The organism is Bacillus cereus group sp. MYBK30-2, assembly GCF_051915945.1.
GTDB classification, from domain to species: domain Bacteria; phylum Bacillota; class Bacilli; order Bacillales; family Bacillaceae_G; genus Bacillus_A; species Bacillus_A paramycoides.
Map to the genome: position 1 here is coordinate 1094600 of NZ_JBQAFR010000002.1, position 57671 is coordinate 1152270.

Consider the following 57671-nt stretch of genomic DNA (forward strand, 5'->3'; position numbering starts at 1 on the left):
GTATCGATGTTTCCACGAATCCACTTCACTTGTAAATCTGGTCTCGCAGCTAGTAGTTGTGCACTACGTCTCAAGCTACTCGTCCCTAATATCGCCCCTTCCGCTAAGTCTTTAAACGATTCTCCGTTTTTAGAAATAAAAGCATCACGAGGGTCAACACGCTTTGGTGTACAACCAATCGTTAATCCTTCTGGCAGTACAGCCGGCATATCTTTCATACTATGTACAGCCATATCAATTTCTTTCGTCAGTAACGCGTGTTCAATTTCCTTTACAAATAAACCTTTTCCGCCTACTTTTGAAAGAGTAACGTCTAAAATAACATCACCTTTTGTAACGATTTCTTTCACTTCAAATTCATATGGTAAGCCGAGCGCTTTTAACTGATCGATAAACCAATTTGTTTGTGTTAATGCTAGTTTACTCTTTCGTGAACCTACAATAATTTTGCGCATAATTCTCTCTCCTCATTATAAATACCAAAAGTGGAAATTAGATAAACTGCTTAATAGAAAAATGTTAACTAGCATTACGAGAAATGCCCCGATATTCCACTGCACAATTTTCTTACCTTGCAACACATCTGCCGCTCGTAAATATAAGCCTGCACAATATGTAAATAGGACGACAAAAGACCCGATTACTTTCGTATCATACCAATGGAAATTATCCAACTTTGTATATCCCCATATGCACCCTAATATAATTGCTAATAAGAAAAACGGAACAGAAAATAAATTTAATCCGTAAGACATAGATTCAAGCTTCGGCAAATTTCCTAATCTTCTTAATCTCGCATTCCATTTTTTCTTTTTTAATAGCCGATATTGCAATAAATACATAATAGAAAAAATAAACGATACAGTAAACGTTGCATAGGAAATAATCGCCATACCGACATGCACGTATACAAGTTCTGACACTAATTGTTCTGCAAGTACTGGCGACATCTTTCCAAGCGGTGTAAAAATAGAAAAAGCGCTTACGCCAAATGCGACAACGTTTGTAAAAAAGACTAAAAAGTCAATTCGCATAAATCGATTAATGATTAATGACATCGTAATCAATAACCAAACATAAAAATAAATCCCTGATAATAAAGTCAAAATGGGATTCGTTTCTGAATCAGTAGCCCTAAGCAACATAAAAATAGACTGCAGAACCCATACAATCGAAAGTAACCAAAAAGCAAATCGATTCGCCTTTCGGTTACTTTGGAAATAATCTATAAAATATAAACTAATGCTACAAGCATATAAAATAATTGCAATATGATAAATAATACTGTTATTTAAAAAACTCATCCGATCATCCTTCCAAATTATAAAGATGGAACGGATGGTGTCCACGCTCTTTTATGTTCTACTTCTTCCGTATCTTCTGCGGTTTCTTCCGCTTCTAAATCAAAAATCTTCGCAAATAGAGCTAATTTTTCGTCAGCTCCCTCTTCAGCAGCTAGTTCTTTAGCTACTAAAATTGGGTCTTTTAACAATTGATTAATAATACTTTTCGTATGTTTACTAATTACTTTTTTCTCACGATCACTAAGAGTTGGTATTTTTCGCTCAAGACTTTCCATCGTGTCACTTTGAATTGCTAGCGCTTTATCACGAAGAGCAGATATTAACGGCACAACACCAAGCGTACTTAACCACGTTTTAAATAACACAATTTCCTCTTCAATCATAAATTGAATTTTCTCTGCTTCTTTCAAACGTTCAGCACGGTTTGCTTCCACTACACCTTGCAGATCATCGATATCATATAAGAAAGAGCCTTCTAGTTCATCAATTGCAGGATCAATATCACGTGGTACTGCAATGTCAACCATAAATAACGGACGACCAGAGCGCATTTTCTCTACTTTCGTCATCATCTCTTTCGTAATGACATATTCTGATGCACCAGTTGAACTAATTAAAATATCTGCTTCTAATAATGCACATTGCAATTCACTTAAAGGCTTTGCGTGTCCCATATATTTCTCAGCCATCACTTCCGCTTTCGTAAGCGTCCTATTCATAACTGTTACTTTACGAGCTCCACTTCCGTATAAGTTTTGCAATGCAAGTTCACCCATCTTACCAGCACCAAGAATAAGTACATGACAATCTGTTAACTCGCCAAATATTTTCTTTCCAAGCTCAACAGCAGCATAACTAACAGACATCGCACTTCCACCAATTGTCGTTTCTGAGTGCGCACGTTTTGCTAATGTAACCACTTGCTTAAACAGTTCATTAAAAATTGTACCTGTCGCTTTTACTTGTTGTGCTTCTAAAAAGCTATCTTTTATTTGACCTAAAATCTGTGTCTCTCCAACAACCATGGAATCTAAACCGCATGTTACGCGGAATAAATGATCTATTGCGCCATCTTGTTCAAAAATAGACAAGTATGGTGCGACTTCTTCTATTTCAAGCTGAAACCAATCAGCTAAAAACTTCTTAATATAATATCGTCCCGTGTGTAATTGATCCACAACAGCGTAAATCTCAGTGCGATTACAAGTTGATACAATGACATTTTCTAGCACGCTCTTTTGATTTTGTAATGTAGTCATTGCTTGCTCTAGCTCTGCTGCCTGAAATGTGAGTTTCTCACGAAATTCTACAGGGGCTGTTCGATAATTTACACTAACAACAAGAATATGCACGCAGCATGTCCCCCTTCACCCGTTTTATCACTTTATCTACTATCATAATACAACTTTCCTCTTATGAATCTGACAATCGTGTGAACAATCGATTGTTTTTATATATTCTCCGTATGTAGTACAGGAGATTCAGTAAATCTTATGAAATAACTTTCTACTTTATAATAATTATAAAATAATAACTCTATTTGTACGTTACCAAAAAAAGTCCTCATAATCAAGTGATGGAAACTATTCCATATTAATTATACTATCATCTTTTCTATCTTCTTTCATAACGAAGGAAAATATGTATGATTGTTCCAAAATATAGCACTCACTTTCTCAATACAATGTATTTGACATTGTATTTCTTTTTCGTTATATTAATTTTACAAAATTAAATTGTGCACAATTTAAAAAGAAAGGAGTTACTCATGAAAAAAGATTCTTTGCATCTAGATAAACAACTTTGTTTTTCTATTTACGCTTGTTCAAGAGAAGTTACCCGTTTTTACCGACCATATTTAGAAGAAATGGGCATTACGTACCCCCAGTACATTACTTTACTCGTACTATGGGAACAAGACGGACTAACAGTAAAAGAAATTGGAGAACGTCTATTTTTAGATTCTGGTACTTTAACACCTATGTTAAAACGGATGGAATCATTAAAACTTGTAAAACGTGTTCGTTCAAAGGAAGACGAGCGAAAAGTTTGTATCGAATTAACGGAACAAGGTAAAGATTTAAAAGTAAAGGCTTGTTCATTACCGACAACGATGGCTACAAATTTAGGAATTACAGAACAAGAATATCGTTCTTTATTAATCCAATTAAATAAATTAATTGAAACCATGAAAATAATTAATGATAGAAAAGGGGAATAAACATGGATAAATTATATACAGCTTCAGTAACAGCAACAGGTGGACGAAATGGGAAAGTAGTTTCAGATGATGGCATATTAAATCTTGATGTGAAAATGCCAAAGGCACTAGGTGGCGCAGGCGGAGAGGCAACAAATCCAGAACAACTATTTGCAGCTGGTTATGCAGCTTGCTTTGATAGTGCATTACAACTTGTCATTCGTACAAAACGTGTGAAAGTGGAAAATACAGAAGTTACAGCACACGTTTCTATCGGGAAAGATACAGATGGTGGTTTCGGACTATCTGCTGTACTTGATGTACATGTCGCTGGCGTTTCTCATGCCGAAGCACAAGAACTTGTAGAAGCCGCTCACGGTGTATGTCCTTACTCTAAAGCAACGAGAGGGAATATTGAAGTAACATTAAACGTACGTTAAAAGTGTATATAAAGAAAAAAACGCGCGACATTCGTCACGCGTTTTTTGTTTTTGTCATTTTATGAATTGCTTTCCATGCCTCTTCTTTTCCAAGTCCTGTTTCAGAAGAGAATAGAACGATTTCATCGCCAATTTCAACAGCAAGCGTTTCTTTTACAACTTTTAAATGCTTTTGCCATTTCCCTTTCGGAATTTTATCGGCCTTCGTTGCAATAATGATTGTTGGGATTTCATAATGCTTTAAGAAATCATACATCATCACGTCATCTTTTGTTGGTTGGTGACGTAAATCAACTACCAATACAGCAGCGTCTAATTGCTCACGTGTTGTAAAGTAAGTTTCAATCATCTTACCCCATGCCGCACGCTCCGTTTTAGATACTTTCGCATATCCATAACCTGGAACGTCAACAAAATGCATCATTTCATTGATTAAGAAAAAGTTCAGCGTTTGCGTTTTTCCTGGTTTAGAAGAAATACGTACTAACTTTTTACGATTTAAAATTTTATTAATAAAGGAAGACTTCCCGACATTAGAACGACCCGCCAAGGCAATTTCTGGTAAATCACTGTCTGGATATTGTTCCGGTTTCACGGCACTAATTACAATATCTGCTTTTGTTACTTTCATTGTTTCACTCCTACTAATGCGTGCTCCAATACTTCGTCTAAATGAGATGCAAGCACAAACGTAAGGTTTTCTTTTACGCTCTCTGGAATATCATCTAAATCTTTCTCGTTCTCTGCTGGCAAAATAATTTTTGTTAAGCCTGCGCGGTGAGCACTTAATGTTTTTTCTTTCAAACCACCAATTGGTAATACACGGCCACGAAGTGTAATTTCACCTGTCATACCAACTTCTTTACTTACAGGAATACCTGTTAGTGCCGAAATAAGTGCCGTTGCCATCGTAATACCTGCTGACGGTCCATCTTTTGGAACTGCTCCTTCTGGAACATGAATATGAATATCGTTTTTCTCATGGAAATCTGGATCAATATGAAGCTCTTCTGCACGAGAACGAATATAGCTAAACGCCGCTTGTGCGGATTCTTTCATAACATCCCCAAGTTTCCCTGTTAAAATTAATTTCCCTTTTCCTGGTGCTACAGACACTTCAATTGCAAGTGTATCTCCACCAGCTGCTGTGTATGCTAAACCTGTCGCCATGCCAACTTGGTCTGTCTTTTCAGCTTGCCCATAACGGAATATGTGCTTACCAAGTAAATCAACAACATTTTTTTCCGTTACAACAATGCGCTTGCGTTCTGCTGTAACAATAATTTTTGCTGCTTTACGACAAACTTTTGCAATTTGACGCTCTAACGTACGAACACCAGCCTCGCGCGTATAATAACGAATAATTTCAAGAAGCGCTTCATCACGCACTTGTAAATTACCTTTTCGTAAGCCGTGCTCTTTTAATTGTTTCGGTAGTAAATGCTCACGAGCAATGTGCACCTTTTCAAGTTCTGTATAACCAGCAATCGAAATGATTTCCATTCGATCCAGAAGAGGGCCTGGAACACTTGCAAGTGTATTCGCAGTTGCAACGAACATAACTTTCGATAAATCATATGGCTCTTCAATATAATGATCACTGAAGTTATGATTTTGTTCTGGATCTAACACTTCAAGTAATGCCGCTGATGGATCTCCCCTGAAATCGTTAGACATTTTATCAATCTCATCTAATAAGAAGACTGGATTAACTGTTTTCGCCTTTTTCATACCTTGAATAATACGTCCTGGCATCGCTCCTACATATGTACGACGGTGACCACGAATTTCAGATTCATCACGTACACCACCAAGAGATACACGAACAAAATTACGATTCAATGATGTTGCAATAGAACGCGCTAACGAAGTTTTCCCGACTCCAGGAGGTCCTACTAAGCAAAGGATAGGTCCTTTTAATGAATTTGTTAACTTCTGTACAGCTAAATATTCAAGTACTCGCTCTTTCACTTTTTCAAGACCATAATGATCTTTGTTTAAAATCTCTTCAGAATGAACAAGATCAATCATATCTTCTGTTGCTTCTGTCCACGGAAGCGCCAATAACCAATCAATATAATTACGAATTACACCACTCTCAGCAGAACTTACAGGTAATTTTTCATAGCGATCTAATTCTTTCAGTGCAGCCTTCATTGTTTCTTCAGGCATTCCTGACTGTTCAATTTTCTCACGAAGTTCTTCAACTTCCCCGCCCTTGCCTTCTTTATCACCAAGTTCAGTTTGAATCGCCTTCATTTGCTCACGTAGGAAATATTCTTTTTGCGTGCGCTCCATTGAACGTTTCACTTTTTGTCCAATTTTCTTTTCTAGGCTAAGTAATTCTTGTTCATCTTGAATAATTGAAATAAGTGTATGTAATCGTTCTTTCACAGATACAATCTCTAAAATCTCTTGTTTCTGCTTTGTTTTAATCGGCAAGTGAGAAGCAATTAAATCAGCTAGTCTTCCTGGTTCTTCTACATCAGCTACCGTTGCAAATGTTTCATTTGAAACTTTTTTCGAAACTTTAATATATTGTTCGAAATGCTCCAGTAACGTACGCATAAGAGCCTTCTCTTCTAAATCATCTTCTACTTCTTCAGTTACCGTTCTAATAGAAACTTGTACTACATTTTCTTCTTCAATATACTCTATTACTTCTGCTCTATGTAAACCTTCTACAAGGACACGAAGCGTACCGTTCGGCAATTTTAACATTTGCTTCACTTTCGCCACTGTACCTACACTATATATGTCATCTTCTTTCGGATCGTCGATATTCATTTCTTTTTGCATTGCTAAAAAGATGATATTTTCATCCATTGCCGCCTGCTCTAGTGCTTGTATCGATTTATCACGTCCTACATCAAGATGCAGAACCATCGTTGGATATACGAGAACGCCTCTTAATGGTAGGAGGGGCACGATTCTTTCGTTCGCATTCATACTAGACATAGCACCTCCATAATAAATTAAACTCCTGTTCAACTATTTTATATTACAATACATCTAGATGCAATTGCAGAGATTATTCGTAATTGTAAATCCCCTGTTTTTTTCTGCCTCATGAAAAGAAAAAGGACTCCGCTTAAGCATACAAACTTAAACGAAGTCTGGCAAATTTTATTATTATTTATTCTCACATTGATTGTGCATCTGTTTCGTCCAAAGCATTATGTACATCAAGCTCACGATGCTTGTTTTCCTGCATAAATGTTAGCTCAAATACTTCTTTTAGTTTGCGAACGGGAATGATTTCAATTCCCTTAATAGTATACAAAAATGGTTGCATGTTTTCCGCAGGAATGATGACTTTCTTAGCTCCTGCTTTTTTCGCAGCTTTTATTTTTGCGTACACACCACCAATAGGCTTCACCTCTCCGTGGATACTTATCTCACCTGTCATCGCTACTTCATTGTTCACATACGTACGATGCACCGCTGAATAGACACCTGTTGCCATAGCAATCCCTGCCGAAGGACCATCAATCGGGATACCACCTGGAAAATTAATATGTATATCATACCCTTCTGGCAACACATCTAGAGAACGAAGTACTGTTAACACATTATCAACAGAACCTTTCGCCATACTTTTTCGACGAATCGATTTCGTTTGGCTACCAATACTTTCCTCTTCTACAATTCCAGTTACATTTACTGACCCTTTATCTTTCGCAGGGATAGCTGTTACCTCAATTTCTAATAACGCGCCTGTATTCGGTCCATATACAGCAAGTCCGTTTACAAGACCAATCCTTGGAATTGGATAAATACGTTTTTCGTACTTTGGTGTAAGTTGACTCGAATGAACAACCCACTCAATATCTTCATCTTTAATGAAAGAACGTTCTTCATTTATCGCCATACCAGTAGAAATTTGCACGAGATTAATTGCTTCCCGTCCATTTCTTGCATACATTCCAATCATTTCAATACCGTTTTCACCCATTTGCATTTCCACTTTATCAGCTGCATTTTTCGCTACCTTTTGGATTTCTTCTGTATCTAATTCACGGAAGAAAACTTCTAAACAACGCGACCGAATTGCAGGTGGAATCTCCTCTGGTGAACGCGTCGTTGCACCAACTAGACGAAAATCTGCTGGTAAACCTTTTTGAAAAATATCATGTATATACGTTGGGATCATCGAATTTTCTTCACTATAGTACGCACTTTCCAAAAATACTTTCCGATCTTCTAACACCTTTAGCATTTTGTTCATTTGAATCGGATGTAATTCACCAATCTCATCAATGAACAAAATACCACCATGTGCATCTGTTACAGCCCCTTTTTTCGGTTGTGGGATACCCGCTTGCCCCATTGCACCCGCTCCTTGATAAATCGGATCATGCACTGAACCAATTAAAGGATCTGCGATACCACGTTCATCAAACCTAGCTGTCGTCGCATCAAGTTCGATAAATGTCGCATTCGTACGAAATGGAGATTTCGGATTTCGTTTTGCTTCTTCTAGTACAAGGCGTGCTGCCGCTGTCTTTCCGACACCTGGCGGACCATATATGATCACATGTTGCGGATTAGGACCACAAAGAGCCGCTTTTAACGACTTAATTCCGTCTTCTTGCCCTACAATGTCTAAAAAGGATGTAGGACGTACCTTTTCCGCAAGTGGTTCTGTTAAAGAAATCTCACGCATTTTACGAAGTTGCTCTAATTCTTTTTTCGATTCTCGATCAATTGAAACTTTTTGTGTTCGCTGATTTCGAAGTAAATGCCAAAAATACAATCCGACAATTACGCCAAAAACAAGTTGAACAAGTAAAAATATATTTGTCCAGCTCATAATTCATTTCCTCCCGCTATGTTTTATCTTTTAGTATTTCCTGGGAGGAATAGTGCTAAACATAAAGAAAAACAGCAATTATAAAAATTGCTGTTTCTCCTTCACATTATGCAGATGTTTTTGTATCAAGTACAGTACCATCTTGTAACACCAATTTCGGTGGCTCATTATCAGCTACTGTTTCTTTTGTAACAATACACTTCTCGATATCTTTGCGAGATGGAAGTTCGAACATTACATCAAGCATTAAGCCTTCAATAATTGAACGAAGTCCACGAGCACCTGTTTTACGTTCAATTGCTTTTTTCGCAATCTCAATCAGTGCACCTTCTTCAAACTCTAACTCAACATCGTCAAGCTCCAATAGTTTTTGGAATTGCTTAACAAGTGCATTTTTTGGTTTAGTTAAAATATCTACAAGAGCATCTTCATCAAGCGGCTCTAGGTTCGCAATAACTGGAAGACGACCGATAAACTCCGGAATTAAACCGAATCTTAAAAGGTCCTCTGGTAAAACGTGAGATAAAACATGCTTCTCGTTTACATCAGCATTTTTCTTCTCAGAACCAAATCCAATTACTTTTTCACCAAGGCGGCGTTTAATAATTGGCTCGATGCCATCAAACGCTCCACCACAAATGAATAAGATATTCGTTGTATCAATTTGAATAAACTCTTGATGTGGGTGCTTACGACCACCTTGAGGTGGAACGCTTGCTACAGTACCTTCTAAAATTTTCAGAAGTGCCTGCTGTACGCCTTCACCAGATACATCACGTGTAATTGATGGATTTTCGGACTTACGTGCCACTTTATCAATCTCATCAATATAAATGATTCCTTTTTCCGCTTTCTCTACATCATAATCAGCCGCTTGGATTAATTTTAGTAAGATGTTTTCTACATCTTCCCCAACATATCCAGCTTCTGTTAAAGATGTTGCGTCCGCGATCGCAAATGGAACATTTAAAATACGCGCTAATGTTTGTGCCAATAATGTTTTACCACTACCAGTTGGCCCAATAAGTGAAATATTACTCTTCGCTAATTCTACATCATCAATTTTGCTGTTAGAATTAATGCGTTTGTAATGGTTATATACCGCTACCGCTAGTGCTTTTTTCGCGTTATCTTGTCCGATGACATACTCATCTAAGATTTCACGAATTTCTACCGGTTTCGGTACATCTTTGAATTCTACTTCTTCATCCTTCGCAAGCTCCTCTTGTACAATTTCAGTACAAAGCTCGATACACTCGTCACAAATGTAAACACCTGGACCTGCAACTAACTTACGAACTTGCGTCTGTGTTTTACCACAGAAAGAACATTTTAATTGCCCTTTTTCATCATTAAATTTAAACATATTTTCACACCCCTTACAAAGTGCTAACCTCTTGCCTTCGTATGTACACGATAAATGTATCGTATGTAAATACATATTATGTCACTACGCGGCTAGAAATACAAATAATATGACTAGTTATGTACAGATAAATTTTTTTGAAACTTTTGAAATATGTATATTCGACTTATAAAGGAACTTTTCCTTCTTCATCGAAAAGTTTTATAAATATATTTCTATATTTATAAAACAAGGCACGATTAAAATCGCGCCTTGTTATTTTATTATGCAGCTTTGCTGTTGTCTACTAAGAAGTCTACAGCTTTACGCACTTTAAGATCTTCAGATAAAGCGTCTACGCTTCCAAGAGCTTGCTTGATAGCGTCTACTGGCATACCGTACATTTCAGCCATTTTTTCAACTTCTGCAGTTACTTCTTCTTCAGTAACTTCGATGTTTTCAGCTTCAATGATAGCTTCAAGAACAAGGTTGATTCTTACACGTTTTTGTGCATCCTCTTTCATTTGCTCTTTTAATTTGTCAGCGTCAGTACCTGTGAATTGGTAGTAAAGCTCAAGGTTCATACCTTGTTGGCTTAAACGTTGTTCGAATTCACGAACCATACGATCTAACTCAGTGTCGATCATAGCTTCTGGAATGTCGATTTCAGCGTTAGCAGCAGCTAATTCTACTACTTCGTCACGTACTTTGTGCTCAGCTTCGTGCTTTTTGCCTTCTTCTAAGTTTGTGCGAAGTTTTGCTTTTAATTCATCAAGAGTTGCAACCGCTTCGTCAGCTTCTTTAGCAAACTCGTCGTTTAACTCAGGAAGTTCTTTTGTTTTGATTTCGTGAATTGTTACTTTGAATGTTGCTGGTTTACCAGCTAATTCAGCAGCATGGTACTCTTCTGGGAATGATACTTCAACGTCTTTAGAATCACCAGATTTAAGACCAATTACTTGCTCTTCGAAACCTGGGATGAAAGTACCAGAACCGATTGCAAGAGAATAGTTTTCGCCTTTTCCGCCTTCAAATGCTTCGCCATCAACGAAACCTTCGAAGTCGATTACAGCTGTATCACCGTTTTCAACAGTTCCTTCTTCTTTAACAACTAGTTCAGCTTGACGCTCTTGTAAAGCTTTCACTTCGTTCTCTACATCTTCGTCAGTTACAGTTGTTTCAACTTTTTCTACTGCTAAACCTTTGTAATCACCTAATTTAACTTCAGGTTTTACTGTAACTTTTGCAGTGAAAATTAAGTTTTGGCCTTTTTCGAATTTCTCGATGTCAATCTCAGGATGAGCAACTGGGAAGATACCAGCTTCATCGATTGCTTCACCGTATGCTTTTGGTAAGATGATATCTAAAGCATCTTGGTATAAAGATTCAATACCAAAGCGTTGTTCGAATAATGGTCGAGGCATTTTTCCTTTACGGAAACCTGGTACATTAATTGTTTTTACTACTTTTTTGAATGCAGCGTCGATAGAGTTGTTTACTTCTTTAGCATCAACTTCGATTGTTAAAACGCCAACGTTACCTTCTAATTTTTCCCATTTTGTAGACATTTATTCTTTCCCTCCAACTATAATAATGTATGCACATACCTCTATAGATTAAGATTTTTATTATCTCTTTTTTGAAATAACAAATGTACAAATAATCCTCTAGCAAAAGCTTTCAGATATAATGTTCCAATCTACTAATTGTCTAAAAGACAACTACGGTATATTTTGTTCGAGACTAATATGAAACATATTAAGTAAGAGAATTATACTCCTCTTCTCTTACAAACAGGCAGTTTTCTGCCTTTTGCAACCCTTACATTATAACATAGAATATGCTCGTTTCAATAACTGAACGATTCTTTTTCATAATTATACGGGCAAATACCCTTCTCTTTCAACGCGTAGTAACCATTGATAAGCAATATGAAATTCCTCAAACTCGATATTGTATGCTGTCATAAGTTCTTCTTCATCAATAGCCAATCCGAAACGCTTTCTTCCAATTCTCTCTATGACGGCAGCCCAAATTTCTACTTTATCCATTAATAGAGGAAATGGGAAAACGCTAATTTGTAATTCTTTCCAGTATGTAACCATTGCATCAAATATATCTGGATAATTTTGCTCTAATCGGCTTGATAATTTATGTATAATTTTATCGGATTGCTCCTCATTATGACCTATAAATGCTGGTATCACCTTTATCGTATTTCCAAACTTCTCTACTTCTATCTCTTCTTCTATTTGATTTTCTACCATTTTATACAAAATAGAAGTTTTTAAATACGGGTGCTGATCTTCGTCTATTAAAAATTTCTTTAAAGCAGGAAGTGCGAGATCAAGATCTTTTAACGAAAGCTTCTGAATTACCCTTAATTTTTGACCAAAGTTTTCTCCAAAAAGTTCATTGGTGAATTCTCCCAATTCGAAATTCGAACCCACTAGCGGTATATCTTCCTCATTCAGCATCCCTTGCGCAAACAAAGCAAGCTGTGCTAGTTTTTCCTTTTGCTCTGGAATTATATCTTTCGTTTGCAAAACTTCCTCAACAGTTTCGATAACACCTTCATAATCATTTGTTTGAACTAAAATAGTTACATACGTTTCAAGAATATCACCAAATAATACAGCTCCTGTTTCAAGCAACTGCTCACATTTTTCTTTCGCTTCTTCCATACGTTTTAATTCTAGCAAACAAATAACTGAAGCTAATTCTGTTTGTTCCGTTTCTGCATTATACTGACGTAATATTTCAAAGCAGCGCAATGCATCTTCGAATTTCCGCTCTTTCAGCGCTAAAAAACCTTCGTCAATATAGCGTTCTGATAGTTGCGGAAACAATACGACCGTATTTTCTTTTTTATCCATACGTCCGCCTCTTTTTCTAGATTTTAATTATCTTCACAGTAAATATATCAAATGCGTAATGAGAACACAACATTCCAAAACTGTTTATTTGAAATATAGGAATATTTAATTTTTACAACAGAAAATCAACAAACTTTTACATGAAATTCATTTTTTCATAAACAAAAACCCTCAGCAACAGACGCAGAGGATTCATCATTAATGGAAAGCTTTTATAATTGTGGGATATATAACAAGGGTAATAATTTGGAGAACAATAATTGCCATAACAATCATGCTAAAAAAGAAGATTGGTTTACTTCGCTTCATTAAAAACATAATAATAAGCATTGTACAAGCAAACAAACTTAAGAAGAATAAACTTGTTGTCGAACTAAGTATACCACTCGGGACAAAGAACAATAAAACTACACTACAAGTACCTATAATTCCGAATAACCATTCCATTCATTCACTCATTCCCTTTCCCTCTCATGGCAGTTTTTTCTAAGCTACTAAATGTTTTACAACGTCAATTACATACGTTAATTTCTCATATGCTACAAATCCAAACGCTACTGTTAAACCCGTTACGATTAATCCTTTCATCATCTCTTCCTCCTCATTTATCGTTGTTATCTTCATTATAGAGGATTCGTAATTTGTTACCATCGAACTTCCTTACACTTACCTTACAGAATTGTAAGATTTCAAAAAAAGACAAACAAAAAACCTTGTTATCAAAAGATAACAAGGTTTTTTTAGCGTCCCAGGAGAGATTCGAACTCCCGACCGACGGCTTAGAAGGCCGTTGCTCTATCCTGCTGAGCTACTGGGACATGGAGCGGGTGAAGAGAATCGAACTCTCGACCAGAGCTTGGAAGGCTCTTGTTTTACCACTAAACTACACCCGCACATGTTATTTTATTTTCTTTGTTAGCGCCGATGTCCTATCGACAATATTTATTATATGTATATCCATACACAAAGTCAACACTTTTTTAAAAAGAGGATAATTTTTCTTATCCTCTTTTTAAAACCGCTTGTTCAACTAGTTGTCCGTCCAATGTTTCAAAACGAACTTCCATTTGATTTTCATCCATTTCTAATAAAGCAAATGTCTTTTCTACACGCTGACGTGGTAATAAAATACTTCCCGGATTAATAAATAAAACTCCGTCGATTAATTCCGCACCTAATACGTGAGAATGTCCGAAACATGCAACTTGCGCTCCTACTTCTTCCGCATGGTACGCTAACGTTTGTAACGTCATTTTCACATTATGACGATGACCGTGTACAACTAAGAAGCGAATTCCATCTACATCAGTTACAATTTCATCTCGAAAGTTAGCATAATCACAATTACCTTTTACAACATGGAAACCTTGCAGCTCTTCATGAGCAGGCGTTAACTCTGAATCACCGCAATGAATCATGACATCTACTTTCCCTTCGTATTTCTCTTTTAACTGCTGTAATTCCTTCACAGAGCTATGACTATCGCTTACGATTAAAGCTTTCATCAATCTCTCTCCCTTACTCTTCTAAAAACCATTCTGGGATTTTTTCTTCTAATTTACGAAGAGCACGCCCACGGTGACTAATTGCGTTTTTCTCATCTGAACTTAGCTCAGCCATCGCTTTTTTATATTCTTCTACATAAAAAATCGGATCGTATCCGAAACCATTTTCCCCGCGGCGCTGTTCTAAGATCTTCCCTTCGCACGTTCCGTTTACAATAACCGGCTCTTTATCCGTTTCAGGGAAGGCAACTGCTAACGCACAGTAAAAACGAGCAGTACGTTTTTCTAAATCGATGTCAGCTAACTCTTGCAAAACTTTATCGATATTCGCTTGATCATCTTTCGGTTCTCCAGCAAAACGAGCTGAATATACACCTGGTTTTCCGTTTAAAGCATCTACAATAAGACCAGAGTCATCCGCAATTACGATGGAATTCAATTGTTTACTAAGACTATCCGCTTTTAAAATTGCGTTTTCTTCAAATGTTTCACCAGTTTCTTCGACTTCTTCAATATGAGGAAAATCGTGTAAAGATTTCACCTCTAAGTCAAATCTCTCAAATAACTCAGCAAACTCACGTACTTTCCCCACGTTTTTTGTCGCCACAACAACTTGCTTCATATTTTCCACCTCTACTCTATATGAGATACGATGTCACCTAACGCTTCTTTTTGCTTTTCAACAAGTTGGAAAATCCCTTGTTCAGCAGCATCAAGTAATTCATTTAATTCCGCTCTACTAAACGTCGCTTCTTCTCCAGTTCCTTGTACTTCAACAAACTGACCTTTTCCAGTCATAATTACGTTCATATCAACGTCTGCTTTAGAATCTTCTATATAGTTTAAATCTAAAACGACACCTTGCTCTTCAACAATCCCTACTGACGTTGCTGCTAAATAATCTTTCACAGGGATTTTAGATACTTTTCCTGCTTGCAATAATTTTTCAAAAGCTAATACCATTGCTACATAAGCACCTGTAATAGAAGCTGTTCTCGTTCCGCCATCCGCTTGAATTACATCACAGTCAATCCACACTGTTCTTTCACCAAGCGCTTCTAAATCAACAACCGCACGTAATGCTCGTCCAATTAAACGCTGGATTTCCATTGTACGACCCGTTACTTTCCCTTTACTTGACTCTCGAATTGTACGTTGCTCTGTCGCACGTGGAATCATTGCGTATTCTGCTGTTACCCATCCTTTTCCTTCTCCACGCATAAATGGCGGTACACGCTCTTCAATTGTCGCTGAACAAATTACCTTTGTATCCCCAACTTCAATTAGTACCGATCCTTCTGGATGTTTTAAATAATTTGTATGAATATGTATATGGCGTAGTTCCGCTTGCCCTCTACCATCTACTCGCATAAAAATAACCCCCTCTTAACTACTACTCATTAGTATAGCCAAATTTAAATGTATGATATGTATAACAATAAAAGAAGGGGAACTCAAAAAGCAATTCCCCTTTCTTACATAATTATATCAAATTATTCACGATTAAAAACTACCTGTATTCACGTTTTGTGGACGATCAACAGGTTTTATTAATTTTTCACCTTTCTCATCCATAAGATTCGCTTTACCATTCACTTCAATAGAAACATTTTTTACACCTTGTTTTTCCGTTAAAGATAAAACTAACGATTTCAGTACGTAATTTGAAATCATATTTTTGTCTTGATTCGCAAATATATTTTCATTAAAGTTTAATGTAATATTTCCGTTCTCCACTTTTGGATTCGTAATAAGCTTAACCCCTGGATTGAAATCATTTAGTAGCGAACCTTGAATCGGACCTTTTACAAGCTCATTCACAATTGTCGAATAATCATTCTCTTTCCCATCTGCAACGCGGCGTGTTACTGGTACGTAGTATTGTTTCTTATTACTTTGCGCCATAAAATAAAGTGTAACCGGTTTTGTATTCGTTACATTTGCTACTTGTTCATCATCAAAGTTAATTCCATTTGCACGGCTCACACCTTCACCAAGCGGCGTACCCGCTACAGGCATCTTCGCTAACTTCTCACCATTTATTTGGAACTGCACTTGTTTTATCTCTTTAAATTGCGTCAAAGTCCACGCTACTGATTCAACAATTTGACGCTCTTCTTCTTTTGCATAGCTTTTCATTTCTTTAGAGAAATCAATTACCGCTGTCCCATCTTTCTTCAAATCTAGGGTCATCGTTGTATTTGCTGGGAGAACTGCTCGAAATCCATTCGGCAATAAATTTGTGACTGGTCCATCTTTCACAAGATATTCTAACGTTTGCTGTACAACTTCATTCGCTTTCGGAGTAGGCATTGCAATAGTTTGCGGTACAACATACCCATTTTTATCAACGAGGTATAACTCTCTATTTACTGTTTGCCCTTGTTTATCTTTTTTAGCCGTTTCTTTCTTTTCACCTTCTGTATACGTAACTTTTTTCGGCGGATCAATTTGCTCTGTCGCTTTCTCCTGATTTAATAAGCCACACCCTGTTAATAAAATTGCACTCATAGTAGCACCAACAACCCATTTAAAAGTGGATTTAGGCATGCCATTCCCCCCTAAAATCTAAGTTTGTACTATTATGTATACGAGCTGTTTCATGTTTTAGAACAAGCTATGGCTACTTATACAGAAAAAACCCCTGATTTCTCAGGAGTTCTCTTATATGAATCTACTATTATTCTGTTTCTAAATTAATATGCTTCACATTTTCAATCGGCTGACCGAACCATTTTGAAGCGATTTCTTTAAACAAACCTATTTTACCAGTTGTTAAGAAGAGGTGGTCACTTTGTTCTTCTCCCTCATTTAGCATCTTACTATGGTATAGGATCGTACTTACTTCACGTGCTGTTTCATCACCCGAACTAATTAATTGTACTTGATCTCCCATTACCTTTTTAATAACAGGACCTAAAATAGGATAATGTGTACACCCTAAAATTAGGGTATCAATATCAGTACTTTTCAACGGTTGCAATGTTTCTCTTACAACTTCATATGCCATTTCACTTTCGAAATTCCCGCTCTCTACAAGTTCTACGAAAGGCGGGCACGCTAAACTTTCTACCATAACACGGTTATTAATAGACTTTAGCGCCTCTTCATATGCACCACTTTTCACAGTGCCAATCGTTCCAATAATCCCAACATGATACGTATTTGTCATTTTTAAAGCTGTACGTGATCCAGGATGAATAACTCCAACTACTGGAATTGGTAATTGTTTTTGCATTTCTTCTAACACAACCGCAGTTGCTGTATTACATGCAATAACTAACATTTTGATGTTTAGTTCTAACAAATGTTCTGTCATTTCCCACGTGAATTTACGCACTTCTTCACGAGAACGCGGACCATAAGGGCAACGCGCTGTATCCCCTAAATATATAATACGTTCTTTAGGTAACTGACGAATTAATTCCTTCGCTACTGTTAATCCACCTACTCCTGAATCAATAACACCGATCGCTCTATTCAACTTAATCACCCGTTTTCTCATTCATCATCTTATTTTATGTTTATCAGTATATTTTACACACTTTAAGTTCGCTAACTTAAAATGCCCCTGTATAAAATTTTTCATTTGTACCTGTATAGACCAGGACCTTTTTTATTTTGCTCCTTTTTTTCATAATTTGCAAGACAGAAAAATAACTGACCTACTATATGAAGGTCGGTTATTTTCTATACATAAAATACTCATTTCACAATAAAACTCCCGCTACCTTTATTAGTAGCGGGAGTTTTATTTCTATAGTTTATTCAAAGCTCTCTTTATAGCCTTACCAATTTTTATGCTTGATTGAGGATTTTGCCCTGTAATTAAATGTCCATCTACTACAACATGCGGCGTGAAATTAGGGGCAACATAAAATAAAGCCTCTTCTTCTTTCAACTTACTTTCTAGCAAAAACGGAACTCGATTTTCTAAATGTACAGCTTTTTCTTCGTCATTTGTATAGCCTGTTATATGCTTACCCGCACTAAAAAATGAGCCATCCTTATTTTTTACACCGACTAATGCACTTACTCCGTGACAAACAGCCGCTACAATCCGATTATTGTTATACATATTTACAATCAAACTTGCTACATATGGATTACCCGGAAAATCTACAATAGCCCCGTGCCCACCACCAAATAAAACTGCATCATAATCTGAAAAATGAGCCTTCGAAATCGGCTTCGTATTTTGCAATATCGTAGCTACGTGCTTAAATTCACGAGGTATACCATTCGGAATAGATACTCTATCGATAGGTACCCTTCCACCTTTTATAGATACAAGGTCAACATCGAACTTAGCCTTTTTAAATAAATCATACGGAGCCGCTAACTCCTCCAGCCATAATCCAGTAGGATGCCCACGCATATCATGCGCGCTTGTTGAAACTAATAATACTCTTTTCAACATATCCCCTCCTTACTACCTATTTATGTATGAAACATCCTTATCATTCATATAGAGCATGAAACAAACAGAAAAATAGCCGACTCTTTTTATAAAAGTCGGCTTCTTCTATTTATAGTTCGAGTTCTCCCATACGAAGAAGCTCAACAACTGCTTGTGAACGTCCTTTAACCCCTAGCTTTTGCATTGCATTTGAGATGTGGTTGCGCACTGTTTTTTCACTTATAAAAAGTTCACCTGCAATTTCCTTCGTCGTTTTATCTTGAACCAGTAATTCAAATACTTCTCTCTCTCTCTTTGTGAGTAAAGGTTTAGATTGATACGCTTTTTCCTTCAACTGGTATAACCCTCCTTGCTTAAGCCAGAGCTGTGTATGTGTAAGTTGGGTGTTTATTTAGTCAAGATATTGTATGAACGAAATGTGCAGGTGGTGAATGAAAATGGGCTTTATTTCTTATGTTATTTTAGACTTTTATACTGTTTATGCACTCGTTTTATACATTTACTTCTCCGTACGCCATATTTGTTCTAGCAATATACTTACAACGGTACCTACAAACAAACCATTACCGAATATATTTTGTATAACAGATGACAATGACTGGAGTGCTCCAAACAGTAAAAACATAACGCCGCAACCCCTAAAATCGTTACATTCCTTTCGCTAAGTTGTATTTTTTTATGTTATGAAACCCAATTCCAATTAACTGTACGAACGAAGCCATTAAAACTGCAGATGCGACCGCGGATGGCAGAGATGCTAGGTAGCGGATAATACTTGGAAACAGCGACATAACAACTAGTAGCACACATGCAAATAAGACCCCTTCTCAAAACGTCTAAACGATTCTTCTATACAAGATTATCTAATTTCACTTGATCTAAATTCCCCATAACGACATTCCCCTTATACATAACTACACACTTCTCCGTTTGACGAGCTACTGCTTCAGCGACACATGTTGCATTCGTTAAAACAAAACTCGCCTCATCCCCTACATTAGGCCACACTCGCTCCCCTTCATTATTTAACGTTTCTTTCCCTCCTGTAATAAAACGAAGACCTTTTCCCAAAGATCTTTCATCACTCCAGCCAAACCGTTCCGCCAATCGATTCGCTTTTTGAAGCATATCTCCCGTTCCAAACGGAGACCAATGATCTGTAATACTATCATTTCCTAATGAAACTTTAACTCCTTTTCGATCTAATAATGGAATCGGGATTACTTGTTTACCAATTGGAACAGTTGAAGTAATATCGATCTTTAATGCCGCTAATCTTTCTGCCACTTCTTCAGCTTCTTTATCAGTAACGCCTCCAAGTCCAAGTGCATGGCTAATCGTTACACGCCCTTGCCATCCTGCTTCCTCTGTTAGGCTTGCCAATCTCTTCATCGTAAACGTTCCAAGGTTATTTGCATCATGCAGATGAATGTCCACATCCGCATTAAACTCTACTGCAATATCCATAATTGTATGTAATGATTTTTCGATGTCATTATCTACAGTAGCTGGGTCCACTCCGCCAACTAATTGCGCGCCCATACGCATTGCATCTTTCACAAGTTGTACAGAATTACTGCGCAATAATCCATGTTGCGGAAATGCAACTATTCTACCAGACAACCGATCTTTATATGTTTCTAAAGCCGCTAATGTTGCTTCCAAATTACGAAGTCCAATAATTGGATCAACATTACAATGCGTTCTAATATTCGTTGCGCCATTTCGGAGCAGTAACTCTAACATATTTTCCGCCCTATGTTGAGCAGTTGCTAATTGCTTTGGCAAAATCGTTTCTTCTTCATTAAAACGTGTAAAAATATTTTCTGCTGGCATGCAAGCTTTCCAAGGCCCACTATAATACGTTTTATCGATATGAATATGCATCTCTTCGAAAGCTGGTAAAACTAATAAACGATTAGCATCAAAAATTAAAGTTCCTTCCTCTTGAACGATTCCCGATATAATTTTTTTAATTATGCCATCTTCAATAAGAAGACTGTATATCTCTGTTTCCGTTTGTGAAATTTTCGCTTCTTCATATGTATAACCTGTTTCAAGCTTTACATTAGTCAACCAATACAATGTCATTACCATTTCCCCACCTTATATTAGAAAATACGTCACACCCTCATTTACATTTTAATATCAACTGAAAATTAAGACAATTAACAAGCTATGAACCTCTTTGAAAAAAATAATATAATCAAATGGTATTCCCGTAAATTCCCATATAGAATAAAAGTACATACGCACACATAAAATTTTCACAATGATGATATAAAAAGGGGAGGCTCATTATATGTCGAAGAAATTATGTAAATCTGAAACTGACAAAATGTTATTTGGTGTATGCGGAGGTTTAGGCGAATATTTTGATATTAGCGCTACTCTCATTCGTATCATCTGGCTTATTGCCGTTCTATGTTTTGGAACAGGGTTTTTAGTTTATCTCATTTGTTTATTACTCATGCCACGTTCGTACTAATAACATCATTCAATATACTTTAGCAGTGCATATAAAAAAATCACCTATAGAATTCTATAGGTGATTTTTTTATGAAGAATATTTCATCGTTAAATGCAATACCGCCACTTCATCCTCTTCATTTTTATAACTATGTTTCTTATTCGCTTCAAATTGAATGGAATCAAACTCATTTAGCTCATACACATCATTCTCAACTTGAATAGAAACTTTCCCTTTCATTACCGTTACAAGCTCAATTGCTCCTTCATGATGAGCTTCAGGCTCATATATACTATGCGCTCTTAAACAAGCCCGGTGCATTTCCATCCCCGTTTCTTTCGTGTAACGGAACATTGTTTCTAAGTGCCACGCTTGTCCTACATCTACTGCAAACCCTTCTCCGCAGCGTGCAACAGCTACAGGCTCTCCAACAACCATCAATCTCGATAAAGGGATTGATAACCCTTTCGTAATTTTCCAAATGACAGCTAATGTTGGATTCGTTTCACCTCTTTCAATCTTTCCTAGCGTTAATTTACTAACACCTGTCTTTCGGGCTAAATCTTCTAAACTTAATTTTTGTTCATTTCGAATTTGTCTTAATAGCTGACCTACTTGCTGAATGACTTCCTTCGTTTGCATGTCCTCATTTTCTTTCATCTATAAAACCACCTTAAAATATAAAATAGTTTACTTTTATTAAATTAAAGTATAGTATACTATACATAATTATTTAATTCCGAAAGGAGTGTTATACTTCATGCGCGCAATATTACTAGGTCTTTTATCATCGGCCTTTTTTTCTGCAACCTTTATTATTAACAGAGCAATGAATGTATCTGGAACAAGCTGGGCTTGGACTGCTTCCTTCCGCTTTCTATTTGCTCTCCCTATTTTATTCCTTATCGTTTTATTTCGCAAAAACTTAGGAGCTTTATGGGCAGAGTTAAAGAAACATCCATTTGCATGGATTGGGTGGGGCTCCGTCGCTGGCATCGGCTTCTATTCTTTATTAAGTTTCGCAGCTGTTTTTTCTCCAGCTTGGCTCGTTGCTGGAACTTGGCAAGTTACGATATTAGCAGGTTTACTTTTATCACCATTATTTTTCATTAAAATAGAAACAAAGTCTGGTACAAAACTTGTGCGCGGAAAAATTCCACTACGCAGTTTATATGTAGCATTATTTATTTTACTTGGTGTAATTTGTATGCAAACTACTGCAGCGGGTCATATTACAATGACTCAGTTCATTTCTGGTTTTTTACCCGTCGTTTTAGCAGCTTTCTTATATCCCTTCGGTAACCGAAAAATGATGGAACTTGTTGGCGGGCGTCTTGATACATTCCAACGTGTATTAGGAATGGCAATCGGAAGTCTCCCTATTACAATTTTACTTGGTATATACGGATTTTCCACTACGGGTATTCCATCATCAAGTCAAATGCTGCAAGGGTTTTTGTTAGCATTATGTTCTGGAGTTATTGCGACGATGACATTTTTCTTTGCTACTGACTTAGCAAAAGACAATCTTGGTTTACTTGGAGCTGTTGAAGCAACACAAGCTGGGACGATGGTCTTTACCGTGCTCGGTGAGATTATTTTCTTAAATGGTTCATTCCCTGGTGGTCTGTCACTGATTGGGATGATTATTATCATGCTAGGCATGGTCGTAAATAGTGTTTTAAACCGTTCTGTTCCAGTCGTTAAACAGACAAAATCAGCATAAAAAAAGCGTGATTCTTCTTTATAGAATCACGCTTTTTCATTGTCCCCCTATTCAGGTTTATCAGAATAGTATTTCATTAGCTATTTATACTAAAACCTATGTTATAATACGTTTCATGCGCATTAATAGGAGGTAAATTATGTTAAAAAAAGCAATTGCTGAATTTATTGGTACATTTGTACTTGTACTATTCGGAACTGGAGTAGCTGTCATTGGCGGCGGAATTGAAGGAATTGGAACATTAGGTATCGCTATGGCTTTCGGATTATCTATCGTGGCTATGGCATATAGCATTGGAACAATTTCTGGATGTCATATTAACCCAGCAGTATCAATCGCTATGTTCATCAACAAAAGAATGAACGCTATGGAACTTAGCTATTATTTATTAGCTCAAATTTTAGGTGGTTTATTAGGAACTGCAACGTTAGTAACAATTTTACGATCTGCTAAATTACCTTTAGATAATTTAGGACAAAATAGTTTTGGAACTCTTGGTTTATCTGGAGCATTTTTAGTTGAATTCATTTTAACTTTCGTATTTGTTTTAGTTATCGTTGCTGTAACAGGTAAAAAAGGAAGTTCTTCTTTAGCTGGACTAGTAATTGGTTTCACGTTAGTATTAATTCACTTATTAGGTATCCCGTTAACTGGAACATCTGTTAACCCAGCTCGTAGTATCGCACCAGCTTTATTCGCTGGCGGAGAAGCAATTTCTCAACTATGGGTATTCATCGTTGCACCAATTCTTGGTGGTATCGTAGCAGCTGTTGTAGGAAAGTTTATTTTAAATACTGAAAAATAGAATTTTCAATATTTCCGAATAAAAAAAGGCGAGCCCTCTTCATGAGAAGGCTCGCTTTTTTTATTCTTTAATTTTGGACTTTAAATTTGTAACTAATTGCTGCACCGTTACATTTTCAAGTACGTTTTCCATCGCTTCTTGCGCTTGCATTAAAATAATTTCTAATACCGATTGAATATTAGCTCCTACTGGACATTCAATGTTGGGATTTTCATGGAAAGAAAATAGGTGTCCTTCTTCTACAACTTCCACAGCTTTATATACATCAAGTAATGTAATTTCATCTAAATCACGAGCAAGTGTCGTACCACCTTTACCAGCTTGTACATCAACAAGTCCTGCTCTCTTCAACATTCCTGTAATGCGACGAATCACAACTGGATTTGTATTCACACTACCAGCAATCCATTCAGAGGTACAGCGAGAGTTTCGATCTATTGCAAGTAACGTTAACATATGAACACCTACTGTAAAACGACTACTAATTCCCATCTGCACACCCTCCTTTTTATTCATTCTATTAAAAGACAACTCTTATTATTATATACTATTTTTAATTTATACATAAAGAAAAAGCATGATTCCACTAGAAAATCATGCTTTTCTCTCCTTATTGACGCTTTATAAATTTCGCTAAATCTTTAAATTTCACTTTGTCGGAGTAATTCATTACACCGTTTACATAAATACGACTTGTAATAGCATTTAATATACCAATTGTCGCCAATAAAACTACTAATGTTATCGTAATTTCTAACATACCTGCTTCACCAGCTACAATACGCGAGAAGGTAACCATCGGCGTGAAAAACGGAACATACGAACTTACAACGACAATAGTACTATTCGGATCACTTAATGATTTAATACTAATGAAGAATGCAGCCATAATCAAAATCATTACCGGGAAAGATACAGCTTGTAAATCCTCTGTCTTAGAAACAACAGCTCCAGCCGCAGCGTACATCATCGCATAAAGTAAATATCCCGTAATGAAATAGACAAGAAACATACTTATAACTTTTGCATCTAATTTTGTAAAGTCAATCGGAATCCCAAATAATGAGGCACTTTCTAAGTCGACCCAACCTAACAAATAAGGAATAAGATAACCACACGCCAGTATTACAAGTTGTAGTAACGCCGTTGAAACAACCGCTAAGATTTTCGCATACATCATCGTAAGAGGTTTTACTTTCGGAAGCATCACTTCCATTACGCGTGACGCCTTTTCAGATGCAATATTCATTGCGATTGTATTCCCGAAAGCAACAATAAACATATACAAAGCAAATGTAAAGAAATACGCAATTCCGAAAGAAGAAGTACGGTCTTTTATCGCTTCTTGCTTTACTTGAATTTCTGCTTGTAATTGCTGTGCAATTTCCGGCGAAACATTATTTTTTGCAATTGTCACCATTGTATATTGTTGTTTTAAATAACCCGCCATAATTGCAGAAGTTGCTTGGCTTGGGAATCCATTATACATATATGTAACCGATGGGGCTCCATTCTTCTCCGTCACATGGAATAGACCATCTAAATCGCCTTCTTCTACTTGCTTATGCAGTTTATCAAAATCAGCCTTTGAACCAACCGTTATTTTTGCTGATGGTAATAACTTATCTAACTCTTCTTTTTGTATTTTGTAGGTGGCACTCTCTGTTACAACTGCAATTTTATCTTTATCCTTATTTTTATCTCCACCTGAAGTAAAATGATTAAATGCAAAAATACCAAACACAACTAAAAATAAAATCGCACTCGTAATTAATGATTTTTTAGATAAAAACGCTTCCCTAAAATAAAATGAAAATACATGAGAAAATTTACGCATCGTTACTTCGCCCTCTCTACAAAGATTTCGTTTAACGTCGGCTCTAACATTTTAAATTGTCGTAAGCTAATACCTTGTTCTTGCAACTGTTGCAAAATCTTTAGAGCTTCTGCATCGTCTTGTATTTTCACATAAAGAAGGCCTTGTTGTTTTTCATACGGAACAGCTATAACTTCGAGCCCTTTTTCATTCTCTACTGTATCTTCAACCGTTAAATTACGAAAACCATATTCTTTCTTTATATCACTTAATTGACCTTCTACGACCGCTTCACCTTTTTTCAAAATACATACATGCTGGCAAAAAGCTTCTACTTGCTCCATACGATGACTTGATAAAATAATTGTCTTTCCCCTTTGTACTTGTTCTTCAATAATACTAGCTAGCATCCCAGCATTAACTGGATCAAGTCCACTAAATGGTTCATCTAAAATAAGAAGCTCTGGATCATGAAGAAGAGCAGCAATTAATTGAATTTTTTGCTGGTTTCCTTTCGAAAGTTCTCCCGCTGTTTTGAATTTATATTCTGGGATTGCTAATCGCTCTAACCAGTGATCAATTGCAAGATCCACTTCTTTCTTCGTCATTCCTTCTAATCTGCCAAAATATCGCAACTGATCTATTACTCTACTTTTTGTATATAATCCTCTTTCTTCTGGTAAATATCCAATCGTTACCCCGCTATGACCAAATGATTTTCCATCCCACGTAATAGAACCTTCATTTGGCGTTAATAAACCTAGTAACATTTTAATCGTCGTTGTTTTCCCTGCACCATTTCGACCAAGTAATCCTAACACTTCACCTTTTGGTAACGAGATTTGCAAACCATTAACTGCTTTAGATTCTCCAAATAGTTTTGTTAAGTTTTGAATTTGTAAACTCAATGTATATATCCTCCCCTTCAATAGCATTCTCGCTCTCGCTTACATAATAATATTTTTTAAAACAACATATAGTAACCTTATTCCATCTTCTTACATACATTCCTTTTCTTCAGCTACTTAGTTTTTATCGCATCTTTTTTATGCATCTTATCTACTATAGGACAAACTACTATATATACAAAAGACAATATGCAAATGTTCATAAAAAAAAATGAAAAAAATATTATATTTTAATATATAATATTAATTGATTTTCTAACATCAAGGAGGATACATATGAAGATGAAGAGGGGTATTACCACTTTATTATCTGTAGCCGTTCTTTCCACATCGCTTGTAGCATGTTCAGGAACAGCTGAGAAAACAGTGGCAAAAGAAGAGAAAGTAAAATTAACAGACCAGCAATTGATGGCTGATTTATGGTATCAAACAGCTGGCGAAACGAAAGCGCTGTACTACCAAGGATACAATATTGGTCAATTGAAGCTTGATGCAGCTCTTGCAAAAGGTACAAACAAAAAACCTGCTATCGTACTTGATTTAGATGAAACTGTTTTAGATAACAGTCCTCATCAAGCAATGAGCGTAAAAACAGGAAAAGGCTACCCTTATAAATGGGACGATTGGATTAATAAGGCTGAAGCTGAAGCCCTTCCAGGCGCGATTGATTTCTTAAAATATACAGAGTCTAAAGGTGTAGATATTTACTACATCTCAAATCGTAAAACGAATCAACTAGATGCAACAATTAAAAATCTCGAGCGCGTAGGTGCTCCTCAAGCAACGAAAGAACACATATTACTACAAGACCCGAAAGAAAAAGGAAAAGAAAAACGCCGTGAACTTGTTTCTCAAACACATGATATTGTCCTATTCTTCGGTGATAACTTATCTGATTTCACTGGTTTTGATGGAAAATCTGTAAAAGATCGCAATCAAACAGTAGAAGAATCAAAAGCACAATTTGGTGAGAAATTCATCATTTTCCCTAATCCAATGTATGGTGATTGGGAAGGCGCTTTATATGACTATGATTTCAAAAAATCAGATGCAGAAAAAGATAAAATTCGTCGTGACAACTTAAAATCATTTGATGCAAAATAAAAGAGGATGGCTTTCGCCATCCTCTTTTATTTTGTTTTCTCTGTTAAAGGCAAGATAAACACTTCCACACGCCTATTCTTTGCCTTTCCTTCTTGTGTATCATTTTTATCAATTGGACGATACTCTCCATAACCAATTGCACTAAAACTATCTGGTGGCAACTCCTTATTTTGAAGCAATACTTGCATAAAGTTCACAGCGCGCTGTGTACTCAATTCCCAGTTTGATGCAAATTTCGCATTGGCAATTGGAACATTATCAGTGTGACCAGATACAGTTATTTCACGAGGAGCTGCTGAAACAAGTAAATCAGACATCTCTTTTGCAATCCCTAACGATTCCAATTTCACATCTGCTTTCCCTGAATCAAATAGTACATTCTCTAATATCGTCACCATTAATCCCTTTTCGGTTAACTTAGTTTGAAAAGAAGAGGATAATTGGTTCTCATTAATATATTGATCAATCTTTTCTTGTAATGCTTTCAACTCATCCATTTCTTTCTTTTCATTAGCTCTAGCCTCTTCTTGTTTTTTTGCTTGTTCTGCCTCAAGGCTACTTGCTGATAATTCTTTTTCCTCATTCGGTTTTTGATCACTTAAAAACTCTTTATTTCCTGTTCCACCTGCTAGTTCACTGCGAAAAGCTACTGCCATCTGTTTAAATTTCGCAGCATCTATACTACTCATTGCAAATAGAACAATAAACAGCGCAAACAACAACGTTAGCATATCAGAATACGGAATTAACCAAGTTTCATCAATATGCTCATCGTGTTTTTTCTTTTTACCTCTTCTATTTTTCTTACTCCGCATTTTTTTCCGCTCCTTTTTCTAGCTTCTTACGCTCAGTCGCAGAAAGCGCACCTAAAATGCGGTTTTTCATAATAAATGGATATGTACCTTCTTGTAACATTAATAAACAATCAATAATTAAACGTTTCTTCTCTAATTCAGCGGCAGACTTTTGCTTTAATTTATTTGCAAATGGATGCCATAATACGTAACCCGAAAAAATACCGAAAATTGTTGCAATAAACGCACCTGAAATAGCATGTCCTAACTTTTCAATATCAGTTAAATTTCCAAGCGCAGCTACAAGACCGATAACAGCACCTAAAACCCCCAATGTAGGTGCATATGTACCAGCTTGCGAAAAAATAGCAGCCCCTTTTGCATGCCTCTCTTCAATTGCTTCTAATTCAGCTTCTAAAATTTGTTCTAAATCTTCCGCAGATACGCCATCAATAACAAATTTCATACCACGCAAAAGAAATTCATCTTCAATTTTATCTAATTGTTGCTCTAAAGACAAAATACCATATTTTCTACTCTCAGATGTCCAATGAACAAATAATTCTAGCAACTGTTCATAACTTAAATCTTTTTTATTTGAACCAAAAAGAACTTTAAATAATTTTGGAACTCTTTTTAGTTGATTCATCGGAAACGCAATACATACTGCAGCAAATGTACCGACAAAAATAATTAATGCTGCGGCAGGGTTCATTAAGGCCATTACGTCAGCGCCCTTGACGACCATCCCCACTACTACCGCCACTACTCCTAAAATGATTCCAATAATTGTTGCAAAATCCATTCCCATTCACTCCTAGTCTATACAAGAAGTCTTTTATTCTCAATAATCGTTACATCTTCTTATATATATATTACATAAAAAATGAATTACATGAAAGATAAGAAATGAATTATGTGAAAAAATTCTACAATTTCACACATTTTCTGACATTTTCTTTGCATTTCTATTACGTTACGACTCTTATATTTCTTTTTCAACAAACTAGATTTATAATCAATAATGATACAAATTTTATTAAGAAAGGACTGTGGTTACAGGGCATCATGAAAAAAATAGTAATTATTTCTGCCGCTACTATTGTAATCGGTATCACATCTTTCGCTTACTTCGGTTCTAAATCACCACTACAGAATGAGGCGAAAGCTGTCGAAAGTCAAAAACATAATAACCATCAAAAAGAAGAGATTCCTGCTTTTCCAAAAGCTGATCATAATGCAAAGAAACTAGATGATAATTTTTCCGTTGTAACAAATCCAGATTCTGATCTTGTATTGGTCAATAAACATCGTAAATTACCAGATGGGTACATTCCAGAAGATTTAACTAAACCGAACGTACCATTTACTAGTCCAAAAGATAAGGAGAAAACATTACTTCGTAAAGATGCTTCAGACGCGCTCGAAAAAATGTTCCAAGCAGCGAAAAAGGAAGGCTTAGAACTTACAGCAGTTTCAGGTTACCGTTCTTACAAACGCCAACAATCATTACATAACACATATATTAAACGCCAAGGAAAAGCTGAAGCTGATTCAGTAAGTGCAATTCCTGGAACAAGCGAGCATCAAACTGGTCTAGCAATGGATATTAGCTCAAAATCTGCTAAATTCCAATTAGAACCAATCTTCGGAGAGACCGCAGAGGGAAAATGGGTTGCAGAACATGCCCATGAGTTCGGATTTGTCATTCGTTATTTAGAGGATAAAACAAAGACAACAGAGTATGCATATGAACCGTGGCACTTGCGCTACGTTGGTAATCCATACGCCACATACATATATAAGCACCATCTAACATTAGAAGAGGCGATGGAGGACAAAAAATAAGAGAGCGAATCGCTCTCTTATTTTTTTCATTCTATTATTGTAGCAATTTCTTCTTCCATTCTTCAGGCCATGGTTCGCCTCTTCCAGTTTTTTTCGATGCTTGCACCATTGTTCCACGCCCAACTAAACAAACTTCTTCCTTTGCATTCTTGACCATATAGTGTAAATCTAAAGAAGAATTCCCCACCGCTCCTGCCTTTACATATACTTTCAAATGCTCATCAAAATAAATTTGTTTTATGAAATTGCATTGTAGATCTGCGACGACTATCATCGTTTCTGAAGATTCATGTGTCCATTCTTGCATAAATCCAAGTTCTTTAAACAATGCGATACGTGCTTCTTCAAAATATGTAAAAGCAACGACGTTATTCACATGGCCAAACATATCTACTTCACCAAAACGAACTTTAACAGGATTATAAAATGAAAAACCACTTTCCCACTGCTCAAAGTCTTCAATATAAGAAATTCTCTTCATTGTTCCCTCTCCTTTTCTTTTATTAATACACAGAATAAACAGAAAAATTCAGTTATAAATATTGCCTCTTCAAAATGAAGAGGCAATATTTATTAATAGTTATTGTCGCTACCAAAGAAATCTTTGAACGATTGAATTGTTGTATCACGGTTTAATGCTGCAATTGAAGTTGTTAATGGAATACCTTTCGGACATGATTGCACACAGTTTTGAGAGTTACCACAGTTTGCAAGTCCTCCATCACCCATAATTGCACGTAAACGATCTGCTTTATGCATTTCACCAGTTGGATGCGAGTTGAATAAACGCGCTTGTGAAAGCGGTGCTGGTCCAATAAAGTCAGATTTACTGTTTACGTTCGGACATGACTCTAAGCAAACACCACATGTCATACATTTTGAAAGCTCATATGCCCATTGGCGCTTTTTCTCTGGCATTCTTGGACCTGGTCCAAGGTCGTACGTACCATCGATTGGAATCCAAGCTTTCACACGTTTTAACGCGTTAAACATGCGACTACGGTCAACTTGTAAATCACGTACAACTGGGAATGTCTTCATCGGCTTTAAGCGAATTGGTTGTTCTAATTGGTCAATAAGAGCTGTACATGATTGACGTGGTTTTCCGTTAATCACCATCGAACATGCTCCACATACTTCCTCTAAACAGTTCATATCCCATGCAACTGGAGTTGTGTGGTTTCCTTTTGAGTCAACAGGATTACGACGAATTTCCATAAGCGCCGAAATAATATTCATATTAGGACGATACGGAATTTCAAACTCTTGTTCAAACTCTTGTGCATCTGGTCCATCTTGTCTCGTAATGATGAGGCGGATTGTTTTCTCAGACATGTTGTTTATCCCCCTTCTCTTCACCCTTAGCAGCTACATCATGTTTTGAAGAATAGTCACGTTTACGTGGTTTAATTAATGAAACATCCACTTCTTCGTAATGGAATGCTGGTGCATTTCCTTCTCCTTCAAATTTTGCCATCGTAGTTTTTAAGAAGTTCGCATCATCACGATTTGGGAATTCTGGTTTATAATGCGCTCCGCGGCTTTCATTACGGTTGTATGCCCCAATTGTAATAACACGCGCTAGCTCAAACATATTTGCAAGCTGGCGTGTAAATGAAGCACCTTGGTTACTCCATCTTGCTGTATCGTTAATGTTTATGCGTTTGTAACGAGCCATTAACTCTTCAATTTTCGCATCTGTTTCTAGTAATTTTTTATTTTCACGAACTACTGTAACGTTATCTGTCATCCATTCTCCAAGCTCTTTATGAAGAACATATGCATTTTCGTTACCATCAAGCGTTAAAATATTGTTAAATTTCTCTGTTTCGATTAATTCATTTTGCTCATATACAGTAGATGACACAGCATCAGATGATTTAGAAAGACCTTTCATATACTCAATTGCATTCGGTCCTGCTACCATACCACCGTAGATTGCTGATAATAGTGAGTTCGCACCTAGACGGTTACCACCATGCATAGAATAATCACACTCACCTGCTGCAAATAAACCTGGAATACTTGTCATCTGCTTATAATCAACCCATAATCCGCCCATTGAATAGTGAACCGCTGGGAAGATTTTCATTGGTAGTTTACGAGGATCATCACCTGTAAATTTCTCATAGATTTCAATAATTCCACCAAGTTTAATATCTAGTTCTTTTGGATCTTTATGAGAAAGATCTAGATATACCATGTTTTCACCGTTAATACCTAGTTTTTGCTCTACGCAAACATCAAAGATTTCACGCGTTGCAATATCACGAGGTACAAGGTTTCCGTAAGCTGGATATTTTTCTTCTAAGAAGTACCATGGCTTACCATCTTTATATGTCCAAACACGTCCACCTTCACCACGTGCAGATTCACTCATAAGACGTAACTTATCGTCTCCAGGAATTGCTGTTGGATGGATTTGAATGAACTCACCGTTCGCATAATATGCACCTTGCTGATATACAGCAGATGCTGCTGTACCTGTATTAATAATGGAGTTCGTTGATTTCCCGAAGATGATACCAGGGCCCCCTGTTGCCATAATCACGGCATCAGCTTGGAAACTTTTAATCTCCATAGTTTGTAAGTCTTGTGCAACGATTCCTCGGCACACACCTTCATCATCCACAACAGCTCGTAAGAAATCCCAACCTTCATATTTCGTTACAAGTCCTGCTACTTCATGGCGACGTACTTGCTCATCTAATGCGTATAGTAATTGTTGACCGGTTGTCGCACCAGCAAATGCTGTACGATGATGTTGTGTTCCACCGAAACGACGGAAATCAAGAAGTCCTTCTTCCGTACGGTTGAACATAACACCCATGCGGTCCATTAAATGAATGATACCAGGTGCTGCTTCACACATTGCTTTAACTGGTGGTTGGTTCGCTAAGAAGTCCCCACCATAAATTGTATCGTCAAAGTGGATCCATGGAGAATCCCCTTCACCTTTCGTATTTACGGCACCGTTAATTCCACCTTGGGCACATACAGAATGTGAACGTTTTACTGGTACTAATGAAAACAGTTCAACATTTACTCCTGCTTCTGCCGCTTTAATCGTTGCCATTAAGCCAGCCAAGCCACCGCCGACTACTATAAGTTTCCCTTTCATGCTCTCCCACTCCTTACTGGTTTGCTAGCTGTGGATCGATGAACGCTAATAATGCACTCACACCTACATAAGATAGACCTAAGAAAATAGCTAATGTTACATAAGTAGAGATTCTTTGTGAACGTGGAGATACTGTAATTCCCCAGCTTATGCAGAATGTCCATAGTCCATTTGCAAAGTGGAAAATAGTTGAAACAACACCAACTAAGTAGAATGCAAACATAGCTGGATTGCTTAAAATATCTGCCATCATATCATAGTTTACCTCTTTACCTAACATTGCTTGAATACGAGTTTCCCAGACGTGCCAAGAAATAAATATCAGCGTAACGATACCTGAAATTCGTTGGAAGACGAACATCCAGTTACGGAAATAACCGTAAGATACCGCATTGTTCTTAGCTGTAAATGCAATATATAAGCCATATATAGCATGGTACAGTATAGGTAAAAAGATGATGAAAATTTCTAGCGCATACCGGAATGGAAGGAGCTCCATAAAGCCTGCAGCTTTGTTAAAAGCCTCTGCTCCTCTTGTTGCAAAGTTGTTTACTACTAAATGTTGCGTCAAAAAGACACCAACCGGGATGACCCCCATTAATGAGTGCCACTTACGAAACGTATACTCGCGGCCTTTCATGTCCCCATTACCCCCCTTGAATGTTTGACTGCTGTTTTCAGATTAGTTTACAACAATAATGTTTTTTCACTATTGGCATAAGAAAAACTGAAAAAATTATTCGAAATATTTCAGCATAATTTGATACCAAGTTCATTTTACTCCTATTTTTGTCGAAGCGTCAAGAAAACGTATACATAATTTGCATATAATTTGTCATTTCTTTTTTTCTTCTTATATATTCAGATTTCCCAAAGAAAAATCTGTTTTTATAAATGAGAAATGTTATATAATAATCCCTATAGAAAGAGGGGAATATTGTGAGCAAAAATACAATCGATATAACATCTTTAGAAGATGTTTCATTGAACGCCTTCGCTTATGAATTACTGCGTGAAGAACTACTACCTGATTTAATTGGTAATGATTTAGATGGAATTTTATACTGGTCCGGTAGAAATCTTGCAAGAAAATATCCACTAGAAACCATTGAAGAAGTTATTCAGTTTTTCGAAAAAGCCGGTTGGGGCACTTTAAGCATCGTTGAGCATAAACGTCGTGAAATGCAGTTCCAACTTAAAAGTGCACTCATTGCTGAGCGTCAAAAACAAAAAAGACATTCTTCTTATCAATTAGAAGCTGGATTTATCGCCGAGCAAATTCAAAGGCAAAGAAACGTCATTGCCGAGTCCTACGAAGAACAGAAAAAACGTTCAGACTCTATTACATTTCTTGTTAAATGGGATATAAAAGATCTCATTGAAGTGTAGCATTTACCTACAGTCAACTAAACTAGACATATACGTTTAGTTTAGTTGATTTTTTTGTATATTCATTCAGGTGTGTTTATTTAAAATCTTCAGAAATTATACCAAAAAACAGAAGACATTGTAAACTACAACGTCTTCTTATCTGTTAAATAAGTATAAATTGTCTCCGCTACATTTTTCGGCATACCCGCTTCGACAAATTCCGATATGGAAGCTTCTTTCATCTTTTTTAATGAACCAAAATGTTTTAACAATACCTTTTTCCGTTTGTCACCAATTCCTGGAATATCATCCAATGCTGATTGAATAACAGATTTCCCGTGTAATTGACGATGGAATGTAATTGCAAATCGATGCACTTCATCTTGAATGCGCTGCAATAAATAAAATTCTTGGCTATTCCTCGCAAGCATAACAGGCTCAGGCGGATCGCCAATAATTAAATGTGATGTTTTATGTTTTTCATCTTTGACAAGCCCTGCCATTGGAATATATAATCCAAGCTCGTTTTCAAGAACATCACTTGTAGCCGCGAGATGTCCTTTTCCCCCATCGATAATTATTAAATCTGGCAAGGGTAAATTTTCCTTTAACGCCCTCGTATAACGGCGCCTCACAACTTCCCTCATAGACTCGTAATCATCTGGCCCTTGGACTGTTTTAATTTTATATTTCCGATATTCTTTCTTCGCTGGTTTCCCATCGATAAAAGCAATCATTGCTGAAACAGGATTTGTCCCTTGAATATTCGAGTTATCAAACGCTTCAATACGATATGGCGTTTCAATACCGAGCTGCTTCCCTAAATTGTCAACAGCTTTAATCGTCCGCTCTTCATCGCGTTCAATTAAGTAAAATTTCTCTTCTAGTGCAATTTTCGCGTTTTTACTTGCTAATTCCACAAGATCTTTTTTCTTCCCACGCTTCGGCTGTGTCGCTTCAACTTCTAAAAAGCGCTCTACTAATTCTGAATCTATACTTCCTGGAACGACAATTTCCTTCGGCTTAAAATGACTACTGTTTTCATAAAATTGACCGATAAAAGTTAAAAAACCCTCTTCAGGTTCATCATAGATTGGAAACATTGAAACATCACGTTCAATTAGCTTTCCTTTTCGAACGAAGAAAACTTGAACACACATCCACCCTTTATCAACTGCATATCCAAACACGTCACGATCCACTAAATCACTCATAATCATCTTTTGTTTTTCCATAATTGCATCAATATGAGCAATTTGATCTCGCAGCTCTTTTGCCCGTTCGAATTCTAGTTTCTCTGAAGCCTCATACATTTTTGTTTCTAATTCTGAACGAACTTCTTTATGTCCACCATTTAAAAACTTAATAATTTCATCTACAATTTCTTTATTTTGTTCTTCCGTTACTTCTTTTACACAAGGTGCTAAACATTGTCCCATATGATAATAGAGACAAACTTTATCCGGCATATTGGTACATTTACGAAGCGGATACATACGATCTAATAACTTTTTCGTTTCATGAGCTGACTGGGCGTTCGGATAAGGACCAAAGTACTTTCCTTTGTCCTTTTTTACATTTCGCGTAATGAGTAAACGCGGCTGCTTTTCAGCTGTAATTTTAATAAAAGGATATGTTTTATCATCTTTTAATTGAATATTATATTTTGGATCATACTTTTTAATTAAATTTAACTCTAAAATGAGAGCCTCCAAATTTGAGGAGGTTACAATATATTCAAAATCTACAATTTCTCCTACAAGCCTAAGTGTTTTCCCATCATGCGAACCAGTAAAGTACGAGCGCACACGATTTTTGAGTACCTTTGCTTTTCCAACGTATATAACCGTTCCCTGTTTATCCTTCATTAAATAACAACCAGGTTGATCGGGCAAAATTGCTAACTTCTCTTTTAAATGCTCGTGCACTCGTCTCCCTCCATTTCTACATGCTTATCATTTTTATTTTCATACGAAAACATACTATGCTAAAACACCCAACATACGTTCTTTTATTGTAACGGAAAGGTTTGAAAAAGGAAAATAAAAAAAGCTACCAAATGGTAGCTTCTTTATTTTAGAAGTGTTTAGAAACTAATTCTACTAACGCTTCTTTCGGTTTGTAACCTAGCGCTTGATCAACCACTTTACCATCTTTTAACACGAAAAGAGCTGGAATGCTCATTACTTCGAATTGACGAGCAGTTTCTTGGTTTTCATCAACGTCAACTTTTACTACCTTTACTTTCTCGCCTAACTCTGCATCGATTTCCTCTAATACAGGAGCGATCATTTTACAAGGTCCGCACCAAGGCGCCCAAAAATCTAATAATACAACACCTTCGCTAGTTTCAGCTGCGAAGCTTTGGTCATTTGCATTTACAATTGCCATTTTATTTCCTCCTTCAAGTATATTCTACCAAGAGTATATCATTAACTTATATACGTGGCGAATATTATGTATCGTTATGTATTGTAACAAAAAAATGTTCCTTTATACTATATAAAAATACGGATTAAATACTAAAAAGATGAGAGACAGGGGATCTCTCACCTTTTTCTATATATAGGGGTACTTCACTTGGAACTCAAGGGTACTCAAATCATGAATGTACTTTTAACTTTTTAAACTCTTCTGTTAAAAGAGGTACTACTTCAAATAGATCACCGACAATACCGTAGTCAGCTACTTTGAAGATACTAGCTTCTGGATCTTTATTAATCGCAACAATTATTTTTGAGTTAGACATACCAGCTAAATGCTGAATCGCACCAGAAATACCGCATGCAATGTATAGGTCTGGCGTAACAACTTTACCAGTTTGACCAATTTGTAATGAGTAATCACAATACTCAGCGTCACAAGCACCACGAGATGCTCCAACAGCGCCGCCTAGTACGTCAGCTAACTCTTTTAATGGTTTAAATCCTTCTTCACTCTTCACACCACGTCCACCAGCGATAATAACTTTTGCTTCAGAAAGGTCTACACCTTCTGCTGTTTTACGGACAACATCTTGAATAATTGTACGTAAATCTTTCACATCTACTGTAATAGAAGACACGTCACCTGTACGAGACTCATCTTTTTCAAGAGTTGCAATGTTATTTGGACGCACTGTCGCAAATAAGATACCATCTGTTACAATCTTCTTCTCAAACGCTTTACCAGAGTAAATCGGACGAGTGAAGATAACATTTCCACCTTCAACCTCTAAAGCAGTTACGTCAGAAACTAGACCAGCTTCAAGCTTCGCCGCTAATTTTGGTGATAAATCTTTACCAAGTGCTGTATGTCCAAATACAATTCCTTCTGGTTTTTCTTCAGCATATACAGCTAAAAACGCTTGTGCATAGCCATCAGATGTATATGATTTTAATTTATCATTTTCAACTGTCACAACGCGATCTGCACCGTAATGAATCAATTCATTTGCAAAAGAGGTAACGCTGTCTCCAACTAGAAGACCTACCACTTCACCGCCTTCTGCAATTGTTTTTGCTGCTGCTACCGCTTCAAACGAAACGTTACGTAGCGATCCGTCACGAACTTCACCCATTACTAATACTTTACGAGCCATAGATTTTCCCTCCTGCATATATAATTTCGTATTTTATTAGATTACTTTCGCTTCTGTATGGAGCAACGATACAAGTTCTTTTACTTGATCTTGCAGCTCGCCTTGTAACACTTTTCCTGCATCTTTCTTAGGAGGCAAATAGATTTCAATTGTTTTTGTTTTTGCTTCCACATCATCTTCTTCTAAATCTAAATCATCTAATTCTAATTCTTCTAGGGGCTTCTTCTTCGCTTTCATAATACCTGGAAGCGATGGATAACGCGGTTCATTTAAACCTTGTTGCGCTGTTACTAAAACCGGTAATGATGTTTCAATTACTTCTGTATCTCCTTCAACATCACGCTCGATTTTCACATTTGTACCATCAATTTCAAGCTTTGTAATTGTCGTTACATATGGAATATTTAACGCTTCAGCTACACGTGGACCAACTTGTCCAGATGCACCGTCAATCGCAACGTTTCCACCTAAAATTAAATCTACTTCTTTATCTTTCAAATATTCAGCAAGCACTTTTGCCGTTGTACACTGGTCACCATTCTCAACATCATCTTCAATGTTAATTAATACCGCTTTATCGCAGCCCATCGCTAATGCTGTGCGAAGTTCTTTTTCACTATCCTGGCCACCAACTGTTACAACAGTAACTTCTCCACCTTGTGCATCTCTTACTTGAATTGCTTCTTCAATCGCATATTCATCGTAAGGGTTGATGATGAATTCCGCTTCGCCATCGTAAATTGCACCGTTTTTAATTACGATTTTTTCTTCTGTATCAAATGTTCGTTTCATGAGTACGTAGATGTTCATTCCATTTACCCCCTTATTTTTCAGAAAGATTCTATCAATTTTAAAATTCTGTTAATTTATATTAAAAAAATATTCGGACTACCTACCACTAAATGAAGGCTTACGTTTTTCTAAAAATGCTGCTACGCCTTCTTTTCCATCTTCACCCGTAAATACTTCACCAAAAATCTGTGATTCACGTTGTACACCTTCATAATAATGAGACGATTTTGTTGTTTGTAATAACTCTAGCACAGCACGAATTGTTGCCGGACTTTTTCCAGCAATCTGCTTTGCAATTTTAAGCGTATCTTCTAAAAGTGATTCTTCAGAAAGTACCCCGTTAACAAGTCCCCATTTCAATGCCTCTGCACCAGTAATTGGTGTACTTGTTAACATCATTTCACAAGCTTTCGCTTTACCAACATAACGCGGTAAGCGCTGTGTACCTGCAAAACCAGGAATTAATCCAAGTGTTAACTCAGGTAAACCAAGCTTTGCACTTTCAGTTACAAAGCGCATGTGGCAAGACATAGCAAATTCAAGGCCGCCGCCAAGTGCCGCTCCATGAATTGCCGCAATAACTGGTTTTGAACATTTTTCAACACGCTCAAACGTAACTTGCCCAAGCTGTGCTAATTCTGTCGCTTGCTTCGCTTCAGTAACAGATGTAAATTCTTTAATATCTGCTCCCGCTGAGAAGAAGCGCCCTTCACCATGTAGAACAACAACACGAATGTTATCATCCTTTTCCACTTGATCGATTAATTCAGTAACGTCATGCATAACTTGTGAAGACATCGCATTAGCTGGCGCATGGTTTAACGTCGCCACGGCGATATGGTCTTCAACTCTTACAGATAGGAATTTCAACATGATCCCTCCCATTATTGACGATAACCACAAGCTGCAATAAGTAGCCCATGTACCGTTTTTGAAAGTGCGACCAGATCATACTTATGATCGCTCATTACCCAATTGGTCACAACTTCATCTACTGTTCCAAAGATCATTTGTCTTGCCACGCGAACATTTAAATCCGCCTGAAATTCACCTTGCTTTATACCTGTCTCTAAAATCTCATCCATAACTTGTAAGTAGCCTTTTAATACTTCATTTATCTTGAGGCGCAAGTCTTGATTGGACTGTCTTAGCTCTAATTGTGTAACGATAGCAAGAGGATCATTTTGCGACAACAGCAAGAAGTGCGTTTCTACCAACATAAATAACTTCGCTACAGCGCTTTCAATTCCTGCTATTTTTTGACGAATTGTTTCAACAAATTCTCCCATCTTCTCTTGGAATAAGGATATTAATATATCTTCTTTATTTTTAAAATATAAATAAATCGTGCCATCAGCTACCCCAGCTTGCTTTGCAATTTTAGAAACTTGCGCTTGATGGTATCCATTCTCCGCAATCACAATGACTGCTGCATCAATAATTTGATTGTATTTCGGTCTATTTTTCTTCACTTTACTGTCCCCTTCAAGAAGATGACTGAATGAATAGTCATTCATATTCTTATAATACTGACTATTTAGAAAAGTGTCAATCCTATTTTTTCAAAAAGAAAGGGCCTTAGCCCGTTTGTTCATCCTCATTCTTTCTCTTCTCTTCATCTATTAGGACACGTCGTAAAATTTTTCCAACTGTCGTCTTCGGTAACTCACTTCTAAACTCATATACTTTCGGGACTTTGTAAGCTGCTAAATATTTACGTGCAAACTGATCTAATTCTTCTTCAGAACATTCGACACCTTTCTTCAAAACAACAAACGCTTTTACCGTTTCCCCTCGATACGGATCAGGAACACCGATTGTTACCACTTCTTGCACCTTTTCGTGTTCATATAAAACCTCTTCTACTTCACGAGGATATACATTAAAACCGCTAGCAACAATCATATCCTTCTTACGATCTTTCACATAGAAAAAGCCATCCTCATCCATGTATCCTACATCACCTGTATGGAGCCAGCCATCTTGCAATACAGCCGCTGTTTCCTCTGGCTTATTCCAATACCCTTTCATAATTTGTGGGCCTTTTACAACAATTTCTCCAATTTCACCCGGAGGTAATGCCTCTCCTGTTTCAAGTGACATAATGATTGCCTCTGTGTCTGGCCACGGCACCCCAATACTTCCCGGCACGCGTTTTTCCCACAAAAAATTCCCATGTGTAACTGGTGATGACTCCGTTAATCCATAACCTTCTACTAATTTACCACCTGTAACTCTCTCAAACTCTTCCTGCACTTCTACCGGAAGCGGCGCAGATCCACTAATACAAGCCTGAATAGAAGAAATATCGTATTCTTTTAAAAGGGGACTATTTAATAAAGCAATATAAATGGTTGGTGCTCCTGGAAATAGTGTGACTTTATGTTTTTTAATTGCTTCAAAAACCATTTTCATATCAAACTTCGGAATAAGCACCATTTTATATCCTTGCATAATACTTAAATTCATTACAGCTGTCATCCCGTACACATGAAAAAACGGAAGGACACCAAGGATTACTTCTTCTCCTTCTTTACAATTGTATAACCAATGCGCTCCCATTAAAGTGTTCGAAACGAGGTTTTTATGCGTCAACATAACCCCCTTTGGAAATCCTGTCGTTCCCCCTGTATACTGCAAAAGGGCTAGATCATTTGCAGGATCACACGGTACTTCAACATCCGTATTTACTTCTCTTTCTACTGAATCCCAAAGATGAATCGTTTCACTTTCTGATACTTTCACAACTAAATTCGACTGTTTCTTCTGCACAAATGGATACAATAAATTTTTAGGGAAAGGTAAAAAATCTGCAATACGGGTTACGATAATATGTTCAAGCTTTGTCGTATTTTGAACATTCGTCACTTTCGGAAATACTAAATCCAGGCAAAGAATTACTTTTGCTCCCGAGTCACGAAGCTGATACTCCAGCTCTCTTTCTGTATAGAGTGGATTTGTTTGTACGACAATTCCTCCCGCAAGTAATGTACCATAATAACCAATTACAGATTGCGGACAGTTCGGCAACATAATGGCAACTCGATCCCCTTTTTCCACACCTAGCGTTTGAAGATAATTTGCAAATCTCTTCACCTTATCATGGAAATCTGAAAATGTAATATCTTTCCCTAAAAAGTGAAGCGCTTTCTTTTCTGGATAACGAGAAGCCATCTGTTCTACATATCCATGAAGCGGCTGAATATCATAAGAAATTGTCCCTGGAATTTCATCTGGATAACTCTGTAGCCAAGGTTTTTCCACTCTCATTCCCCCTTCCAATATTTGCGAAAATAAATGAATGTTCATTCATGATGGTTGTTTTCATTATATTATAGTCATAACAACGTTACAATCATAATATTCTGACTTCTGTATAACTATGCTTTACTTCATTAACTTCTTCTTATATGTATAAACTCTCCTAATTTTAATAGAATAAGAGAGTTATTAGTATTTAGCTTAATCTTATAATTGTTAATACCGCTTCTGGAGTAGCTGTTGATAATGTTGCAACAGCTACCAAACCAAATAATTGCAAACTAATGGCACTTCCAGCTGCAAGAGTTGTAATTATTGTTGCACTAAAGGAAGTCGTTGCAAGCAATGCTAACATGTCTCTTTTTCGTAATCCCTCTACTATCTCTTTTTCGTAATCCCTCTACTATCTCTATTTCTTTCATCCTTATCACCACCCTTTATTCCATTCTCTACTCACTAAGTATACGAATGAACTCGTCAGTTTCCTGACACTTCCACAAATATTTCCTAGTTATTTCTATATTGTAGCAATACTTGATTAAATGTTCTTTATTAAACAGGGATTATATTATCTCTCACGAATTTAATCTATGAACGAAAATAGGGGGGATAACATGTACCAAACAATTGAAGGCTTTTTACAATCATGGACATACGAGGCTGAGTCTACTCAGAAGATGCTCGATGCATTAACGGATGAATCTTTATCACAGGAAATTGCGCCTGGGCACTGGACTTTAGGACGAGTTGCTTGGCATATCGTTACTGCAATTCCAATTATGCTATCAGGGACAGGATTAAAGTTTGAAGGCGAAACGAAAGATTATCCTGTTCCAACTTCAGCAAAAACAATTGCAGATGGGTATCGCAAAGTGAATGCAGCTTTTGTTGAAGCACTTCAAAGTGAATGGGCAGATAAAGACTTATCTACTATTAATGACTTCTTTGGTCGCCCTATGCCGAATTCTATATTTTTAATGACACTCATTAATCATCAAAATCACCACCGCGGACAAATGACGGTTTTAATGCGACAAGCTGGATTAACAGTTCCTGGTGTATACGGTCCTGCAAAAGAAGAGTGGGCTGCGGCTGGAATGGAAGCTCCTAAAATGTAATGACAGAAAAAGACAAGGTGTTTACGTACCTTGTCTTTTTCTGTAACTTGTTTCATGTGAAACTATTTTCTATTAAATGGTTGTTTTACGAGGAAGATAGGTTAAAATAAATTCATATTATTAGGAAAGGGGAACTGGATTGATTACGAAAAATAAAAAAATAAAAATAGGAACTCTTCTACTAACTTCTATCATTGGAGTTATCGGGTTATCTATTTACTTCACATGTAATGGTACCCCATGGGAGAAACAAACAGCAATTTCTGAATCTAAAAATTATATTACAAAATACTTTAATCTAAATGCGAAGGTTAAGAATACTTCTTACGATTCTAAAATGGATAGCTATGCGGTCTCTTTTGAAACAAATGAAGATGGAGAGTTTACTATCGAATATAAAGGTCCTAATCGCTTTAATATTTCTCCAGGAGTTCAAGAGTATTTGAGTAAACACTACAAATTTACAGAGTAGTAATTAAGTATACATATACAAAAAGAGTTGGCGTCACGCCAGCTCTTTTTCACATATTCTTGTCACGCTGCTACATCTTCCCTCTCAATATTTTTAATTCCGTAATATGCAATTACAATTCCAATAGCTGCAAATGCTAGTTGGAGAGGGAGAAAAGTCGCTATAGAAAACATTGGCTGGTTATTAATTGCAATTAGCACAACGATAATAGATGAAACGATTGTAGTTGGTACCGAATGTTTACGCATTCCGAAGTATAAGGGAATTAAACTTATTCCTGCAGTTGCAATCGCTAAAGGAACAAGATTTGCCCCTTCTTGAATCAATTGATCTACTGTGAAGGAATTAGGAAGAATTGAAAAATAACTATCTATCCCAAAGAAAAGTCCTACTACAAGAATATTAGATAAAATAACTGTTATGAATGTTAATATTGCTGTAATGGCCAACTTACTAGCCATCATTTTCTTTCGGTTAATTGGATAAGAGAACATAAGTAGTATTGTTTTATTTTTATATTCATCAATTATTAACTTGGCTATTAGTACACCACCAAAAATAATAAATGTTCCTCTTACTGACGCACTAGCCATCAACAAAATTGCTTGAGGATCCCTTATTTCTGGATCACCTTCTATTTGAGCAACATAACCAACAGAGATTAATAGCGCCAGTATAGCGATATTTGCAATAATTGCTCCCTTCACATACCATCCAAACTTAAGCTTCTTCAATTCTAGCTTCATAAGACGTAGCATGACAGTCCTCCTTCCTTTTATTTAAGGTTTAATCGATATAAATTACCCCTGTTTCACTTACAACCTTTACTTTATTTGTCGCATCACCAATAGTTCCTTCTTTTATCTTTTCTGTATTTTTATCTTTCTTAAGTCCGTTTAAATCTACCATTATGTCAGTCGAATTACTTTTAGCCGTAAGTTTCAATGAAGTCGGAGCACCCTTATACCTTACGCCAATATCGCCTGATTTTGTTTCTACAAATAATGATTTTCCTTCTGTCATATCTTTCAGTAATACTTCACCCGATGTTGAAGTGATGTTCATATTTTCGTTTTTTACATTTTTCACATAATTATCGCCAGTAGTAGAAGCTACATTTACTTCTTGTAATGAACTATCTTTTAAAATTAAATCTCCACTTTCGGATGTGAACTCACCCTTTTCCGCCGATAGTCCTGCAAACATTTCATCTCCCGACTTGCTTTTTGTCACGATACTTTTTACTACTATATCGCTTATTTTCACATTACCCGATTTATTATTTAATACAATTTTATCTATTTCTTTCTTCGGAATAGATATAGAAATGATATTTTTCTTCCTAAACGTAAAACTATTAAAAAATTTAGTCATCTTTTGTTTTTGCTTAATCACAATTTTCTTTCCGTCATTTTCTATTTTAACAGGATCTAGATCTTTATCTAATCGTTGACCTTGAGCGGAAATTACTATTTTATTAGAGTCTGTACTTTTAAATTCAATATCCCAGTTTTCGCTGTCCACTTCTATTTCTTTTATATTATTTATCTCAAAAGAATTTTCTTTCTTAAAATCTTTTCCCTGAAATGTCTTAAAACCAAAAACCACACTAGCAATTGTAATCAATAATATTGCAATTACTATTATTTTTTTCACTATTCATACCCCAGTTCGTTGTTGTATTAGGCTTGCTTCACGCCACATCGATCTTATCGATTTTACGATACGAAAGATAACTAATAAAAATCCCTAATAAACAGAGCGCAATTGGGATAACTATAAAATCATACATACTTACTTGATTGTTTCCAACGTTACTGTTCATTATCATCCCGATTATTACTGCAGAAGTAATCGTTGTCGGTGTCGATTTCTTTCTCATCCCAAAAAATAAAGGAACTAAACTTATACCAGATATCATAAATGCACTTATAAAAGTAGCTGGAACAGTAGCTATTATTTCGCCTATCGTAACAGGCGTTTCAATTACTCCCATCATTGGATTCACAAAAAATATGAGCAAACTAATAATGAAAGTAGCGATAACCGTGCTCACAAAACAAAAACCAAAAACAATTGTTAATTTCGCTCTCATTACCATTTTCCTTTGCAGTGGGTACATAAACAATAATTGCATTGTTTTGTTCTTATACTCATCAATTACTAAACGGGATAAAATGACCGAACTAAAAATAATGAATGTTGTTCTAATAAAAATATTTACTAAAGCCATATATTTTGCGAAATCAGTGAGCGCCGCATCTTCTTCACCTTTTGCTCCCAACCCCATAAGGCTTACCGCAACAAAAATTGCTATAATACAAATTGCTACACCTTTAAAGTAACTAGATAATTGATGTTTCTTCCATTCAAGCTTCATTAATCTAAACATATAAACCACACCTCCATTACCGTCTCTACATTACTAACATTCTAATTCCAGCTGTAATTACACTTACTATTCCTATTACTAGTAAAATTAGAATCCACTTTCGTTCTGGTTTTCTATAATATAAAATTCCACTTATCAGCATTACGATAAATCCCGCTATAAGATTCAGTATTAATGCATTCATCATCATAGCCCCTCGCTGTAGTTACATTACGCATGGATGCCCTCTCCATCCATTACATTTAAGAAATACTCTTCTAAAGAGCTATGTTTCTTATTAATACTTTCAATTTCCACATCGTTCATAATAAGTGCTTTTGAAATTGCTTGCTGCGTCACCGCCACTTCATAAACACGAATCATATTTCCACTCATTATTTTGTAATTTTTTATACCTAGTTTATCTTCTAAAATATAAGCTGCACGTTTCACATCAGGAATAGTAATTTCAATGTACTCTGTTTGTTTTCCATTAATACTCTTCATCGAAACTTCTTTTATTAGCTTCCCATTTTGGATAACACCGATTGTATCTGCCATTTGTTCCATCTCACCTAAAATATGACTAGAAACTAATAAAGTAATGCCATATTCTTTGCAGAGCATTTTAAACAAGTCTCGTAATTCTTTAATACCAATTGGATCTAATCCGTTAATCGGTTCATCTAAAATGAGGAGCTCTGGCTTTGTCATGATTGCTCTTGCAATACCTAGTCTTTGTTTCATCCCTAATGAAAAATCTTTTACTTTTTTATTATCTATGCCGTGCAGTTTCACTAAATTCAAAGCATGATCAATTGCGTTCTTATCGTAATAGCCCATGTATTCACAATGTAAATCCAGATTTTCCTTCGCCGTTAATTTATCATAAAAAATCGGATATTCAATAATCGTTCCCATACGCTTTAACAATTCATAAGATGTATCTGTTAATTTCTCACCGAAAATTTCAATATCTCCGCTCGTCGGTTTAATCAAATTTGTAATCATTTTCATAATTGTTGTTTTACCAGCACCATTCGGTCCTAAAAAGCCATAAATTTCTCCTTTTTTCACATGCATGTTGACACCAGAAATAACTTCTTTTCCTTCGAATACTTTCGTTAACTGGTTCGTTTTTAATATATATGTCATGTCACTTTCCCCTTTCGCACTACTCTATATTTCTATAATAGACAACGGAAATCTCTTTTTTCTTACCCGTTCCTTACAAATTCCTTACGTTCAAAAAAAGCTTGTAGAATAACCTTCTCTACAAGCTAAAACTTCATTTTTTTCAGTATAATTGTGAAAGTTGTTTTTTCATATGGCTTACTAGAAAGATGAATTTTTCCATCCATTGCTTCTACAAGCCTTTTCGTAATCGTTAAACCTAGACCACTGCCCTGGTACAATCTATTTCTTGAATCTTCAAGTGTGTACATACGCTCAAATACTTTATCAATATGAGATTCATCAATTCCTTTCCCTTTATCCCATACGTCTATATACACACTCGTTTCATCCTCTCTTAATACCATACCGAGCGTCTTCCCATCATATCCATAGGCAATCGCATTTGATATTAAATTGTTTAACACCCTTCCAATCACTTCTGCATTTCCAAATGCATATATATTTCTCTCTGGTATATCAATATGAACCTCGAATCCTTTCGAGGTTACTAAATCATAAAACGATAAAATCTTTTCCCTGCATATTTCATTCATGCTTATCTTCGTTATTTCAATTGCTTTATCACCAGATTCCAATTTTGCTAAATCGAAAAACTTATGAATCAGTTCCATTACTTCTAATGTTTTCACATGTACCTTTTGTAATAATAATTGCCGTTCTTCTCCATTTATCGTTTTATCTACATTTAACATTTCTGTATATCCAAGAATGACGGTAAGCGGCGTTTTTAAATCATGTGAGATGTTCGAAAGCATTTTTCTCATTGAAATTTCTACTTTCGCATGATCTGCATTCGTTTTCTGTTTCGCATCTAACAAATGATTAATAGTAACTAATAGTTTTTGCAGTTCTTTATCATCTGTCATAATTAATAGCTTCTCACCAGTTTTCTCTTTTACAATATCGTCTAATTTTTCATATGTATAACGTAAATTTCTACTATTATTTTTTCGAATTTTATATTGTACATAAATTATTATTAACAATATAAAAATAACGGCCGTTAAAAAAGTAACCATACTACATCCCTTCCAGCTTATAACCGATGCCCCACAATGTTTTTACATACGCTGGGTTAGATGGATCAGTTTCAATTTTCTCGCGCAATCTTCTCATATGGACATTAATAACGTTGTCATCACCATAATATTCTTCATTCCAAATTAGTGAATAGATTTGCGCTTTCGTAAATACACGATTTTGGTTCTTTACAAACAGTTTTAAAATCTCAAATTCTTTTAAAGTAAGTTTAAGCTGTCTTCCCTTTTTCTCTACAGTAAAATTAATTGGGTCAATTATTAAATCACCAATCTGAATGGTCTCATCTTTTGATTCCACAGCTGAATACTTTGTAGATCTTCGAATAGCAGCTTTTACACGCGCTGCTAGTTCAATCATAGAAAACGGTTTACAAATGTAATCATCCGCTCCAAGACCTAAACCAACTGCCTTATCAACATCTGTATCCTTCGCTGACATCATTAAAATCGGAACGGCACTTTTCTCTCGAATGATTCGCACAACCTCTAAGCCATCTAACTTCGGCATCATAATATCGAGAATGATCAAATCAAATGAACCTTTTAAAAATGCGGTAACTCCTTCTTCTCCATCAGATGCGATTTTAACTTGAAAACCTTCTTTTACTAAATATGTTTCAACCATCTCTTGAATTGAGACATCATCTTCAACTAATAAAATATGATGTGACATATTCTCATCCCCTTTTTACAAACATTAACATTTCAATTGTATCGCAACGAATGAATGCTGGAAAGAATTATATGAATTTTCAAACCAACTTCCCTTCCTTCCTTAACAATGATATGATGAAATTCACTACTATTGTTCATAATTAACTTTATATAAAGGAGACTTATCATGTCAGAAAACAAAAAAGTAAGCTTAGCTGATTTAATGCGCGAACAACTTGCAAAGAAAAAGCAAGGAAATGGAAATGGTTCAAATAATACAAATCAAAGCCAAGCAACGAAAAAATTACAAAACCAACAAACGAAGAAAACAAACAACCAACGTAGACGTACAGGTGTGTAAATGAACGGGCAAAAACGATCTAACATCGCGCCAGGTCTTGAAGTTGATATTGTGTTAAAACAAGATCAACGAACTGGTAAGTTAACAAGAGGAATTGTAAAAGATATTTTAACGAATTCCCCTTCCCATCCGCACGGCATTAAAGTAAGATTGCAGGACGGACAGGTTGGTAGAGTACAAAATATTGTTCAATAAAGAAAAGGAGCTCATTTAAAATTGAGCTCCTTTTCTTATTTTCATTACCCTTTAATTTTTTCGACGAAAACTACTTTTAAATAGTCTCCCTCTTTAAATTGATCAATTGTACGGAAATCTTCGGGTAAAGAATGTTCTTCTAATATTTTATATTTGCCGTTCATTTCTTTAAATGCTGTATCGATAAAGCCTTTAAATTTTTTCATATCGAATGCGCTACAATTTGTAGAAGCTACGATAATACCGTTATTTTCTGTAATGGCAATTGTTTCTTTTAATAAATTTTTATAATCTTTCGCTGCACTGAATGTATATTTTTTCGAACGTGCAAAACTTGGAGGATCAAGTACAACCATATCAAATCTCATCTTTTTCTTAGCTGCATATTTGAAATATAGAAATACGTCTTCTACAATAATATCTTGCGCTTCGTAATCAATTCCATTTACACTGAACTGCTCGATCGTTTTACTTAAACTACGATTTGCAAGGTCAACACTCGTTGTTTTACTTGCGCCGCCAAGTGCTGCAAATACAGAAAAAGCTCCAGTATAAGAGAACATATTTAAAACTGTTCTTCCTTTTGCATATTTATCACGAATTTGTTTTCGAACGTTACGCTGATCTAAAAATACACCAACCATCGCCCCGTCATTTAAATATACAGCAAAGTTTACACCGTTTTCTTTTACGATAAGTGGAAACTCACCGCGCTCACCTGCTACGAAATCATCATCTTCAATGTATTTCCCTTTCGTATCAAAACGCTTTTTCTCATAAATACCCTTAAAGTTTGCTACTTTTTGAAGTGCTTCTACGATTTCATCGCGGAAAGTATAAATCCCTTCACTATACCAACTTATTACGTAATAACCGTCATAATAATCGATGATTAAACCACCAAGGCCATCACCCTCACCATTCACAACACGGAATGCTGTTGTATCATTTGATTTATAAAAATCTTTTCGTTTATGTAAAGCAGATTTGATTTTACTTTCAAAGAAAGGTTGATTAATTTGCTCCTTCTCTTTTCTCGTTAAAATCCATCCATATCCTTTATTTTGTTTTCCGTAATAGCCTTTTCCGATGAATTGGTTCTTCTCATCCACTACTTTGATGATTGTCCCTTCTTCACGTACATCATTTAAATTTTGAATAGCATCTTTTAATATAAGTGGATATCCACTTTTAATTTCTTTTATAAACTTCGGTTTTATTTTTATAGTTACTTCAGATCGCATGTAATGTCTTCCTTTCCATTTGAATGCTTTCTAACCATAGGAAGCATTTAAAAAACGAGACTGAAAAAACAGCCTCGTTTCACTATACCATATTATTGCTTTGCTAGTACAACTAGCCTATCCTCTCGCATAACCGCTATATATTTACTAACTTTTGAAGTGAACATCTTACTATCTACAATAACCGAAAAAACTTATATAAAAGAGACTTTTTTTCATAGAAAGCCTCTTTTCTTTATTTTTCTACAGCAATTTCTTGCTTTTGAAACTTAGAAACTATATAACCAATTCCTATACCGATCATACCTGGAACTAACCAGCCAATCCCTACACTATATAATGGAATCTTATCTAAAATAGGTGCTAATGCGGCAATTTGAAGATTTGCATTGTGCAATCCATCAAAGAAGCTAATCGCGAACGCCCCTATAATACCGCCTACATACATTGCTAATGGAAGACGAACGTAATTTTCAACGAGTGATAATACGATAAGTACAATACCAATTGGGTAAATTGCAATTAAGATTGGTAATGCTAATGCATTTAACTGAGTTAAACCAAGATTTGCTACCATAAATGCTAATACACAGAAAATGAAAACAACTTTTTGATAAGAAAGCTTTGGTAATAAAGAAGAGAAGTATTCCCCACAAGCTGCAACAATACCTACAGAAGTTGTTAAACATGCTGCTGTAATTGCGATACCAAGTAATAACGTTCCGTAATTGCCAAATAAATGAGTCACTACGTTTGTTAAAATAATTCCGCCGTTTGCTCCCATGCCAAGTGAAACACTAGAAGCTCCAAGGTAAGCAAGCGCTAAATAAACAAGTAGTAAGCCAAGTGCTGCAATAAATCCTGCAAAAATTGTTACTTTCGCAATGCTATTTTTATTTGTAATACCTTTTGCTTTTAAAGCATTAATTACAACATTTCCGAAAACAAGTGCTGCAAGTCCATCTAAAGTTAAATATCCGTCAATAAAGCCTTTAAAGAGTGGAGCACTATACGCTTCTGTCGGTGCACCAAACTCTCCAATTGGTGTCATAATTGCTTTCGCTACAATAATTGCAATGACAGCTAATAAAATTGGTGTTAACACTTTACCGATGCGGCCCACTAATTTCGATGGGTTTAAAGCTAAATAGAAAGTTACTGCAAAGAAAATAAATGTAAAGATAACAAGTGGATATGATTGACCAGCTACCTCACTTGGTAAAAACGGTGCAACACTCATTTCATAAGCAACAGTTCCTGTACGTGGTACACTAACAAATACACCTAAACATAAATAAATTGCAGTGATAAAAATAAGTGCGAATACAGGGTGTACACGTCCTGCCAGTTCATTAATATCTCCTTTTAAAGCTATAACAATAACCCCTAATAAAGGAAGTCCCACACCTGTTACGATAAAACCAAACAACGCAATCCATACATCCGTTCCAGCACCTTGTCCTAACGCTGGTGGGAAGATCATATTACCTGCACCGAAAAACAATGCAAATAACATTAAACTTATTGCAAACATCTCAGAAAACTTTAAAGACGATTTCATTTCTACTAACCTCCTATATAATTATCAGATTAACAAAATATTCTGAATTAAATTCCGTCACATTTCCTCTTTCAAGCATACTTCCCTATAAAAGAACGCAAAAAACACCCGTCCCTAACAAAGGGACGAGTGTTGAAATCGTGGTTCCACCCTTATTCTAATAAAATGAATTTATAACGAAATAAGCTCATTTTATAGCTCGTGTAAATTGATAACGGTTTTATCCGCCAAGAATTACAATGCATCATGCAGTTCACTCTTGAAGTTTAGAGGTGGTAAGTATGTCTTTCCGTATTAGGAAGCTCACAGCCTAAGGCTTCCCTCTCTGAGAATCGTAAAAAACAACTCGTGTCCTCATCATTACTTTTATAAAATATCTTGTCGAAACTTGTTGTTTTTTATTATATGGGCTATTTTTTAAAAAATCAATAGTTTTATTTTTTCTGACAAAAAAATATAGGGAGAAAACATTTCCCCCTATATTTGCCCCATCAATCTTTCTAATTCTTCAGCTGTAATGTTCCGCCATTTTCCGGTTTCAAGTTCATTTAGCTCTATATTCATAATGCGAACTCGCTTCAACTTTGTTACTGTATACCCGAAAGCACGACTCATTCTACGAATTTGTCTATTCATTCCTTGTGTTAAAACGATGCGAAATGTAGATTGGTCAACTCTCGTCACTTTACATGGTTTCGTCATTCCATCTTTAATCTTTACACCGCTGGACATCATATCAATAAACCAATCTGTAAAAGGCTTATCGACCGTAACAACATATTCTTTTTCATGCTCATGATCACCGTGCAAAATTTGATTCGCGATCGTACCATCATTCGTTAATAAAATGAGTCCTTCCGATGCTTTATCTAACCGCCCAACAGGAAAGATTCGTTCTGGGTAATTGATATAATCAATAATATTATCTTCAATATGATCGGCTGCCGTACAAGTAATGCCAACTGGTTTATGGAAAGCAATATACACTTTTTCTTTCTCTTCTTTTGCAACTACCTGTCCATCAATCGTTACAACATCACCTTCGTTAACGATTGTACCGTGCGTACATATTTCACCGTTAATCGCGACACGCCCTGCTTTGATGAGACGATCTGTCTCGCGTCTTGAGCAGGATTTTGCTTCGCTTATGTATTGGTTGATTTTCATGTTTTATTCCTTTTCTTATAGATTAAAAGCGTCAATCCATGGCAATATCATTATGCCAAGATTGACGCTCCTTTACTTCGCAAAAACAACTAAATAAATAACCCCAATCACCAAAAATATTCCGCAACAAGCTAACAATACTTTTGCAAGTTTGTCCATAAACATATAATGGTTTCCCCTTTTGTTTGGTTGTTTGCTATTTTAATTCGACAACTGTTACGCCTAGGCCTCCCTCGCCCATATCACCGTAGCGGTAGTTTTTCACGCCGCGATGCTTCTTCAAGTAATCTTGTACACCTTGGCGAAGCGCTCCTGTTCCTTTACCGTGAATGATCGATACGCGCGGATAGCTTGCAAGCTGTGCATCATCTAAATATTTTTCAACGCGCATCATTGCATCTTCATAACGTTCACCGCGAAGGTCAAGCTCTAATGAAACGTGATAATCTCTACCCTTCACACTTGCGACTACTTTTTTCTCAGTTTGCTTCGGTGTATTAATGTATTCCATATTGGATTCTTTCACTTTCATCTTCAGAATACCAATTTGTACGCTCCACTCTGTATCACTTACTTTTTCAAGTAGTTGACCTTTTTGACCGAACGTTAACACTTTTACTTCATCGCCTGCTCGTAATTGTTGTTTCGGCGCTGTGTTTTTCACGTTTACTTTTTGTTTCTTCACAAGCTCTGGCGCTGCCCCTTCTAGACGGCTCTTCGCTTCAATAAGTTCATGGTCTTTCACGTTTACAAGCTGTGCTTTACGCAATTGACGAAGTTCTTGAATAATGCCTTCTGCTTCTTTCTTTGCAGCTTCGACTTTTTCTTCCCCTTCTTTTTGCGCTTTTAATAATTTTTCATCACGCTCTTCGTTAAATTCAATAATTTGACGCTGTAATTCACGATGAAGTTTTTCAGATTGCTTGCGAAGCGCTTCTGCTTCGTTCCAGTCACGCTCTGCGTTCTTTTGACTTTCTTCTAACTTCGCAATCATATTTTCAATTTTATTTGTATCTGTACTAATATGGTTACGTGCTTGATCGATAACTCGATCAGATAGTCCAAGGCGCTTCGAAATTTCAAAGGCATTACTACGTCCTGGTACACCGATTAATAATTTGTACGTTGGGCTTAATGTATTCACATCGAACTCAACACTCGCATTAATAACTTGCTCACGGTTATATCCGTATGCTTTTAATTCCGGGTAATGCGTCGTTGCAACAACGCGAGCACCGCGGTTACATACTTCATCCAAAATTGAAATTGCTAGTGCAGCCCCTTCTTGTGGATCTGTTCCAGCACCTAATTCATCGAATAAAACTAAGCTTTCAAAATCAGCTTTTTCTAAAATATCTACAATGTTCACCATATGTGAGGAGAACGTACTTAGACTTTGTTCAATCGATTGCTCATCACCGATATCAGCAAAGATATTTTTAAATACACAAATCTCTGACTCGTCCATTACTGGAATGTGAAGACCAGATTGCGCCATTAATACACAAATACCAACTGTTTTCAGCGTAACTGTTTTACCACCTGTATTCGGCCCTGTAATAACAATTGTTGTGAAGTCTTTACCGAGCATAATGTTATTTGGCACAATAATTTCCGGATCAATAAGCGGATGACGTGCTTGTCTTAAATCCATGTACCGCTCGTTATTTACGATTGGCTTCGTTGCTTTAATTCGCTTCGCATAAAAAGCTTTCGCAAAAATGAAGTCAAGATTGGCAACTACTTCTACGTTAGATAAAACGATATCCGCTTCTACTGCTACTTCTTCTGTTAACATCAATAAGATGCGTTCGATTTCTTGTTTTTCTTTCACTCGTGCTTCTTGAAGTGCGTTATTTAATTCTACAATGACTTGTGGTTCAATAAATAAAGTTTGCCCAGAAGCTGATTGATCGTGAACAATACCGCCATATACGCCGCGGTATTCTTGTTTTACCGGGATTACGTAGCGTTCGTTACGAATCGTTACAATCGCATCTGATAACATTTTTTGTGCATTTGAAGAACGCGTCATGTTTTCTAACTTCTCACGGATACGGCTTTCCGCAGTACGAATTTGGTTACGAATACCACGCAGTTTATCACTTGCGCTATCGACTACTTCACCGCCGTCACCGATGCAATTTGTAATTTTCTTTTCTAAATCATATAAAGATACAATTTGAGCGACATGAGTTTCTAAAATTGGAAGCTCGACACCATTATCAACCATATCTTCAATGAAACGTTTCATATTGCGACTACCATACATCGTATTGGCAATATCAAGTAGTTCATTTGGGCTTAACATACTTCCAATCTTTGCACGCTTCACATTTGAGCGAATATCCGTAATACCACCTAATGGTGCACTACCTTTTAAACGAATGACTTTCGCTGCTTCATCCGTTGTATCTTGCATTTCTACAATTTCTTCAAAATCAGTGCTCGGCACTAAATTCTTCACTTTATCACGGCCAAGTGAAGAGGCTGTATGTTCAAGTAATTGTTCTTTTACTTTATTGTATTCTAATACACGCAACGTTCTTTCTAACATGTTGCAGGTCCCCCTTGTGTTACTTATTACGTTTAATATAGTCCAATAAACGTTCAATATCCCATGTGTTAATCACGTTATCTTTTTGAATCCAACCTTTACGTGCTGCTGCTACACCTGTTTCCATATCTTCTAACATTTCAAGTGTGTGAGCATCCGTATTAATCGCTACTTTTACGCCTGCATCTTGTGCTTGCTTTAATAATTTTGCACTTAAATCTAGACGGTTCGGATTCGCATTTAATTCTAAAACTGTATTTGTTTCTTTTGCGAGTTCTATTAATAAATCTGTATCTACATCGTACCCCTCACGGCGCCCAAGAAGACGACCTGTCGGATGAGCAATCATTGTGACATGCTTATTCTCAAGCGCAGTGCGAAGACGTTTCATAATCGTTTCACGATCTTGTGAGAAACTAGAGTGAATTGCACCGATTACATAATCCAGTTCAGCTAATACTTCGTCGTCAAAATCAAGTGTCGCATCTGGTAAAATGTCCATTTCAATTCCGCGTAAAATTGTAATGTCATGATACTTTTCATTCATACGTTCAATTTCTTTTGCTTGCTCACGAAGATGCTCTTTCGTTAAGCCATTCGCTACTTTCAAGTATTGTGAATGATCGGTAATTGCCATAAACTTATATCCACGAGCGCGACATGCTTGTACCATTTCTTCAATTGAAAAAGCACCATCACTCCACGTTGTATGCATATGTAAATCACCTTGTATGTCAGAGAACTGAATTAAGTTCGGATACTCTTTAATTAATTCAATTTCTTTTCCATCTTCACGCACTTCTGGCGGGATGAATGGAAGACCGAAATGAGCAAAAAATTCCTCTTCCGTTTCAAATGTTTTCACTTCACCTGTCTCTAAGATTTCCACACCATACTCACTAATTTTCTCGCCTTTATCCTTTGCGATTTGGCGCATTTTTACGTTATGGTCTTTTGATCCTGTGAAATGGTGAAGAGTTGTAATAAACTCTTCTGGTTTTACAAGGCGGAAATCAATTGAAATATCATATTCATATTGAAGACGAACAGATACTTTCGTATCCCCGCTCGCAATTACTTCAATCATATTATCAAATTGTAGTAAATGTTCACGTACTACTGCTGGTTCTGTCGTTGCAATGATGAAGTCTAAATCCTTCACTGTCTCACGAACACGGCGTAAACTACCAGCGCGGGAGAAACGAATCACCTCAGCAATATTCGACAATTTCTCC

59 protein-coding genes, 2 tRNA genes, 2 pseudogenes and 1 other annotated feature (2 of these 64 running past the window's edge) are annotated in these 57671 nt (G+C 36.3%); of the genes and pseudogenes, 12 read left to right on the forward strand and 51 right to left on the reverse strand.

The window, feature by feature from the left end:
- The 3 genes in view from hemC to hemA are tightly spaced (at most 17 nt apart) and all read right to left on the reverse strand, a layout consistent with a single transcriptional unit that may run on beyond the window.
- Positions 1-455: the start of a hydroxymethylbilane synthase gene (gene hemC, locus ACTFQM_RS17275; protein ID WP_025147501.1), read on the reverse strand. Its footprint begins 475 nt before the window's first position; 455 of the gene's 930 nt are visible here — the first part of the coding sequence; the start codon lies at positions 453-455; its stop codon lies beyond the left edge, outside the window.
- 15 nt (positions 456-470) lie between these two features.
- Positions 471-1304: a cytochrome c biogenesis protein gene (locus ACTFQM_RS17280; RefSeq protein ID WP_002173632.1), complete on the reverse strand. Its 834-nt coding sequence runs from the start codon at positions 1302-1304 to the stop codon at positions 471-473.
- 17 nt (positions 1305-1321) lie between these two features.
- Positions 1322-2656 (reverse strand): glutamyl-tRNA reductase, encoded by a 1335-nt coding sequence (hemA, locus tag ACTFQM_RS17285; RefSeq protein ID WP_048372977.1) that lies wholly within the window; start codon positions 2654-2656, stop codon positions 1322-1324.
- Positions 2657-3072: 416 nt separating this feature from the next.
- Between hemA and ACTFQM_RS17290 the strand changes: the two genes are divergently transcribed.
- Together ACTFQM_RS17290 and ACTFQM_RS17295 are read left to right on the forward strand one after the other, a co-directional pair.
- Positions 3073-3525 (forward strand): MarR family winged helix-turn-helix transcriptional regulator, encoded by a 453-nt coding sequence (locus tag ACTFQM_RS17290; RefSeq protein ID WP_440035350.1) that lies wholly within the window; start codon positions 3073-3075, stop codon positions 3523-3525.
- 2 nt (positions 3526-3527) lie between these two features.
- Entirely contained in the window at positions 3528-3944 is a 417-nt protein-coding gene (locus ACTFQM_RS17295; RefSeq protein ID WP_002173635.1) for an organic hydroperoxide resistance protein, read from the forward strand.
- 34 nt (positions 3945-3978) lie between these two features.
- Here the strand turns inward: ACTFQM_RS17295 and ysxC are convergent, their stop codons facing one another.
- From ysxC to ACTFQM_RS17385, 18 genes and pseudogenes are all read right to left on the reverse strand, one after another.
- Positions 3979-4575, reverse strand: coding sequence for a ribosome biogenesis GTP-binding protein YsxC (gene ysxC, locus ACTFQM_RS17300; protein WP_000869121.1), 597 nt, complete (start codon positions 4573-4575; stop codon positions 3979-3981).
- The gene (gene lon, locus ACTFQM_RS17305; RefSeq protein ID WP_440035353.1) at positions 4572-6902 is read right to left on the reverse strand and encodes an endopeptidase La; all 2331 of its coding nucleotides are present in this window, start codon (positions 6900-6902) and stop codon (positions 4572-4574) included. The genes ysxC and lon overlap by 4 nt, the downstream gene beginning before the upstream one ends.
- Before the next feature lie 184 nt (positions 6903-7086).
- On the reverse strand, positions 7087-8757 hold the full coding sequence (gene lonB, locus ACTFQM_RS17310; protein WP_002173637.1) for an ATP-dependent protease LonB: 1671 nt from the start codon (positions 8755-8757) through the stop codon (positions 7087-7089).
- 106 nt (positions 8758-8863) lie between these two features.
- Positions 8864-10123: an ATP-dependent protease ATP-binding subunit ClpX gene (gene clpX / locus ACTFQM_RS17315; protein ID WP_440035355.1), complete on the reverse strand. Its 1260-nt coding sequence runs from the start codon at positions 10121-10123 to the stop codon at positions 8864-8866.
- A gap of 263 nt (positions 10124-10386) precedes the next feature.
- The gene (gene tig / locus ACTFQM_RS17320; RefSeq protein ID WP_048372972.1) at positions 10387-11670 is read right to left on the reverse strand and encodes a trigger factor; all 1284 of its coding nucleotides are present in this window, start codon (positions 11668-11670) and stop codon (positions 10387-10389) included.
- A 309-nt stretch (positions 11671-11979) separates the two neighbouring features.
- Positions 11980-12978 (reverse strand): hypothetical protein, encoded by a 999-nt coding sequence (locus ACTFQM_RS17325; RefSeq protein ID WP_440035357.1) that lies wholly within the window; start codon positions 12976-12978, stop codon positions 11980-11982.
- 198 nt (positions 12979-13176) lie between these two features.
- Positions 13177-13425, reverse strand: a complete 249-nt coding sequence (locus tag ACTFQM_RS17330) for a hypothetical protein (RefSeq protein WP_002173640.1) — start codon at positions 13423-13425, stop codon at positions 13177-13179.
- 297 nt (positions 13426-13722) lie between these two features.
- Positions 13723-13796 (reverse strand) — tRNA-Arg (locus ACTFQM_RS17335).
- 1 nt (position 13797) lies between these two features.
- Positions 13798-13871: transfer RNA gene (locus tag ACTFQM_RS17340), tRNA-Gly, on the reverse strand.
- 108 nt (positions 13872-13979) lie between these two features.
- Positions 13980-14483 (reverse strand): metallophosphoesterase, encoded by a 504-nt coding sequence (locus tag ACTFQM_RS17345; protein ID WP_440035360.1) that lies wholly within the window; start codon positions 14481-14483, stop codon positions 13980-13982.
- A gap of 13 nt (positions 14484-14496) precedes the next feature.
- A complete protein-coding gene (locus tag ACTFQM_RS17350; protein ID WP_002173643.1) occupies positions 14497-15105 on the reverse strand; it encodes an XTP/dITP diphosphatase in 609 nt (202 codons plus the stop codon).
- 11 nt (positions 15106-15116) lie between these two features.
- The gene (gene rph / locus ACTFQM_RS17355) at positions 15117-15854 is read right to left on the reverse strand and encodes a ribonuclease PH (protein ID WP_002173644.1); all 738 of its coding nucleotides are present in this window, start codon (positions 15852-15854) and stop codon (positions 15117-15119) included.
- 132 nt (positions 15855-15986) lie between these two features.
- Positions 15987-17033, reverse strand: coding sequence for a GerMN domain-containing protein (locus ACTFQM_RS17360; RefSeq protein ID WP_440035363.1), 1047 nt, complete (start codon positions 17031-17033; stop codon positions 15987-15989).
- 130 nt (positions 17034-17163) lie between these two features.
- Entirely contained in the window at positions 17164-17976 is an 813-nt protein-coding gene (gene racE / locus ACTFQM_RS17365) for a glutamate racemase (RefSeq protein WP_002173646.1), read from the reverse strand.
- 264 nt (positions 17977-18240) lie between these two features.
- Positions 18241-18903 carry a type 1 glutamine amidotransferase domain-containing protein gene (locus ACTFQM_RS17370; RefSeq protein WP_440035366.1) on the reverse strand — a complete coding sequence of 221 codons (663 nt, stop codon included), beginning with the start codon at positions 18901-18903 and terminating at the stop codon, positions 18241-18243.
- 109 nt (positions 18904-19012) lie between these two features.
- The gene (gerE, locus tag ACTFQM_RS17375) at positions 19013-19237 is read right to left on the reverse strand and encodes a spore germination transcription factor GerE (protein ID WP_000659484.1); all 225 of its coding nucleotides are present in this window, start codon (positions 19235-19237) and stop codon (positions 19013-19015) included.
- Between the two features lie 165 nt (positions 19238-19402).
- Positions 19403-19721 (reverse strand): annotated as a pseudogene (locus ACTFQM_RS17380) (purine/pyrimidine permease); the annotation flags it as partial.
- A gap of 31 nt (positions 19722-19752) precedes the next feature.
- On the reverse strand, positions 19753-20994 hold the full coding sequence (locus tag ACTFQM_RS17385) for an amidohydrolase family protein (protein WP_002173649.1): 1242 nt from the start codon (positions 20992-20994) through the stop codon (positions 19753-19755).
- 211 nt (positions 20995-21205) lie between these two features.
- On the opposite strand from ACTFQM_RS17385, the gene ACTFQM_RS17390 reads away from it, so the two are divergent.
- On the forward strand, positions 21206-21391 hold the full coding sequence (locus ACTFQM_RS17390) for a PspC domain-containing protein (RefSeq protein ID WP_002173650.1): 186 nt from the start codon (positions 21206-21208) through the stop codon (positions 21389-21391).
- A gap of 69 nt (positions 21392-21460) precedes the next feature.
- Here ACTFQM_RS17390 and ACTFQM_RS17395 read toward each other — a convergent pair whose 3' ends face one another.
- Positions 21461-22033, reverse strand: coding sequence for a helix-turn-helix domain-containing protein (locus tag ACTFQM_RS17395; protein WP_440035369.1), 573 nt, complete (start codon positions 22031-22033; stop codon positions 21461-21463).
- Positions 22034-22133: 100 nt separating this feature from the next.
- On the opposite strand from ACTFQM_RS17395, the gene ACTFQM_RS17400 reads away from it, so the two are divergent.
- Both ACTFQM_RS17400 and ACTFQM_RS17405 read left to right on the forward strand, forming a co-directional pair.
- Positions 22134-23099: a DMT family transporter gene (locus tag ACTFQM_RS17400; protein ID WP_440035372.1), complete on the forward strand. Its 966-nt coding sequence runs from the start codon at positions 22134-22136 to the stop codon at positions 23097-23099.
- A 139-nt stretch (positions 23100-23238) separates the two neighbouring features.
- The gene (locus tag ACTFQM_RS17405) at positions 23239-23904 is read left to right on the forward strand and encodes an MIP/aquaporin family protein (protein WP_002015331.1); all 666 of its coding nucleotides are present in this window, start codon (positions 23239-23241) and stop codon (positions 23902-23904) included.
- A gap of 60 nt (positions 23905-23964) precedes the next feature.
- Here the strand turns inward: ACTFQM_RS17405 and ACTFQM_RS17410 are convergent, their stop codons facing one another.
- The 3 genes from ACTFQM_RS17410 to ACTFQM_RS17420 all read right to left on the reverse strand — a co-directional run bounded on the left by ACTFQM_RS17410 (position 23965) and on the right by ACTFQM_RS17420 (position 26628).
- Positions 23965-24396: an Rrf2 family transcriptional regulator gene (locus ACTFQM_RS17410; RefSeq protein ID WP_265621945.1), complete on the reverse strand. Its 432-nt coding sequence runs from the start codon at positions 24394-24396 to the stop codon at positions 23965-23967.
- Positions 24397-24514: 118 nt separating this feature from the next.
- Entirely contained in the window at positions 24515-25741 is a 1227-nt protein-coding gene (locus ACTFQM_RS17415; RefSeq protein ID WP_002173654.1) for an ABC transporter permease, read from the reverse strand.
- 2 nt (positions 25742-25743) lie between these two features.
- The gene (locus ACTFQM_RS17420) at positions 25744-26628 is read right to left on the reverse strand and encodes an ABC transporter ATP-binding protein (protein WP_002173655.1); all 885 of its coding nucleotides are present in this window, start codon (positions 26626-26628) and stop codon (positions 25744-25746) included.
- Between the two features lie 276 nt (positions 26629-26904).
- Here ACTFQM_RS17420 and ACTFQM_RS17425 point away from each other — a divergent pair, with 276 nt between their 5' ends.
- Positions 26905-27732: a 5'-nucleotidase, lipoprotein e(P4) family gene (locus tag ACTFQM_RS17425; RefSeq protein ID WP_025147519.1), complete on the forward strand. Its 828-nt coding sequence runs from the start codon at positions 26905-26907 to the stop codon at positions 27730-27732.
- Positions 27733-27758: 26 nt separating this feature from the next.
- On the opposite strand, the gene motB is transcribed toward ACTFQM_RS17425, so the two are convergent.
- Together motB and motA are read right to left on the reverse strand one after the other, a co-directional pair.
- A complete protein-coding gene (gene motB, locus ACTFQM_RS17430; RefSeq protein ID WP_440035376.1) occupies positions 27759-28547 on the reverse strand; it encodes a flagellar motor protein MotB in 789 nt (262 codons plus the stop codon).
- Positions 28537-29331, reverse strand: a complete 795-nt coding sequence (motA, locus tag ACTFQM_RS17435) for a flagellar motor stator protein MotA (protein WP_265621948.1) — start codon at positions 29329-29331, stop codon at positions 28537-28539. Before motA ends, motB begins: the two co-directional genes overlap by 11 nt.
- A gap of 263 nt (positions 29332-29594) precedes the next feature.
- Here motA and ACTFQM_RS17440 point away from each other — a divergent pair, with 263 nt between their 5' ends.
- Entirely contained in the window at positions 29595-30374 is a 780-nt protein-coding gene (locus tag ACTFQM_RS17440) for a M15 family metallopeptidase (RefSeq protein ID WP_002173659.1), read from the forward strand.
- 34 nt (positions 30375-30408) lie between these two features.
- Here ACTFQM_RS17440 and ACTFQM_RS17445 read toward each other — a convergent pair whose 3' ends face one another.
- The 4 genes from ACTFQM_RS17445 to sdhC form a co-directional block, all read right to left on the reverse strand.
- The gene (locus ACTFQM_RS17445) at positions 30409-30855 is read right to left on the reverse strand and encodes an acyl-CoA thioesterase (RefSeq protein ID WP_440035380.1); all 447 of its coding nucleotides are present in this window, start codon (positions 30853-30855) and stop codon (positions 30409-30411) included.
- A 92-nt stretch (positions 30856-30947) separates the two neighbouring features.
- Positions 30948-31709, reverse strand: a complete 762-nt coding sequence (gene sdhB / locus ACTFQM_RS17450; protein WP_071718506.1) for a succinate dehydrogenase iron-sulfur subunit — start codon at positions 31707-31709, stop codon at positions 30948-30950.
- Positions 31702-33495 (reverse strand): succinate dehydrogenase flavoprotein subunit, encoded by a 1794-nt coding sequence (gene sdhA / locus ACTFQM_RS17455; protein WP_000676749.1) that lies wholly within the window; start codon positions 33493-33495, stop codon positions 31702-31704. The genes sdhB and sdhA overlap by 8 nt, the downstream gene beginning before the upstream one ends.
- Positions 33496-33508: 13 nt before the next feature.
- The gene (gene sdhC, locus ACTFQM_RS17460) at positions 33509-34135 is read right to left on the reverse strand and encodes a succinate dehydrogenase cytochrome B558 (RefSeq protein ID WP_000678360.1); all 627 of its coding nucleotides are present in this window, start codon (positions 34133-34135) and stop codon (positions 33509-33511) included.
- Positions 34136-34434: 299 nt separating this feature from the next.
- On the opposite strand from sdhC, the gene ACTFQM_RS17465 reads away from it, so the two are divergent.
- Positions 34435-34884 carry a YslB family protein gene (locus tag ACTFQM_RS17465; RefSeq protein WP_002173663.1) on the forward strand — a complete coding sequence of 150 codons (450 nt, stop codon included), beginning with the start codon at positions 34435-34437 and terminating at the stop codon, positions 34882-34884.
- A 125-nt stretch (positions 34885-35009) separates the two neighbouring features.
- Here the strand turns inward: ACTFQM_RS17465 and uvrC are convergent, their stop codons facing one another.
- The 8 genes and pseudogenes from uvrC to ACTFQM_RS17505 all read right to left on the reverse strand — a co-directional run.
- Entirely contained in the window at positions 35010-36794 is a 1785-nt protein-coding gene (uvrC, locus tag ACTFQM_RS17470) for an excinuclease ABC subunit C (protein WP_440035385.1), read from the reverse strand.
- A gap of 148 nt (positions 36795-36942) precedes the next feature.
- Entirely contained in the window at positions 36943-37257 is a 315-nt protein-coding gene (trxA, locus tag ACTFQM_RS17475; protein WP_001018943.1) for a thioredoxin, read from the reverse strand.
- A 211-nt stretch (positions 37258-37468) separates the two neighbouring features.
- On the reverse strand, positions 37469-38446 hold the full coding sequence (gene etfA, locus ACTFQM_RS17480) for an electron transfer flavoprotein subunit alpha (protein ID WP_440035387.1): 978 nt from the start codon (positions 38444-38446) through the stop codon (positions 37469-37471).
- 36 nt (positions 38447-38482) lie between these two features.
- On the reverse strand, positions 38483-39256 hold the full coding sequence (gene etfB / locus ACTFQM_RS17485; protein ID WP_440035390.1) for an electron transfer flavoprotein subunit beta: 774 nt from the start codon (positions 39254-39256) through the stop codon (positions 38483-38485).
- 78 nt (positions 39257-39334) lie between these two features.
- Positions 39335-40111: an enoyl-CoA hydratase gene (locus tag ACTFQM_RS17490; protein WP_002173667.1), complete on the reverse strand. Its 777-nt coding sequence runs from the start codon at positions 40109-40111 to the stop codon at positions 39335-39337.
- 11 nt (positions 40112-40122) lie between these two features.
- On the reverse strand, positions 40123-40710 hold the full coding sequence (locus ACTFQM_RS17495) for a TetR/AcrR family transcriptional regulator (RefSeq protein ID WP_012261773.1): 588 nt from the start codon (positions 40708-40710) through the stop codon (positions 40123-40125).
- Positions 40711-40816: 106 nt separating this feature from the next.
- Positions 40817-42502, reverse strand: coding sequence for a long-chain-fatty-acid--CoA ligase (locus tag ACTFQM_RS17500; protein WP_440035392.1), 1686 nt, complete (start codon positions 42500-42502; stop codon positions 40817-40819).
- Positions 42503-42695: 193 nt separating this feature from the next.
- A pseudogene (locus ACTFQM_RS17505) lies at positions 42696-42842 on the reverse strand (BclA C-terminal domain-containing protein); the annotation flags it as partial.
- Positions 42843-43113: 271 nt separating this feature from the next.
- Between ACTFQM_RS17505 and ACTFQM_RS17510 the strand changes: the two are divergent.
- Together ACTFQM_RS17510 and ACTFQM_RS17515 are read left to right on the forward strand one after the other, a co-directional pair.
- Complete coding sequence (locus ACTFQM_RS17510; protein WP_440035393.1) at positions 43114-43617, forward strand: DinB family protein; 504 nt, start codon at positions 43114-43116, stop codon at positions 43615-43617.
- Positions 43618-43756: 139 nt separating this feature from the next.
- Positions 43757-44089: a YfjL-like protein gene (locus ACTFQM_RS17515; protein WP_440035395.1), complete on the forward strand. Its 333-nt coding sequence runs from the start codon at positions 43757-43759 to the stop codon at positions 44087-44089.
- Between the two features lie 62 nt (positions 44090-44151).
- On the opposite strand, the gene ACTFQM_RS17520 is transcribed toward ACTFQM_RS17515, so the two are convergent.
- From ACTFQM_RS17520 to ACTFQM_RS17550, 7 genes are all read right to left on the reverse strand, one after another.
- Entirely contained in the window at positions 44152-44847 is a 696-nt protein-coding gene (locus ACTFQM_RS17520) for an ABC transporter permease (RefSeq protein ID WP_440035398.1), read from the reverse strand.
- 28 nt (positions 44848-44875) lie between these two features.
- On the reverse strand, positions 44876-45745 hold the full coding sequence (locus tag ACTFQM_RS17525) for a DUF4097 family beta strand repeat-containing protein (RefSeq protein WP_440035400.1): 870 nt from the start codon (positions 45743-45745) through the stop codon (positions 44876-44878).
- A gap of 37 nt (positions 45746-45782) precedes the next feature.
- Complete coding sequence (locus ACTFQM_RS17530; RefSeq protein WP_440035403.1) at positions 45783-46481, reverse strand: ABC transporter permease; 699 nt, start codon at positions 46479-46481, stop codon at positions 45783-45785.
- Between the two features lie 25 nt (positions 46482-46506).
- Positions 46507-46665: a hypothetical protein gene (locus ACTFQM_RS17535; protein ID WP_440035834.1), complete on the reverse strand. Its 159-nt coding sequence runs from the start codon at positions 46663-46665 to the stop codon at positions 46507-46509.
- A gap of 26 nt (positions 46666-46691) precedes the next feature.
- Complete coding sequence (locus tag ACTFQM_RS17540) at positions 46692-47615, reverse strand: ABC transporter ATP-binding protein (protein ID WP_048372931.1); 924 nt, start codon at positions 47613-47615, stop codon at positions 46692-46694.
- 125 nt (positions 47616-47740) lie between these two features.
- Complete coding sequence (locus tag ACTFQM_RS17545) at positions 47741-48676, reverse strand: HAMP domain-containing histidine kinase (RefSeq protein WP_440035406.1); 936 nt, start codon at positions 48674-48676, stop codon at positions 47741-47743.
- A 1-nt stretch (position 48677) separates the two neighbouring features.
- On the reverse strand, positions 48678-49370 hold the full coding sequence (locus ACTFQM_RS17550; protein ID WP_440035407.1) for a response regulator transcription factor: 693 nt from the start codon (positions 49368-49370) through the stop codon (positions 48678-48680).
- A gap of 168 nt (positions 49371-49538) precedes the next feature.
- Here ACTFQM_RS17550 and ACTFQM_RS17555 point away from each other — a divergent pair, with 168 nt between their 5' ends.
- Together ACTFQM_RS17555 and ACTFQM_RS17560 are read left to right on the forward strand one after the other, a co-directional pair.
- Positions 49539-49712: a hypothetical protein gene (locus ACTFQM_RS17555; RefSeq protein WP_001293584.1), complete on the forward strand. Its 174-nt coding sequence runs from the start codon at positions 49539-49541 to the stop codon at positions 49710-49712.
- Complete coding sequence (locus ACTFQM_RS17560) at positions 49713-49907, forward strand: YwbE family protein (protein ID WP_001014310.1); 195 nt, start codon at positions 49713-49715, stop codon at positions 49905-49907. It abuts the gene before it with no gap.
- Between the two features lie 44 nt (positions 49908-49951).
- Here the strand turns inward: ACTFQM_RS17560 and ACTFQM_RS17565 are convergent, their stop codons facing one another.
- The 5 genes from ACTFQM_RS17565 to polX form a co-directional block, all read right to left on the reverse strand.
- The gene (locus tag ACTFQM_RS17565) at positions 49952-51151 is read right to left on the reverse strand and encodes a class I SAM-dependent rRNA methyltransferase (RefSeq protein WP_440035410.1); all 1200 of its coding nucleotides are present in this window, start codon (positions 51149-51151) and stop codon (positions 49952-49954) included.
- 235 nt (positions 51152-51386) lie between these two features.
- Positions 51387-52712 carry a branched-chain amino acid transport system II carrier protein BrnQ6 gene (gene brnQ6, locus ACTFQM_RS17570; protein ID WP_025147539.1) on the reverse strand — a complete coding sequence of 442 codons (1326 nt, stop codon included), beginning with the start codon at positions 52710-52712 and terminating at the stop codon, positions 51387-51389.
- A 118-nt stretch (positions 52713-52830) separates the two neighbouring features.
- Positions 52831-53082: a binding site (T-box leader), on the reverse strand.
- Between the two features lie 107 nt (positions 53083-53189).
- A complete protein-coding gene (locus ACTFQM_RS17575) occupies positions 53190-53879 on the reverse strand; it encodes a 23S rRNA pseudouridine(2604) synthase RluF (RefSeq protein WP_002173681.1) in 690 nt (229 codons plus the stop codon).
- Between the two features lie 196 nt (positions 53880-54075).
- Positions 54076-56436 carry an endonuclease MutS2 gene (locus ACTFQM_RS17580; protein WP_440035413.1) on the reverse strand — a complete coding sequence of 787 codons (2361 nt, stop codon included), beginning with the start codon at positions 56434-56436 and terminating at the stop codon, positions 54076-54078.
- A 19-nt stretch (positions 56437-56455) separates the two neighbouring features.
- On the reverse strand, positions 56456-57671 hold the 3' portion of the coding sequence (gene polX, locus ACTFQM_RS17585) for a DNA polymerase/3'-5' exonuclease PolX (RefSeq protein WP_440035817.1). Its footprint extends 503 nt past the window's final position; 1216 of the gene's 1719 nt are visible here — the last part of the coding sequence; its start codon lies off the right edge, out of view — the gene reads right to left on this strand; the stop codon is at positions 56456-56458.

Coding starts and splice junctions, on each gene's coding strand:
- clpX (WP_440035355.1), bottom strand. CDS start 10,123: ATGTTTAAATTTAATGATGAAAAAGGGCAATTAAAATGTTCTTTCTGT.
- ACTFQM_RS17350 (WP_002173643.1), bottom strand. CDS start 15,105: ATGAAGCAAGTTGTTGTGGCGACAAAAAACGTGGGGAAAGTACGTGAG.
- brnQ6 (WP_025147539.1), bottom strand. CDS start 52,712: ATGAAATCGTCTTTAAAGTTTTCTGAGATGTTTGCAATAAGTTTAATG.
- ACTFQM_RS17520 (WP_440035398.1), bottom strand. CDS start 44,847: ATGCTACGTCTTATGAAGCTAGAATTGAAGAAGCTTAAGTTTGGATGG.
- ACTFQM_RS17425 (WP_025147519.1), top strand. CDS start 26,905: ATGAAGATGAAGAGGGGTATTACCACTTTATTATCTGTAGCCGTTCTT.
- ACTFQM_RS17540 (WP_048372931.1), bottom strand. CDS start 47,615: ATGACATATATATTAAAAACGAACCAGTTAACGAAAGTATTCGAAGGA.
- ACTFQM_RS17400 (WP_440035372.1), top strand. CDS start 22,134: ATGCGCGCAATATTACTAGGTCTTTTATCATCGGCCTTTTTTTCTGCA.
- ACTFQM_RS17295 (WP_002173635.1), top strand. CDS start 3,528: ATGGATAAATTATATACAGCTTCAGTAACAGCAACAGGTGGACGAAAT.
- ACTFQM_RS17545 (WP_440035406.1), bottom strand. CDS start 48,676: ATGGTTACTTTTTTAACGGCCGTTATTTTTATATTGTTAATAATAATT.
- ACTFQM_RS17440 (WP_002173659.1), top strand. CDS start 29,595: ATGAAAAAAATAGTAATTATTTCTGCCGCTACTATTGTAATCGGTATC.
- ACTFQM_RS17395 (WP_440035369.1), bottom strand. CDS start 22,033: ATGAAAGAAAATGAGGACATGCAAACGAAGGAAGTCATTCAGCAAGTA.
- etfB (WP_440035390.1), bottom strand. CDS start 39,256: ATGAACATCTACGTACTCATGAAACGAACATTTGATACAGAAGAAAAA.
- sdhB (WP_071718506.1), bottom strand. CDS start 31,709: ATGTCTGAGAAAACAATCCGCCTCATCATTACGAGACAAGATGGACCA.
- tig (WP_048372972.1), bottom strand. CDS start 11,670: ATGTCTACAAAATGGGAAAAATTAGAAGGTAACGTTGGCGTTTTAACA.
- ACTFQM_RS17390 (WP_002173650.1), top strand. CDS start 21,206: ATGTCGAAGAAATTATGTAAATCTGAAACTGACAAAATGTTATTTGGT.
- ACTFQM_RS17580 (WP_440035413.1), bottom strand. CDS start 56,436: ATGTTAGAAAGAACGTTGCGTGTATTAGAATACAATAAAGTAAAAGAA.
- ACTFQM_RS17575 (WP_002173681.1), bottom strand. CDS start 53,879: ATGAAAATCAACCAATACATAAGCGAAGCAAAATCCTGCTCAAGACGC.
- ACTFQM_RS17415 (WP_002173654.1), bottom strand. CDS start 25,741: ATGCGTAAATTTTCTCATGTATTTTCATTTTATTTTAGGGAAGCGTTT.
- ACTFQM_RS17370 (WP_440035366.1), bottom strand. CDS start 18,903: ATGTTGAAAAGAGTATTATTAGTTTCAACAAGCGCGCATGATATGCGT.
- ACTFQM_RS17330 (WP_002173640.1), bottom strand. CDS start 13,425: ATGGAATGGTTATTCGGAATTATAGGTACTTGTAGTGTAGTTTTATTG.
- ACTFQM_RS17510 (WP_440035393.1), top strand. CDS start 43,114: ATGTACCAAACAATTGAAGGCTTTTTACAATCATGGACATACGAGGCT.
- motB (WP_440035376.1), bottom strand. CDS start 28,547: ATGCGGAGTAAGAAAAATAGAAGAGGTAAAAAGAAAAAACACGATGAG.
- ACTFQM_RS17530 (WP_440035403.1), bottom strand. CDS start 46,481: ATGTTTAGATTAATGAAGCTTGAATGGAAGAAACATCAATTATCTAGT.
- ACTFQM_RS17565 (WP_440035410.1), bottom strand. CDS start 51,151: ATGCGATCTGAAGTAACTATAAAAATAAAACCGAAGTTTATAAAAGAA.
- trxA (WP_001018943.1), bottom strand. CDS start 37,257: ATGGCAATTGTAAATGCAAATGACCAAAGCTTCGCAGCTGAAACTAGC.
- ysxC (WP_000869121.1), bottom strand. CDS start 4,575: ATGAAAGTAACAAAAGCAGATATTGTAATTAGTGCCGTGAAACCGGAA.
- ACTFQM_RS17280 (WP_002173632.1), bottom strand. CDS start 1,304: ATGAGTTTTTTAAATAACAGTATTATTTATCATATTGCAATTATTTTA.
- ACTFQM_RS17445 (WP_440035380.1), bottom strand. CDS start 30,855: ATGAAGAGAATTTCTTATATTGAAGACTTTGAGCAGTGGGAAAGTGGT.
- motA (WP_265621948.1), bottom strand. CDS start 29,331: ATGGATTTTGCAACAATTATTGGAATCATTTTAGGAGTAGTGGCGGTA.
- ACTFQM_RS17385 (WP_002173649.1), bottom strand. CDS start 20,994: ATGACATTGTATTGGTTGACTAATGTAAAGCTTGAAACAGGTTATACA.
- ACTFQM_RS17345 (WP_440035360.1), bottom strand. CDS start 14,483: ATGAAAGCTTTAATCGTAAGCGATAGTCATAGCTCTGTGAAGGAATTA.
- ACTFQM_RS17360 (WP_440035363.1), bottom strand. CDS start 17,033: ATGCCTAAATCCACTTTTAAATGGGTTGTTGGTGCTACTATGAGTGCA.
- ACTFQM_RS17555 (WP_001293584.1), top strand. CDS start 49,539: ATGTCAGAAAACAAAAAAGTAAGCTTAGCTGATTTAATGCGCGAACAA.
- etfA (WP_440035387.1), bottom strand. CDS start 38,446: ATGGCTCGTAAAGTATTAGTAATGGGTGAAGTTCGTGACGGATCGCTA.
- ACTFQM_RS17490 (WP_002173667.1), bottom strand. CDS start 40,111: ATGTTGAAATTCCTATCTGTAAGAGTTGAAGACCATATCGCCGTGGCG.
- sdhC (WP_000678360.1), bottom strand. CDS start 34,135: ATGAAAGGCCGCGAGTATACGTTTCGTAAGTGGCACTCATTAATGGGG.
- lonB (WP_002173637.1), bottom strand. CDS start 8,757: ATGAGCTGGACAAATATATTTTTACTTGTTCAACTTGTTTTTGGCGTA.
- ACTFQM_RS17290 (WP_440035350.1), top strand. CDS start 3,073: ATGAAAAAAGATTCTTTGCATCTAGATAAACAACTTTGTTTTTCTATT.
- ACTFQM_RS17410 (WP_265621945.1), bottom strand. CDS start 24,396: ATGGGAATTAGTAGTCGTTTTACAGTAGGTGTTCATATGTTAACGTTA.
- ACTFQM_RS17405 (WP_002015331.1), top strand. CDS start 23,239: ATGTTAAAAAAAGCAATTGCTGAATTTATTGGTACATTTGTACTTGTA.
- rph (WP_002173644.1), bottom strand. CDS start 15,854: ATGCGAGTAGATGGTAGAGGGCAAGCGGAACTACGCCATATACATATT.
- sdhA (WP_000676749.1), bottom strand. CDS start 33,495: ATGAAAGGGAAACTTATAGTAGTCGGCGGTGGCTTGGCTGGCTTAATG.
- ACTFQM_RS17325 (WP_440035357.1), bottom strand. CDS start 12,978: ATGGATAAAAAAGAAAATACGGTCGTATTGTTTCCGCAACTATCAGAA.
- ACTFQM_RS17550 (WP_440035407.1), bottom strand. CDS start 49,370: ATGTCACATCATATTTTATTAGTTGAAGATGATGTCTCAATTCAAGAG.
- lon (WP_440035353.1), bottom strand. CDS start 6,902: ATGTCTAGTATGAATGCGAACGAAAGAATCGTGCCCCTCCTACCATTA.
- ACTFQM_RS17535 (WP_440035834.1), bottom strand. CDS start 46,665: ATGAATGCATTAATACTGAATCTTATAGCGGGATTTATCGTAATGCTG.
- ACTFQM_RS17560 (WP_001014310.1), top strand. CDS start 49,713: ATGAACGGGCAAAAACGATCTAACATCGCGCCAGGTCTTGAAGTTGAT.